Source organism: Streptomyces yaizuensis (assembly GCF_034961445.1).
GTDB lineage: Bacteria > Actinomycetota > Actinomycetes > Streptomycetales > Streptomycetaceae > Streptomyces > Streptomyces yaizuensis.
On the sequence record NZ_BSBI01000022.1, the window covers coordinates 1 to 57,671 of the forward strand.

At 73.5% G+C, this 57,671-nt stretch carries 44 protein-coding genes and 1 riboswitch (1 of these 45 running past the window's edge); of the genes, 16 read left to right on the top strand and 28 right to left on the bottom strand.

Features of this window, described 5'->3' with window-relative positions; translation table 11 throughout:
• The first annotated feature begins 627 nt into the window (after positions 1-627).
• The 4 genes from SYYSPA8_RS35425 (at position 628) to SYYSPA8_RS35440 (ending at position 3,056) form a co-directional block, all read left to right on the top strand.
• Complete coding sequence (locus SYYSPA8_RS35425) at positions 628-1,269, top strand: class I SAM-dependent methyltransferase (RefSeq protein WP_323451571.1); 642 nt, start codon at positions 628-630, stop codon at positions 1,267-1,269.
• Between the two features lie 54 nt (positions 1,270-1,323).
• Positions 1,324-1,872 (top strand): RNA methyltransferase, encoded by a 549-nt coding sequence (locus SYYSPA8_RS35430; RefSeq protein WP_323451572.1) that lies wholly within the window; start codon positions 1,324-1,326, stop codon positions 1,870-1,872.
• Between the two features lie 84 nt (positions 1,873-1,956).
• Positions 1,957-2,391: a hypothetical protein gene (locus SYYSPA8_RS35435; protein WP_323451573.1), complete on the top strand. Its 435-nt coding sequence runs from the start codon at positions 1,957-1,959 to the stop codon at positions 2,389-2,391.
• A 98-nt stretch (positions 2,392-2,489) separates the two neighbouring features.
• Complete coding sequence (locus SYYSPA8_RS35440) at positions 2,490-3,056, top strand: ATP-binding protein (protein WP_323451574.1); 567 nt, start codon at positions 2,490-2,492, stop codon at positions 3,054-3,056.
• Here SYYSPA8_RS35440 and SYYSPA8_RS35445 read toward each other — a convergent pair.
• The gene (locus SYYSPA8_RS35445; RefSeq protein ID WP_323451575.1) at positions 3,034-4,587 is read right to left on the bottom strand and encodes an SDR family oxidoreductase; all 1,554 of its coding nucleotides are present in this window, start codon (positions 4,585-4,587) and stop codon (positions 3,034-3,036) included. The genes SYYSPA8_RS35440 and SYYSPA8_RS35445 overlap by 23 nt on opposite strands.
• Positions 4,588-4,886: 299 nt before the next feature.
• Here SYYSPA8_RS35445 and SYYSPA8_RS35450 point away from each other — a divergent pair, with 299 nt between their 5' ends.
• Entirely contained in the window at positions 4,887-5,699 is an 813-nt protein-coding gene (locus SYYSPA8_RS35450) for a class I SAM-dependent methyltransferase (RefSeq protein ID WP_323451576.1), read from the top strand.
• 78 nt (positions 5,700-5,777) lie between these two features.
• Here the strand turns inward: SYYSPA8_RS35450 and SYYSPA8_RS35455 are convergent, their stop codons facing one another.
• Entirely contained in the window at positions 5,778-6,674 is an 897-nt protein-coding gene (locus SYYSPA8_RS35455; protein ID WP_323451577.1) for a sulfurtransferase, read from the bottom strand.
• 427 nt (positions 6,675-7,101) lie between these two features.
• On the opposite strand from SYYSPA8_RS35455, the gene SYYSPA8_RS35460 reads away from it, so the two are divergent.
• Positions 7,102-7,869 (top strand): VOC family protein, encoded by a 768-nt coding sequence (locus SYYSPA8_RS35460; RefSeq protein WP_323451578.1) that lies wholly within the window; start codon positions 7,102-7,104, stop codon positions 7,867-7,869.
• On the opposite strand, the gene SYYSPA8_RS35465 is transcribed toward SYYSPA8_RS35460, so the two are convergent.
• From SYYSPA8_RS35465 to SYYSPA8_RS35480, 4 genes are all read right to left on the bottom strand, one after another.
• On the bottom strand, positions 7,844-8,572 hold the full coding sequence (locus SYYSPA8_RS35465) for a thymidine kinase (protein WP_323451579.1): 729 nt from the start codon (positions 8,570-8,572) through the stop codon (positions 7,844-7,846). The two genes, SYYSPA8_RS35460 and SYYSPA8_RS35465, sit on opposite strands and share 26 nt — an antisense overlap.
• A gap of 68 nt (positions 8,573-8,640) precedes the next feature.
• Positions 8,641-9,843, bottom strand: a complete 1,203-nt coding sequence (locus SYYSPA8_RS35470; RefSeq protein ID WP_323451580.1) for an alkaline phosphatase family protein — start codon at positions 9,841-9,843, stop codon at positions 8,641-8,643.
• Complete coding sequence (locus tag SYYSPA8_RS35475) at positions 9,843-10,454, bottom strand: DUF5998 family protein (RefSeq protein WP_323451581.1); 612 nt, start codon at positions 10,452-10,454, stop codon at positions 9,843-9,845. Before SYYSPA8_RS35475 ends, SYYSPA8_RS35470 begins: the two co-directional genes overlap by 1 nt.
• Before the next feature lie 46 nt (positions 10,455-10,500).
• A complete protein-coding gene (locus tag SYYSPA8_RS35480; protein ID WP_323451582.1) occupies positions 10,501-13,398 on the bottom strand; it encodes a bifunctional acetate--CoA ligase family protein/GNAT family N-acetyltransferase in 2,898 nt (965 codons plus the stop codon).
• Positions 13,399-13,629: 231 nt separating this feature from the next.
• Between SYYSPA8_RS35480 and SYYSPA8_RS35485 the strand changes: the two genes are divergently transcribed.
• The gene (locus tag SYYSPA8_RS35485; protein WP_323451583.1) at positions 13,630-13,911 is read left to right on the top strand and encodes an HPr family phosphocarrier protein; all 282 of its coding nucleotides are present in this window, start codon (positions 13,630-13,632) and stop codon (positions 13,909-13,911) included.
• A 291-nt stretch (positions 13,912-14,202) separates the two neighbouring features.
• Here the strand turns inward: SYYSPA8_RS35485 and SYYSPA8_RS35490 are convergent, their stop codons facing one another.
• From SYYSPA8_RS35490 to SYYSPA8_RS35505, 4 genes are all read right to left on the bottom strand, one after another.
• Complete coding sequence (locus tag SYYSPA8_RS35490) at positions 14,203-14,880, bottom strand: GntR family transcriptional regulator (protein WP_323451584.1); 678 nt, start codon at positions 14,878-14,880, stop codon at positions 14,203-14,205.
• Between the two features lie 310 nt (positions 14,881-15,190).
• Positions 15,191-15,979 (bottom strand): M23 family metallopeptidase, encoded by a 789-nt coding sequence (locus tag SYYSPA8_RS35495; protein ID WP_323451585.1) that lies wholly within the window; start codon positions 15,977-15,979, stop codon positions 15,191-15,193.
• A 13-nt stretch (positions 15,980-15,992) separates the two neighbouring features.
• A riboswitch (cyclic di-AMP (ydaO/yuaA leader) is annotated at positions 15,993-16,155 on the bottom strand.
• Positions 16,156-16,397: 242 nt separating this feature from the next.
• Positions 16,398-17,765: a M16 family metallopeptidase gene (locus SYYSPA8_RS35500; protein WP_323451656.1), complete on the bottom strand. Its 1,368-nt coding sequence runs from the start codon at positions 17,763-17,765 to the stop codon at positions 16,398-16,400.
• Positions 17,766-17,788: 23 nt separating this feature from the next.
• Positions 17,789-19,165, bottom strand: a complete 1,377-nt coding sequence (locus SYYSPA8_RS35505) for a M16 family metallopeptidase (protein WP_323451586.1) — start codon at positions 19,163-19,165, stop codon at positions 17,789-17,791.
• 322 nt (positions 19,166-19,487) lie between these two features.
• Between SYYSPA8_RS35505 and SYYSPA8_RS35510 the strand changes: the two genes are divergently transcribed.
• Positions 19,488-21,935, top strand: a complete 2,448-nt coding sequence (locus SYYSPA8_RS35510; protein WP_323451587.1) for a DNA gyrase/topoisomerase IV subunit A — start codon at positions 19,488-19,490, stop codon at positions 21,933-21,935.
• Positions 21,936-22,071: 136 nt separating this feature from the next.
• Here SYYSPA8_RS35510 and SYYSPA8_RS35515 read toward each other — a convergent pair whose 3' ends face one another.
• Together SYYSPA8_RS35515 and SYYSPA8_RS35520 are read right to left on the bottom strand one after the other, a co-directional pair.
• Positions 22,072-23,238, bottom strand: coding sequence for a CobW family GTP-binding protein (locus SYYSPA8_RS35515; protein ID WP_323451588.1), 1,167 nt, complete (start codon positions 23,236-23,238; stop codon positions 22,072-22,074).
• Positions 23,239-23,249: 11 nt separating this feature from the next.
• The gene (locus tag SYYSPA8_RS35520; protein WP_323451589.1) at positions 23,250-24,404 is read right to left on the bottom strand and encodes a citrate synthase/methylcitrate synthase; all 1,155 of its coding nucleotides are present in this window, start codon (positions 24,402-24,404) and stop codon (positions 23,250-23,252) included.
• A 102-nt stretch (positions 24,405-24,506) separates the two neighbouring features.
• Here SYYSPA8_RS35520 and SYYSPA8_RS35525 point away from each other — a divergent pair, with 102 nt between their 5' ends.
• The 3 genes from SYYSPA8_RS35525 to SYYSPA8_RS35535 are packed head-to-tail and all read left to right on the top strand — an operon-like array spanning position 24,507 to position 28,440.
• Positions 24,507-26,003 (top strand): citrate synthase, encoded by a 1,497-nt coding sequence (locus tag SYYSPA8_RS35525; protein ID WP_323451590.1) that lies wholly within the window; start codon positions 24,507-24,509, stop codon positions 26,001-26,003.
• A 2-nt stretch (positions 26,004-26,005) separates the two neighbouring features.
• Positions 26,006-27,673: a sensor histidine kinase gene (locus SYYSPA8_RS35530; protein ID WP_323451591.1), complete on the top strand. Its 1,668-nt coding sequence runs from the start codon at positions 26,006-26,008 to the stop codon at positions 27,671-27,673.
• Complete coding sequence (locus SYYSPA8_RS35535) at positions 27,670-28,440, top strand: DUF7342 family protein (RefSeq protein ID WP_323451592.1); 771 nt, start codon at positions 27,670-27,672, stop codon at positions 28,438-28,440. The genes SYYSPA8_RS35530 and SYYSPA8_RS35535 overlap by 4 nt, the downstream gene beginning before the upstream one ends.
• Positions 28,441-28,523: 83 nt before the next feature.
• Here SYYSPA8_RS35535 and SYYSPA8_RS35540 read toward each other — a convergent pair whose 3' ends face one another.
• Positions 28,524-30,641 (bottom strand): DNA gyrase/topoisomerase IV subunit B, encoded by a 2,118-nt coding sequence (locus SYYSPA8_RS35540; protein WP_323451593.1) that lies wholly within the window; start codon positions 30,639-30,641, stop codon positions 28,524-28,526.
• Positions 30,642-31,075: 434 nt separating this feature from the next.
• Here SYYSPA8_RS35540 and SYYSPA8_RS35545 point away from each other — a divergent pair, with 434 nt between their 5' ends.
• Positions 31,076-31,306, top strand: coding sequence for a DUF7455 domain-containing protein (locus tag SYYSPA8_RS35545; protein ID WP_323451594.1), 231 nt, complete (start codon positions 31,076-31,078; stop codon positions 31,304-31,306).
• Positions 31,307-31,494: 188 nt separating this feature from the next.
• On the opposite strand, the gene SYYSPA8_RS35550 is transcribed toward SYYSPA8_RS35545, so the two are convergent.
• From SYYSPA8_RS35550 to SYYSPA8_RS35575, 6 genes are all read right to left on the bottom strand, one after another.
• Positions 31,495-32,310, bottom strand: coding sequence for a S1 family peptidase (locus SYYSPA8_RS35550; protein ID WP_323451595.1), 816 nt, complete (start codon positions 32,308-32,310; stop codon positions 31,495-31,497).
• A 155-nt stretch (positions 32,311-32,465) separates the two neighbouring features.
• A complete protein-coding gene (locus tag SYYSPA8_RS35555; protein ID WP_323451596.1) occupies positions 32,466-34,013 on the bottom strand; it encodes an RNA polymerase sigma factor in 1,548 nt (515 codons plus the stop codon).
• Positions 34,014-34,358: 345 nt separating this feature from the next.
• Complete coding sequence (locus SYYSPA8_RS35560) at positions 34,359-35,246, bottom strand: FadR/GntR family transcriptional regulator (RefSeq protein ID WP_323451597.1); 888 nt, start codon at positions 35,244-35,246, stop codon at positions 34,359-34,361.
• Positions 35,247-35,399: 153 nt separating this feature from the next.
• Positions 35,400-37,175 (bottom strand): ATP-binding cassette domain-containing protein, encoded by a 1,776-nt coding sequence (locus SYYSPA8_RS35565; RefSeq protein ID WP_323451598.1) that lies wholly within the window; start codon positions 37,173-37,175, stop codon positions 35,400-35,402.
• A gap of 382 nt (positions 37,176-37,557) precedes the next feature.
• Positions 37,558-38,319, bottom strand: a complete 762-nt coding sequence (locus SYYSPA8_RS35570) for an NUDIX hydrolase (RefSeq protein WP_323451599.1) — start codon at positions 38,317-38,319, stop codon at positions 37,558-37,560.
• Positions 38,320-39,837: 1,518 nt separating this feature from the next.
• The gene (locus tag SYYSPA8_RS35575; RefSeq protein WP_323451600.1) at positions 39,838-41,247 is read right to left on the bottom strand and encodes a DUF4192 domain-containing protein; all 1,410 of its coding nucleotides are present in this window, start codon (positions 41,245-41,247) and stop codon (positions 39,838-39,840) included.
• 126 nt (positions 41,248-41,373) lie between these two features.
• Here SYYSPA8_RS35575 and SYYSPA8_RS35580 point away from each other — a divergent pair, with 126 nt between their 5' ends.
• Positions 41,374-43,569, top strand: coding sequence for a RecQ family ATP-dependent DNA helicase (locus SYYSPA8_RS35580; protein WP_323451601.1), 2,196 nt, complete (start codon positions 41,374-41,376; stop codon positions 43,567-43,569).
• Positions 43,570-43,801: 232 nt separating this feature from the next.
• On the top strand, positions 43,802-44,425 hold the full coding sequence (locus SYYSPA8_RS35585) for a hypothetical protein (RefSeq protein WP_323451602.1): 624 nt from the start codon (positions 43,802-43,804) through the stop codon (positions 44,423-44,425).
• Between the two features lie 256 nt (positions 44,426-44,681).
• Here SYYSPA8_RS35585 and SYYSPA8_RS35590 read toward each other — a convergent pair whose 3' ends face one another.
• From SYYSPA8_RS35590 to SYYSPA8_RS35610, 5 genes are all read right to left on the bottom strand, one after another.
• Complete coding sequence (locus SYYSPA8_RS35590) at positions 44,682-45,284, bottom strand: hypothetical protein (protein ID WP_323451603.1); 603 nt, start codon at positions 45,282-45,284, stop codon at positions 44,682-44,684.
• Positions 45,285-45,365: 81 nt separating this feature from the next.
• Entirely contained in the window at positions 45,366-46,073 is a 708-nt protein-coding gene (locus SYYSPA8_RS35595) for a ribonuclease HII (protein WP_323451604.1), read from the bottom strand.
• 411 nt (positions 46,074-46,484) lie between these two features.
• On the bottom strand, positions 46,485-47,402 hold the full coding sequence (locus tag SYYSPA8_RS35600) for an ADP-ribosylglycohydrolase family protein (RefSeq protein ID WP_323451605.1): 918 nt from the start codon (positions 47,400-47,402) through the stop codon (positions 46,485-46,487).
• Between the two features lie 12 nt (positions 47,403-47,414).
• Positions 47,415-48,074: a histidine phosphatase family protein gene (locus SYYSPA8_RS35605; RefSeq protein WP_323451606.1), complete on the bottom strand. Its 660-nt coding sequence runs from the start codon at positions 48,072-48,074 to the stop codon at positions 47,415-47,417.
• 199 nt (positions 48,075-48,273) lie between these two features.
• The gene (locus tag SYYSPA8_RS35610) at positions 48,274-48,879 is read right to left on the bottom strand and encodes a YdbC family protein (RefSeq protein ID WP_323451607.1); all 606 of its coding nucleotides are present in this window, start codon (positions 48,877-48,879) and stop codon (positions 48,274-48,276) included.
• A 201-nt stretch (positions 48,880-49,080) separates the two neighbouring features.
• Between SYYSPA8_RS35610 and SYYSPA8_RS35615 the strand changes: the two genes are divergently transcribed.
• On the top strand, positions 49,081-49,611 hold the full coding sequence (locus tag SYYSPA8_RS35615; protein WP_323451608.1) for a TerD family protein: 531 nt from the start codon (positions 49,081-49,083) through the stop codon (positions 49,609-49,611).
• Between the two features lie 153 nt (positions 49,612-49,764).
• Here SYYSPA8_RS35615 and SYYSPA8_RS35620 read toward each other — a convergent pair whose 3' ends face one another.
• Positions 49,765-52,647 (bottom strand): vitamin B12-dependent ribonucleotide reductase, encoded by a 2,883-nt coding sequence (locus SYYSPA8_RS35620; RefSeq protein WP_323451609.1) that lies wholly within the window; start codon positions 52,645-52,647, stop codon positions 49,765-49,767.
• 172 nt (positions 52,648-52,819) lie between these two features.
• Entirely contained in the window at positions 52,820-53,332 is a 513-nt protein-coding gene (nrdR, locus tag SYYSPA8_RS35625) for a transcriptional regulator NrdR (protein WP_323451610.1), read from the bottom strand.
• 974 nt (positions 53,333-54,306) lie between these two features.
• Between nrdR and lexA the strand changes: the two genes are divergently transcribed.
• Positions 54,307-55,104, top strand: a complete 798-nt coding sequence (gene lexA, locus SYYSPA8_RS35630) for a transcriptional repressor LexA (RefSeq protein WP_323451611.1) — start codon at positions 54,307-54,309, stop codon at positions 55,102-55,104.
• Positions 55,105-55,275: 171 nt separating this feature from the next.
• Here the strand turns inward: lexA and SYYSPA8_RS35635 are convergent, their stop codons facing one another.
• Together SYYSPA8_RS35635 and SYYSPA8_RS35640 are read right to left on the bottom strand one after the other, a co-directional pair.
• Entirely contained in the window at positions 55,276-57,246 is a 1,971-nt protein-coding gene (locus tag SYYSPA8_RS35635; RefSeq protein ID WP_323451612.1) for an ATP-dependent DNA helicase, read from the bottom strand.
• 118 nt (positions 57,247-57,364) lie between these two features.
• A protein-coding gene (locus SYYSPA8_RS35640; protein ID WP_323451613.1) for a GNAT family N-acetyltransferase crosses the window boundary here: on the bottom strand, positions 57,365-57,671 show its 3' portion. The gene runs 578 nt beyond the window's last position; only the last 307 of its 885 coding nucleotides appear in the window; the start codon falls outside the window, past its right edge; it ends in the stop codon at positions 57,365-57,367.

Below are 57,671 nucleotides of genomic sequence, written 5' to 3' on the forward strand. Positions count from 1 at the left end.
GACCGGAGGCCTGCGGTCCGCCGACCCCGAGGAGGTGAGCCCCGAGGCCCCCGCGCCTCAATCGCCGGCGAGGCTGAATTTTGCTCGGGTCAACGTTGACGAGGCGGGTTTGTGCGGGTCGGCCCGGGACCGGGTGGTGGTGCGGGTTGGCGGGGCCTCCGGGCTCACCTCCTCGGGGTCGGCGAGCGTACTCACCAGGTTCAGTGCGGGCCGGCCTCCGCCGATCCCCTGCGGGGGCGACCCTGCACCCCCGCCCACGGACCACGCGAAGGGCAGCCGGTACCCCAGGCGGGGGAAGAAGGGTGCGGGACCCCGTACCGACACGGGCCGGGCGGGCCGGGCGGGCCGGGCGGGCCGGGCGGGCCGGGCGGGCCGGGCGGGCCGGGACCCCGGACGAGCACGACGTCCCCCTATCGACGCGGGCAGGCAGCGCGAGGCCACCCTCGCGCAGGTGCGGGATCCCGTGCCGACGCGGGCCGGTGGGGCTCGGTAGCCCGCTGACCGGCCGGAACGAGGCGTGCGCGGCACCGACCGGTGCCAGGACGAACCCCCGCGCGCGGTAAGCTGACGCGGCACAGCGACTCCCTCCCTCGATCACTGTGCGTAACTGGAGAGGAGTTGATCGAGGTGGCCGAGCAGGCCGAACAGGGCGAGCAGCAGCCGCACCGGCACTATTTCTCGGCGGACCCCGGCGTGGCCTCCCGCCCCGGCACGGTCCCCGTCGTACTGCCGGATGTGCAGCTGGAGCTTCGCACCGATTCGGGCGTCTTCTCCCACTCCCGCCTCGACCCCGGTACGAAGGTGCTGCTGGAGAACGCTCCGCTGCCGAAGAACCGGGGCGACATCCTCGACCTGGGCTGCGGCTACGGCCCCATCGCCCTGACCTTCGCCTCCCGCCGCAAGCGGCTGCGGGTGTGGGCGGTCGACGTGAACGAGCGTGCCCTGGGTCTGGTCCGGGAGAACGCGGAGGCGGCCCGCCTCGGCAATGTGACCGCCTGTCTGCCGGACGAGGTCCCCCCGGAGACCCGGTTCGGGACGATCTACTCCAATCCGCCGATCCGGATCGGCAAGACCCAGATGCACGCCATGCTGCTGCGCTGGCTCCCGCTGCTCCAGCCGGGCGGCACCGCCTATCTCGTCGTGCAGCGGCATCTGGGTTCGGACTCCCTGGCAAAATGGCTGGACGCGCAGGGACTCCCGACGACGCGGCTGGTGTCCCAGCGCGGCTACCGGCTCCTTGAGGTCCAGAAGTCGCCCGACCTGCCGTAGCCGCCCGGCGGCGGCCGCCGGCCCGCCATGGACCTCCGTAACGGATTGAGAGACATGCACCAGCTCAGGGGAACCGAACTCAAGCGTCTGCACCGCTCCTGGAAGCGGCAGAGTTCCGCGCGGGTCGCGCTGCTCCTGGAGGGGGTGCAGTCTCCGTTCAACGTGGGCGCGATCGTGCGGACCGCCGCCGCGCTCGGGGTCGAGCGGCTCTATCTCGCCGGCAACACCGCCTCGCCCGGCAACGCGAAGGCGCAGAAGGTCGCCATGGGGACCGACCGCTATCTGGACGTGCAGCTCTTCGAGAACATGGCCGCCGCCGCCGAGCGGGTCCGCGCGGACGGCTACCGCCTGGTCGGCCTGGAGCTGACCGACGAGTCGGTGCCGCTGCACGAGGCCGATCTCACCGGGGCCGTCTGTGTCGCCGTGGGCAACGAGGACCACGGCATCTCGCCGAACGGTCTGAGCCACTGCGACGCGGTCGTGTTCATCCCGCAGCTGGGGCGCGTCGGCTCCCTCAACGTGGCCACCGCGCTCGCCGTCGCCTGCTACGAGGTGCGCCGCCAGGACTGGACGGACGCGGCGGCTGCCCCGGCGCAGGGCTGAGCCGGCCGGTGTGCGTACGGTGCCGGGTCCCGTTTGAGTACGGGTACTCAGGCACCGCGGCGCCGTGCGGATCACGATGGGGGCATGACCGCGAAGAACCGTTTCCTCATGGTGTCCACGGCCCTGGTCCTGGCCGCTCCCCTCGCTCTGTGGGGCCTGCTGGGCCAGCAGAACGACACAGGGGTGCCCGCCTCCGAACTCACCTACACCATCGAGCCGCCGGCCCTCGCGGCCGGCACGGAGACGGCGCTCGGGGTGTTCGGCCTGCTGCTCGCCCTGGTCAGCACCGCCGTCCTGGTCCGGGCGAACCTGCGCGGGAGCCTCGCGGTCGAGCGGTGGTGGACCCTGCTGCCGCTGGTGGCCGCCGGCCTGATCGTCGCCGGCGGCTGGCGGGTCCTGACCACCGGGAGCGCCGACGCGAACATCGGGGCCGGTCTCGTCGTGCTGTTCGGCACCCCCACGGTCCTCACCCTGATCGGCCTGAGCACGGTTCCCGGGCTGCTGCGCTCCCGCCGCTGACACCGGCGCACCCCTTTTCCCACCCGTACGCGGGATTGACCGCATCCGGGTTGGGTAGACGAGTCACGCCGTACGGCGGGATCGACAACGGGGTGCGTGTGAGAGGTATGGATCGGATCGGGACGGCCGGCGGGCCCGCGACGACCGGCGGGACCGGCAGAGCCGATGGGACCGCTGGGATCGGTGGGACCGCTGGGTACGACGCGTCCGCCGACGACGGCGGGTACGCGGGGCAGCCGGTCTCCTGGGCCGCCGCCTGCTACGACGGGGCACCGGAGTGCATCCCCGACGCCCGCCGCTTCACCCGGGACTTCCTGGAGCGGACCGGCGGGACCGGCCGGACCCGGGGACCGGCGGCGGAGACCGTGGAGACGGCCCAGCTGGTGGTGAGCGAGCTGGTGACCAACGCGTGCAAGTACGCCCCCGGGCCCTGTCTGCTGGAACTGGAGCTGACCGGCGAGGTGCTGGAGATAGCGGTACGGGACTCCAGCCCCGAACTGCCGACGCCCGGCACCCCCCGCCCGGACCGGGTCGGACGTCATGGCCTGGAGATCGTCCGGGCCCTCAGCGAGAGCTTCGACGCCCGCCGCGAACCGGTGGGCAAACGGGTCCTGGCCCGCCTGCCCCTCCACGCCGCCCTGGTCAGTCCCGCCCCGCGTCCCTGACCGCCGCGCGGGCGATGTTTCGGGCCATGCCGCCGAAGACGACCGCGTGGAACGGGGAGACACTCCACCAGTAGGCGTGTCCCAGCAGGCCCCGGGGGTGGAAGAGGGCCCGCTGCCGATAGCGGGTACGGCCCCGCGCATCCTGGTCGGCATACAGTTCCAGCCAGGCCAGACCCGGCAGCCGCATCTCGGCACGGAGCCGCAGCAGCCGCCCCGGTTCGATCTCCTCGACCCGCCAGAAGTCGAGCGAGTCGCCGACCCGCAGCCGCTGGGCGTCCCGCCGGCCGCGCCGCAGCCCGACCCCGCCCGCGAACCGGTCCAGCCACCCCCGTACCGCCCAGGCGAGCGGGAAGGAGTACCACCCGTTGTCGCCGCCGATGCCCTCGATGACCCGCCAGAGCGCCTGCGGGGAGGCGTCGACGGGCAGCTCCCTGCGGTCGGTGTAGAGGCTGCCGCCCGCCCAGTCCGGGTCGGTGGGCAGCGGGTCGCTGGGCGCCCCCGGCACACCCGCCGACGACCAGCGGGTGGACACCTTGGCCTCCCGGATGCGCCGGAGCGCCAGTTCCAGCGACTGGCGGAACGTGAACGGCCGGCCCGGCGTGTCGGGGGTGCCCGGCAGGTCGGGGGCGTACCGGGCGATGTCGTGCTCGCGGCAGACCACCTCGTACCGCAGCGACTCGGTGAGCGGCCGGGCCACGGAGTGCGGTACGGGGGTGACGAGACCGACCCAGTGGCTGGAGAGGCGGGGGGTGAGCACCGGGACGGGCACGATCAGCCGGCGGGGCAGTCCGGCGACGGCCGCGTACCCCCGCATCATGTCGCGGTAGGTGAGGACGTCGGCGCCGCCGATGTCGAAGGCGCGGTTCACGTCGTCGGGCATGGTGGCCGACACCAGCAGATACCGCAGCACGTCCCGGACCCCGATCGGCTGCACCCGGGTCCGCACCCAGCTGGGGGTGACCATCACCGGCAGCCGTTCGGTGAGGTAGCGCAGCATCTCGAAGGAGGCGGAACCGGAACCGATGATCACGGCGGCGCGCAGCACCGTGGCCGGGACCTCCCCGTCGAGGAAGACCCGTCCGACTTCGGCGCGGGAGCGCAGGTGCGGCGAGAGGCGCCGCTCGGGCACCCCGGCCGGGGTGAGGCCGCCCAGGTAGACGATGCGGCGGACTCCGGCGGCGCGGGCCCCCTCGGCGAAGGTCCGCGCGGCCTCGTGGTCGGTCCGTTCGAAGTCCCGGCCGGTGCCCAGGGAGTGGACGAGGTAGTAGGCGACGTCGACGCCGGTCATGGCCTCGCGGACGGAGGCGGGGTCGAGGACGTCGCCCCGGACCGTCTCCACCCGGCCGGACCAGGGGTGGTCGCGCAGCTTCGCGGGGGTACGGGCGAGGGTGCGCACCCGGTGCCCGGCCGCCAGCAGCTCGGGGACCAGGCGGCCGCCGATATAGCCGGTGGCGCCGGTGACCAGGCAGGTCAGGACAGGCCCGGCCGCCGTGGTGTCGGCCCCTTCGGGGAGGGGGGTGTCCGCCGTCATCTCCTGGATGTCCCTCTCGTGCCTGTGCGCCGGTGCGCCGGTGCCTGTGTCCGTCCGTGTGCCTGTCCGTGTGCCCGTCCGGGAGGCATGATCCACCTCCATCCTCCGCGATGGTGCGCCGCCCCGCGCGCCGGGCCGGTGCCGCAGGTGTGCCCCCGCGCTCCGCGCACCCGGCGCACGCGATGAACTCCGCGCGGCCCGCCGCCGTGGTGGGGAGCGTGTGGACTGCGTCCCCGCGCGCCCGGCAGCGACCCCGGCGCGCGGGCGGACCGGTAGCTGCGGAGCGGAGGAGCACAACGGTGATCCCTACCCGGCACGACCAGGCCGAGTCCTGGCTCGCTGAGGAGTACGTCCAGGTCAACGCGGATCAGGTGGGCAGCGCGCTGGCCGCGCTCGACCTGGTTCCCGAACTCATCGGCGCGGGCGGCCTGCTGGCCGATGTCGGCTGCGGGGCCGGGGAGGTCGCCGTGGCGATGGCCCGGCGCGGAATGACCGTCCACGCGTCCGACGTCTCCCCGTCGATGGTGGCGGCGACGCGTCGGCTGGCCGCCGGACTGCCGGTGACGGCGACCGTGCAGAACGCCAATGAACTGGAGCTGACGCCGGGGGCGTTCACCGTCGTCCACTCCTCCTGGGTGCTGCACTGGGTGGCCCGGGGCGTGGCGGCCGTACGGACCATGGCGCGCGCGGTGCGGCCCGGCGGCGCGCTGGTGCTCCAGTACTGCCACAGCCAGCCGCTCGCCGAGGGGCCGGGCATGGCCCGCGTCTACCAGGACGTGGCGGGCCGGCCGCGCTGGCGGGAACGGCTCGCGGGGCTGCCGTTCGCCCATCAGCAGCATCCGGCGGAGGTGGTGGCCGACGTGATCGAGGAGGAGGGGCTGGAGATCGTCGGCTGCGAGGACCCGACTTCGTTCGCGAAGGGCCGCCGGTCGGGGCCGCCGGACCTGGAGGCGGCCCGCCGCCAGGTCCGGCTGACCGGGTTCGCGGTGCACGCCCGCGCGCTGGGCGAGGACCGGGACGCGTTCGTGGACGAACTCATCGTGGAGGCGCACCAGTCGGGGCGGTCCGACCCGCAGGGGGTGCGGATCATCGCCCGCCGCCCCGGACGGTAGCCGCGCCCGGCCGCCGACCCTGCGGCCCACACCGGCCGTTTCCGGACAGGGCGGGAAACGGCCGGTCCCGGGGCCGGATCAGCCCGGCTGGGGGCCGGTCGCCACCGGGCGGGCCGGGTCGCGGGACCACTCCGACCAGGAGCCGGCGTAGAGCGCCGGGGTGAAGCCCGCCAGCTCCAGCGCGACGGCCAGCTGGGCGGCGGAGACCCCGGAGCCGCAGTAGATCCCGACCTCACCGGGGACGGCCCCCAGCGCGGTGAACCGCTCCCGCAGTTCGGCGGGGGCGCGGAACCGGCCCCGCTCGTCCAGGTTCTCCGTGGTGGGTGCCGAGACCGCGCCCGGGACATGCCCGGCGACCGCGTCGATCGGCTCGGTCTCGCCCCGGTACCGCTCCCCCGCGCGGGCGTCCAGGAGCAGTCCGGTACGGGCGAGTTCGGCGGCGGTGTCGGCGGTGAGCAGCGGCAGCGCGCCCGGCGCGGCCGTGAAGTCGCCCTCGGCGGGCGCGGGGGCCGCGGTCTCCAGCGGTCCCGCCCAGGCGCCGAGGCCGCCGTCCAGGACCCGGACGTCCCGGTGGCCGGTCCAGCGCAGCAGCCACCAGGCGCGGGCCGCGCCCCAGCCCTTGTCCGCGTCGTACACGACCACGGGGGTGCCGGCGCCGACCCCGGCCCGGCGCATCGCGGCGCCGAAGTCCTCCGGGTCCGGCAGGGGGTGGCGGCCACCGGCGCCGGGCGGGCCGGCCAGCTCCGCGTCGAGGTCGACGAAGACCGCGCCGGGGATGTGCCCGGCGTCGTACTCGGGCCGGCCGTGCGGGCCGCCGAGCCGGTAGCGGACGTCGAGCACGACGGGCGGCCGGGGTCCGGCGAGCGCGTCCGCCAGCTCGGCGGCGGAAATGATCGGGCTGACTCGACTGACCGGACCGGCCTGACCGGACGGACCCACCGGACTGGCCGGGGGGACGGGGCTGATGGCGTTCATGTCCCCATCCTGGCCCACCCGGTCCACCCTGTCCGCCCGGGCCACCGGACCCACCGGGACCCGCCGGACCCACCGGACCCGCCGGACCCGCCGGGCGAGGAACGGGACGCACCGCACGGGCCGCTGCTCCCGGGGGAGTACGGTGTCAGGACGTGCGGGCCCCGTGAGCTTCGCCGGACAGGGCCCGCGTTCCGGCGGCGAGCGCCGTCCCCGACCGTGAATCGATCACGTTTCGACCTGTGAATCGATCACGCCCTGGCCTGTGAAATGGGCAGCACTCAGCGGGAACCCGCCAAAAACGGCGCGGCCGGGGCGCGCTGGACGACGACGGCATGGAAACATGCGCTCGGGGCGCACGGCCCGCACAACGGCACGCGCACCCCGTCCCCCCGTACGGCCACCACGATGGTCCGAGGAGAGAGTGACGATGACCGAGGCGACTCGGCACACCCCCGGCACGCCCTGCTGGGCGAGCCTGATGGTGCACCGCCTGGAAGAAACCCAGTCCTTCTATCACGAGCTGTTCGGCTGGGACTTCAGCCCCGGTCCGCAGCCGCTCGGCCCCTATGTCCGTGCCCTGCTCGACGGGAAGGACGTCGCGGGCCTCGGTCAGCTGCCCGCCGGGCGGGAGGCCCCGCTGTCCTGGACTCCGTATCTGGCGGCGGACGACACGGACTCCTGCGCGGAGAGTGCCCGGTCCAGCGGCGGAACCGTCGCCGTCGGTCCGCTGGACGCCGCCGACGCGGGCCGGCTCGCGATCGTCGCCGACCCGTCGGGAGCGATCTTCGGGATCTGGCAGCGCGCGGCGCTCGCCGGCACGGCCGTGCGCGGCGCCCACGGCACCCCGGCCTGGCAGGAGCTGCTGACCGTCGAGACCGCCGCGGTGCGCAAGTTCTACGAGTCCGTGTTCGGTTACGAGACGGAGGACGCGCGTACGGACGGCGCGGACCGGGTCGTCCTGCGGGTCGACGGGCGCCCGGTGGCGGCGCTGCACGGGCTGGGCCGGCTGCCCCGGCAGCGTGGCAGCCACTGGATGATCTCGTTCGAGGTGGACGGGGTGGAGCGGGCGGCGCGGCAGGTCACCGCGCTCGGCGGGCAGGTCCTGGAGCCACCGGAGGACGGCCCGCGCGGGCGGACGGCGACGGTGGCCGACCCGGAGGGGGCGGTGTTCAGGATCGTCCACTCGGCACGCTGACGGCACCGGCACCCGCACCCGCACGGGCCCCGGCACTCACGCCAACCCCGGCACCGGCACCGGCGTCGACAGGCAGCACATCGGGCGAGAGGGCCGCCGCACGCGCGCTCGCGGCGGTCATCCGCCGGCGGTGGTGCCGGCGGCACAACACCTCGTACCCCACGTCGTCCACCGCGTTGACATCGCCGACGACGACCTGGGCGCCTTCCACGACCATCAGCCCCCCGACGGTCCGGGCGTTGTGCGTGGCCCGCGCGCCGCACCAGCACAGGGCCTCGACCTGGAGCACCTCGATCCGGTCGGCGAGTTCCACCAGCCGCTGTGAGCCGGGGAAGAGCTTGGAGCGGAAATCGGTGGTGATCCCGAAGGCGAAGACGTCCATCTCCAGGTCGTCCACGACCCGCGCGAGCTGGTCTATCTGCTCCGGCGCGAAGAACTGGGCCTCGTCGGCGATGACGTAGTCGCACCGCCCGCCCTGGGAGAGCCGGTCCACGAGATGGGCGTAGATGTCGAAGCCGGCCATGGCCTCGACGGCGTCGGTGACCAGGCCGAGCCGGGAGGAGAGCTTCCCCTCGCCCGCGCGGTCGTCCCGGGTGAAGATCACTCCCTGGAGCCCGCGGGCGGAACGGTTGTGTTCGATCTGAAGAGCCAGTGTGCTCTTCCCGCAGTCCATGGTTCCGGAGAAGAAGACCAGCTCGGGCATGGGGGGTGGAGACCTTTCGGGGTCAGGGGGAACGGCCCGGGAAGGGGAGCGGGCCGGGGTGGGGGGAGCTACGACCGGACTTCGAGCAGCGGGACCAGCTGCTCGACGGGGGTCATGGAGCCGTGCAGCCCGACCATCGCGGACTCGTGCTGCTCGGAGACGGAGGCGACGATCGCCACATCGGCGCAGGCCGCGGCGACCACGTCACCGATCCTGCCGTGGACGCGTTCGTCGACGGCCGGGCCGAACCAGCCCGCCGCGACGGCCTCCTCGCGGCTCGCGACCCAGAAGCGGTCGCCCAGCACCTCGCGCCAGACGGCGAGGACGTCGGACTCGGCCCCGGGCACCGCGTACACATGGCGGGCCCGGCCCTCGCCGCCGAGGAGGGCCACGCCGGCGCGCAGCTCCCAGTCCTCGTCGAAGTCGATCCGCGACTCCTCGTCGAAGGGGACGTCGATCATTCCGTGGTCGGCGGTGACGTAGAGCGCGGAGCGGGGCGGCAGCTGCTCGGCGAGCCGCTGCACCAGCCGGTCCACGTACATCAGCTGGCCGCGCCAGGCGTCGGAGTCGATCCCGAAGCGGTGGCCCTTGCCGTCGACCTCGCTGTAGTACGTGTAGACGAGCGAACGGTCGCCCGCGCCCAGCTGCTCGGCCGCGAGATCGACGCGCTCCTCGCCGCCGAGGCGGCCCAGGAACGTTCCGCCACTGAGGGCGATGCGGGTGAGCGGGGTGTGCTCGAAGAGCGGGGAGGAGACCTGGGCGGTGTGCACCCCGGCGGCGTGGGCCCGCTCGAAGACGGTCGGGTACGGCTGCCAGAGGTGCGGATCGGTCCAGGGCCGCCACCGCAGCTGGTTCATCAGCGCGCCGGTGGCCGGGTCGCGGACGGTGTATCCGGCGAGGCCGTGGGCGCCGGGGGGCTGCCCGGTGCCGACGGAGGCGAGCGAGGTGGCCGTGGTGGCGGGGAATCCGGCCGTGATCGGGAGCCCGGTGCCGCCGCGCGAGGTGGCGAGCAGCGAGTGGAGGTAGGGGGCGTCGTCCGGGTGGTCGCGGATCTGCTCCCAGCCGAGACCGTCGATCAGGAAGACGCAGTTCCGGTCGGCCGGGGTCAGCTCGGGGATGAGCGCGTCGAAGCCCGGGACGCCCTGTCCGGCCACGAGCGTCGGCAGCAGATCGGCGAGCGATCCACGGCCGTACGCGGGTACGGGGGCGCTGCCGACGGCGAGGGGTTCGGGCTCGTCCGGCCAGAGGGCGGACGTCGTGGGCTGGACCATCAGCGGCCGGTGCCGGCCGCCGGGGTGGCACCGGTGGCCGCGGTGGCCTCGCTGAGTGCCTGGGCGAAGGCGAGGGTCTGGCGGACGGTGTCCGGGCCGTCGCCGGCCTCGCTGACCCGCAGGCTCAGATCGTCGGCGGTGGAGCTGCCGGTGTAGCCGTGGTCGGCCTCGCAGTTCGGGTCGCCGCAGGCGGCGGGCTCCAGGTCGAGCCGGGAGACCGCGCCCCAGCCGATGGTGAGGACGACCTCGCGGGGCAGGGTGCCCGGGGTGTACGCCTCCGGGTTGGCCACGACCCGGCTGACCACGACGGACGAGATCCGATCCAGCTTCACCGACTCGGTGGAGGTGGTGGCGTACGGCGTCGGGGAGCTGGAGTCGGCGGCCTGCTCGTCGGTGTGGCTGACGATGAAGCGGTTGCCGGTCAGGACGAGAACGGTGACGTGGCGGCGCACCTCGTTGGCGTCGAAGGTGGTCTCCTGGTGCACCAGGTACGACGCGATCTGCTCTCCGCCGACAGCGGCCTCCACCGCCTCGGCCACGAGAGCCGGGTAGTAGCCGCTGCGCTCGATCGCCGCGCGCAGCCCCTGGGTCGTCGTACCGGTCTTCGCCATGCGGTCCATCCTACGGGGCCCCGGGGGCACCGGGCGCTCACATCGCTCAGTAGCTGGGGAGGCGGCGCGGCCCCAGGTCAGTGAAGGTGGCGGGTGGGGCGAGGCGTACGGACGCGCCGAGCACGGAGAGCCCCCGCTGGGCGACGACGACGGGTTCAAGACTGATGGAGACCACTTCCGGGTGGTCGTCCACCAGTCGTGATACCCGCAGCAGCAGCTCTTCGAGCGCGGGGGTGTCGACGGGGGCGGAGCCCCGCCAGCCGAAGAGGAGGGGGGCGGTCCGGATGCCGCGGACGAGTTCGGCGGCGTCCCGGTCGGTGACGGGGATCAGCCGGTGGGAGGTGTCCCCGAGCAGTTCGGACGCGGCGCCCGCGAGGCCGAAGGAGAGGACCGCGCCGACGGCGGGGTCGATGACGGCCCGGACGACGGTGTCGACGCCCCGGGGGGCCATGGACTGGACGACGGGGCGCAGCTCGCCGGGGCCGCCGAGGCGGTCGGTCAGCTCGCGGTAGGACTGGCGCAGATGCTGTTCGTCGGTGAGGTCGAGGCGTACGCCGCCGAGGTCGGGGCGGTGCCGCAGATGGGGGGCGGTGGTCTTGAGGGCGACGGGGTAGCCGAGGCGGGCCGCCGCCGCGGCGGCCTCGTCGGGGTCCGGCGCGGGGAGCGCGGTCCGGACCCGGATGCCGTAGCGGGCGAGGAGGGCGTGGGCGTCGGTGGCGGGGAGGGTGCCGATGGCGTCCTCGGCGAGCAGTTCCGCGATGAGGGCGGCGGCGCCGTTCTCGTCGATGTCGTCGTACTCGGGGACCAGGCCGGGGTCGGCGGCCTGGCGGCGCCAGCGGGCGTACCGGACGGCCTGGGAGAGGGCGCGGACGGCCCGCTCGGCGGCGGGGTAGGCGGGGATGCGGCCCCGGTCGGGCCCGTCCGCTTCCGTCTCCGTTCCCGCTTCCGCTTCCGGGTCCGCTTGGGGGGCCGTGTCCGAGGTCGGCGCGGACGAGGTCGGTGCGGGGGCGGTCGGTGCGGGGGCGGTCGGCGCGGACGAGGTCGGTGCGGGGGCGGTCGGTGCGGGGGCCGTGCCCCGGACCGCCGACAGCGCCTCCGCGAGACCCCCCAGCTCCACATGGACGACCGCGACCGGCTTCGGCCGCTCCGCCTCCGCGACCGCCGACCGCAGGGCCCGCGCCAGCACCTCGCCGTCGCCCGACTCCATGGAGCCGTGCTCGCCGACCCAGGGGATCGCCGTCACCACGACCGCGTCGCAGCCCTCGTCGGCCAGCGCCCGGGCGAGCGCGCGCCGGAAGTCCGCCGGGGCGGCCTCCGTCGTGAGGTCCAGCGGCGGCTGCGGACGCAGGCCCTCCGCCAGGCAGGCGTCATAGGTGAGCAGCCCCAGCGACTCGGAGTTGCCGAGGATCGCCACCCGGGGCCCGGCCGGCAGCGGCTGCCCGGCGAGCAGCAGGCCCGCGTCGACCAGCTCGGTGACGGTGTCGACCCGGATCACCCCGGCCTGCCGCAGCAGCGCGCCGACGGCGGCGTCGGGGATCCGGGTCGTGGGTACGGCGTGCCCGGGCGGCTCGCTGCCGCTGTGCCGGGCGCCCTTGACCACGACGACGGGCTTGACCGCCGCCGTGCGCCGGGCGAGCCGGGTGAACTTGCGCGGGTTGCCGATCGACTCCAGGTAGAGCAGGGCCACATCGGTGCCGGGGTCGTCGTACCAGTACTGGAGGAAGTCGTTGCCGGAGACGTCGGCGCGGTTGCCCGAGGAGATGAAGGAGGAGAGTCCGGCGCCCCGGCGGTGCAGCCCGGACAGGAGCGCGATGCCGATCGCGCCCGACTGGGTGAAGAGCCCGATCCGGCCGGGGGCGGGCGAGCGGGGGGCGAGCGAGGCGTTGAGGCGTACCCCGTCGGCGGTGCTGATGATCCCGAAGGAGTTCGGGCCGATGATCCGCATGCCGTACGAGCGGGCCCGGCGCACCAGGTCCCGCTGGCGCCGCCGGCCCTCGACGCCGCTCTCGGCGTATCCGGCGGAGAGGACGACCAGGCCGCGCACCCCGTGCTCGCCGCAGTCCGTGACGACGTCGGGGACCCGTTCCACGGGTACGGCGACGACGGCGAGGTCGACGCTCTCGCCGGTGGTGTCGGCGATCTCGGCGACGGAGCGGAAGGCGGGCACTCCCTCGACCTCGGGCCAGCCGTCGGGGAAGGCGCGGTTCACGGCGTAGAGGCGGCCGGTGTAGCCGGAGGCCAGGAGGTTGCGCAGGACGGTGCGGCCCATGCCGCCGGTGGCCCGGCCGGTGCCGATGACCGCGACCGACCGGGGGGCCAGGAGCCGCTGCACGGACCGGGCCTCGGCCCGCTGCTCCCGGCCGCGCTGGACGGCGAGGGACTTCTCGGTCGGCTCCAGGTCGAGGGTGAGGTGGACGGAGCCGTCCTCGAAGCTGCGCCTCTGGGTGTATCCGGCATCCCGGAACACCTTGATCATCTTGTTGTTGGCGGGCAGTACCTCGGCCGCGAACCGGCGCACGCCCCGCTCGCGGGCCACGGCGGCGATGTGTTCCATCAGCGCGGAGGCGACGCCGCGCCCCTGGTGGGCGTCCTGCACCAGGAAGGCGACCTCGGCCTCGTCGGCGGGGGCGGAGGCGGGCAGTCCCCGGCCGTCGATCCGGTCGTAGCGGACGGTCGCGATGATCTCCCCGCCCACCGTGGCGGCGAGCCCGACCCGGTCCACGTAGTCGTGGTGGGTGAAGCGGTGGACGTCCTTGGCGGTGAGCCGGGGGTAGGGCGCGAAGAAGCGGTAGTACTTCGACTCGTCCGAGACCTGCTCGTAGAAGCTGACCAGCCGGTCGGCGTCATCGGGGGTGAGCGGCCGGATACGTGCGGTGCCGCCGTCGCGCAGCACCACATCGGCCTCCCAGTGGTCGGGATAGGTCTGTTCCGGCCGGGTCCGCATGACGGAAGAGTACGGCGCGGCCGGGCCCGGCGGTGCGGCGCGGGCGGCGATGTCCGAGGTGGGGGCGGGCGGCCGGAGCCCACGGGGCCGAACGGCGGGACAAAGGGCCCTCGCCGGGCCGGTGGGCGGGGTCCGGTGGCGCGGCCGGATCGGCGCGCGGGCGGGGCCGGGTGGTGCCCGTACCATGGCACACTGGTCTAGACAACCCATTTCCCCCCGAAGGGCACCACCATGGCTGAGCGCCGTGTCAATGTCGGCTGGGCCGAGGGCCTGCACGCCCGACCCGCTTCCCTCTTCGTCCGTGCCGCCGCCGCTTCCGGTGTGCCGGTGACGATCGCCAAGGCCGACGGCAGCCCGGTCAACGCGGCCTCGATGCTCGCCGTGCTGGGCCTGGGCGCCCAGGGTGGCGAGGAGATCGTGCTGGCCTCCGAGGCGGAGGGCGCCGACGCGGCGCTGGACCGGCTGGCCAAGCTGGTCGCGGAGGGTCTTGAGGAGCTTCCGGAGACGGTCTGAGACCACCTCCGGGCCGGGCCCTCGCGGGTCCGGACCGACGCGCCCGGGGCCGGGCCCCGACCATCCCGGCCCCGGGCCGCACTCCCCGCCGGACCCCGGGGGCACCGACGCGCCCGCGCGGTGTCCCCGAGTCCGGCACGCCGGGCCGCGGCTCCCAGCCGACCACGGGGGCCGCGGCTTTCGCGTACCCGGCCGTCCACCGCTGAGCCAGCCGCCCACCGCGTACCCGGCCGCCGACCGCTGAGCCGGCCGCCGGCCCGGGGCCCGGACCTCAGGGGCGGGGCCCGGACCTCAGGGGCGGGCCGTCGCCAGCCGGGGCGCGCGGCGGGCCGGGCGCGGGCCGCCGGGGAAGCGCAGCCGGTGCGCCCCCGCGCTCCGCTCGGCGTGCAGCGCGGTCAGGGCCCGCGCCCGCTCCGCGTCGCCGCGCGCCACCGCGTCCAGGATCGCGCCGTGCTCGGCCCAGTACGCCAGCGGCTCGGCGGGCGGTTCCACCGCGTACATCCAGGCGATCCTGTGCCGCAACTGGGTGAGCAGGGCGATCAGCCCGGGGCTGACGGACGCCTGCGCCAGCGTCTCGTGGAACCAGCCGCCCAGCGCCCGCAGATCCTCGCCCCCTCCCCCGCGCGCCCGCTCCTGGCCCAGCCGGACCAGGCCGCGCAGCACCCGCAGATGCGCCTCGGTGCGCCGGCGGGCCGCGCGCGCCGCGCCCAGGGGCTCCAGCAGCATCCGGGTCTCCAGCAGATCGGCGGCCTCCTGTTCGGTGGGCTCGGCGACCTGCGCCCCGGCGTGCCGCCGGATGACCACGAACCCCTCGGATTCCAGGGTGCGCAGGGCCTCGCGGACGGGGATGCGGGAGACGCCGTAACGGCGGGCGAGCCGCTCCTCGGCGAGCCGGGCGCCGCGCGCGAGGGCCCCGGAGACGATGTCGTCGCGGATCGCCGTGCAGACCGAGTGCGCCGGAACGCGCATGACCGAACCTCCGCTGTGGTCCGCCGCTGTCCGCCCGGGTTCCGTCGGGCCGCCGCCACGGCCCCCTCGGGGCAGGGGTCGCCGGCCGCCCCGGGCCGCGCGGCCCTGTGCCGCGCGTTCGGCGACTCTATTGCAGGGAGCGCTCTTTCTCCGTGGGGCCGCGTCCGGCGCCGCCTTCTTCCGGCCAGCCCTTGGGCCCCCGGCGGCGGAACCGGTACGGCGGAGTACGCCGAAGGCCCCCGGCGTGCTCGCCGGGGGCCTTCGGTGACGCCGTGCACGGGGCCGCGAGGGCCGTACGGGCGCGGTGGGCTCAGATGTTCACGTCGTGCGCGCGCAGATAGGCGACGGGGTCGACGTCGGAGCCGTAGTCGGCGCCGCTGCGGGCCTCGAAGTGCAGGTGCGCGCCGGTGGAGTTGCCGGTCGAGCCGGCCAGGCCGATCTGCTGGCCCGGCAGCACGCTCTGCCCGGTGGTGACGTTGAGGGAGTGCAGATGCCCGTACTGGGTGTACGAGCCGTCGTTCATCCGGATCACGACGTTGTTGCCGTAGGCGCCGCCCCAGCCGGCCTCGACGACGGTGCCCGCGCCCACGGAGACCACGGGGGTGCCGAGGGCCGCGTGGAAGTCGATGCCGGAGTGGCTGCCGGAGGACCAGTAACCGCCGCCCGCCTGGTACGCGGTGGAGACGTACGAGCCGGCGACCGGGGCCTGGTAGGCGTTGAGCCGCTTGCGCTCGGCCTCGCGGGCGGCGCGCTCGCGGGCCTCCTGGGCCTCGCGCTCCCGGGCCTCGGCCTTGCGGCGGGCCTCCTCGGCGGCCTCCTCGCGGGCGATGGCCGCGCGCTTCTGGGTGACGGCCTGGTCGGCGACCTCGTCGGCGATGGAGTCGGCCTCGGCGTCCGCCGCGAGAATCATGAAGGTGCCGGTGTCCTCGGAGGAGGACGCGGGGGTGGCGGACGTGTCGTTCCCGGCGGCGGCGGCCGGGGAGGCGAGGGTTCCGCAGACACCCGTGGTGGCGAGGGTGGCGACGCCGGCGATGCGTGCGCCGTTGCGCGACACACGGCCCGGAGCACGGTGTTTCCCGGTGGAGCGGGTCAACGCCATGGAGAGGCTGATCCTTTCCTTCCTTCTCGCCTACCGGGTTAGCTGACGGGTTCGGAGCAGGAAGGTCTCCTACGGGCCCCTCCGCGCGGAGCGAAGGCGTCCGATTCACCCCTGGGGACGGTGGGTCCCCGGCTCCCCCGGGCTCGCACCCGGTGGGGACTCGGCGATGACTGTCCGTGCCACGGATGCGGCGTACAGCGGGCGAACAGCCGGACCGACGCTACGGTCGCCGCCGCCGGTTCGCCAAACAGACGGCGATTTTTGTTGGCTATGCCACAGCCCAGAAAGGCCAGTTCCCCATGACTTCCCATCAAAAATGGACAAAGAGCAGGAAACCCCGGCGATGTGGAGCGCATCACCGGGGTCATCTGTCGCCCTGACCCACCCATACCGGGCAGAACAGGGCAGGGGAAACGGGTCAGCCGGTCACGACGGTGACCTCGCCGATGCCCAGCGCCTTGGCCGGCTCCGCGATCTGCGACGCGTCACCGACGAGCACCGTCACCAGCCGGTCCACCGGGAAGGCGCTGACCACCGCGGCGGTCGCCTCCACCGTGCCGGTCGCCGCCAGCCGCTCGTACAGCCGCGCCTGGTAGTCGTCGGGCAGGTACTGCTCGACCTGGTCGGCCAGCGTGCCCGCGACGGACGCCGCCGTCTCGAACTTCAGCGGCGCCACCCCCACCAGGTTCTGCACGGCGGTGTCGCGCTCCGCGTCGGTCAGCCCCTCGGCCGCCAGGGTGCGCAGCACCTGCCACAGGTCCGCCAGCGCGGGGCCGGTGTTGGGCGTGTCCACGGAGCCGCTGATGGCGAGCAGCGACACACCCGTGCCGTCGGGCGCGGAACGCAGCACCTGCCCGAAGGCGCGCACGCCGTAGGTGTAGCCCTTCTCCTCGCGCAGCACCTTGTCGAGCCGGGAGGTGAGGGTGCCGCCGAGGCAGTACGAGCCGAGCACCTGCGCGGCCCACACCGGGTCGTGGCGGTCCCCGCCCACGCGGCCGATCAGCAGCTGGGTCTGGACCGCTCCGGGGCGGTCCACGACGATCACCCGGCCGGTGTCGTCGGCGGTGACCGGCGGTACGGGCAGCAGGTCCGCCTCGTCGCCGGTCCACTCGCCGAGGGTATCGGCGAGCACCTTGTCCAGGTCGATGCCGGTGAGGTCGCCGACGACGACCGCGGTGGCGGTGGCGGGCCGGACATGGGTCTCGAAGAAGCGGCGGACGCCCGGGGCGTCGATCCGGGCGACGGTCTCCTCGGCGCCCTGACGGGGCCGCGACATCCGCAGCTCGGCCGGGAAGAGCTGCCGGTACAGCTCCTTGGCGGCCCGGCGGGCCGGGTTGGCGGTCTCGTGGGGGATCTCGTCCAGCCGGTTGTGCACCAGCCGATCGATCTCCGTGTCGAGGAAGGCGGGGGCGCGCAGGGCCTCCGCCAGCAGTCCGAGCGCCTTGGCCAGCCGGGAGGCGGGGACCTCCAGGGAGACCCGTACGCCGGAGTGGTCGGCGTGGGCGTCCAGCGTGGCCCCGCACCGCTCCAGCTCGGCGGCGAACTCCTCCGCCGAGCGCTTGTCGGTGCCCTCGGTCAGGGCCCGGGCCATGATCGTGGCGATGCCGTCGAGGCCGTCCGGCTCGGCGTCGAGCGGGGCGTCGAGCAGGATCTCGACGGCCACGACCTGCTGGCCGGGACGGTGGGAGCGGAGCACGGTGAGCCCATTGCCGAGGCTGCCGCGCTCGGGGGCGGGGAAGGCCCAGGGCCGGGCCTCGCCGGCCTCGGGCAGCGGGTGGAACTCCATGGTGGTCAGCGGCTCGGCGTCGGTCACTGCCCCGCCCCTTCCTCGTCGGCGCTGTCGGTGGTGTCGGCGGTGTCGGCGGGCTGCCCGGTGGCGTCGGCGGCGAGCGGCTCGTAGACCAGCACCGCGCGGTTGTCGGGGCGCAGCCGCTCCGCCGCGGCGGCGCGCACCTCGTCGGCGGTGACCGTGAGGATGCGGTCGACCGCCGTCAGGGCGAGCTGCGGGTCACCGAAGAGGACCGCGTACCGGCACAGTTCGTCGGCGCGGCCGGCGACGGTGGAGAGCCGGTCCAGCCATTCGCGCTCCAGCTGCGCCTGGGCGCGCTCCATCTCCTCGGGGGTCGGGCCCTCTTCGGCGAAGCGGGCCAGCTCCTCGTCGACGGCGGCCTCGATCCCCTCGACCTCGACATCGGCGGAGGTCTTCACGTCCAGCCAGCCCAGCGAGGGGGCTCCGGCCAGCCGCAGCAGGCCGAAACCGGCGGCGACGGCCGTGCGGTCGCGGCGCACCAGGCGGTTGTGCAGCCGGGAGGACTCGCCGCCGCCGAGGACGGTGAGCGCCAGGTCGACGGCGTCGCAGGCGCGGGTGCCGTCGTGGGGCAGCCGGTAGGCCGCCATCAGCGCGCGGGCGGGCACCTCCTCCTCGACGACCTCGCGCAGCTGCTCGCCGATGGTGTCGGGGAGGCTGCCGTCGCGGGGCTCGGGCTTGCCGTCGTGGGCGGGGATGGAGCCGAAGTACTTCTCGATCCAGGCGAGGGTGCGCTCGGGGTCGATGTCGCCGACGACCGACAGCACCGCGTTGTTCGGCGCGTAGTAGGTGCGGAAGAACGCGCGGGCGTCCTCCAGCGTCGCGGCGTCCAGGTCGGCCATGGAGCCGATGGGCGTGTGGTGGTACGGGTGGCCGTCGGGGTAGGCGAGGGCCGTGAGCTTCTCGAACGCGGTGCCGTAGGGCACGTTGTCGTAGCGCTGGCGGCGCTCGTTCTTGACGACGTCGCGCTGGTTCTCCATCGACTCGTCGTCGAGGGCGGCCAGCAGCGAGCCCATGCGGTCGGCCTCCAGCCAGAGCGCCAGCTCCAGCTGGTGGGCGGGCATGGTCTCGAAGTAGTTGGTGCGCTCGAAGCTGGTGGTGCCGTTGAGCGAGCCACCCGCTCCCTGCACCAGTTCGAAGTGGCCGTTGCCGTGGACCTGCTTCGAGCCCTGGAACATCAGGTGCTCGAAGAGGTGGGCGAGGCCGGTGCGGCCGGGGACCTCGTGGCGCGAGCCGACGTCGTACCAGAGGCAGACCGCGGCGACCGGGGTCAGGTGGTCCTCGGAGAGCACCACCCGCAGGCCGTTGGCCAGCCGGTGCTCCGTCGCTGTCAGGCCGCCCGAACCGGCCTGAGCTGTGGCCGTGTGACCCATGGGCATGTACGTCCCTTCGATCGCGATGCTGTTGGGGTGTTGTTTTCCCAGCGATGCCACTGTATGCAAGCGGACCGACACCTGGCGAAGTCCGGCGGATCGTACGGCACCTCTCCGGGCCGCGCCGGGACGGGTGGAAGGGGCCCGCGGGCCGGGCGGCGGACGGCCCGCGGGCCTTCGGCGGTGGTCCGGCGGAGGTGTCGGCTCAGGTCCGGCGGAGCGGGCGCCCAGGTGTCGTTCCCCGGGTCGCGGTCGGTGTTGTCAGTGCGACGGGCCACAATGGTCGGCGTCAGTTCCCGATCCGGTACGTGAAGGAGCAGCAGCCGCGATGGCCCGCCGCAGCACGAAAACCCCGCAGCCCGATTTCGAGGAGAAGATCCTCGACATCGACGTCGTCGACGAGATGCAGGGCTCCTTCCTCGAATACGCCTATTCGGTGATCTACTCCCGCGCGCTGCCCGACGCGCGGGACGGGATGAAGCCGGTACAGCGCCGCATCGTCTACCAGATGAACGAGATGGGGCTGCGCCCCGACCGGGGCTATGTGAAGTGCGCCCGTGTCGTCGGCGAGGTGATGGGCAAGCTGCATCCGCACGGTGACGCGTCGATCTACGACGCCCTGGTGCGGATGGCCCAGCCGTTCTCGATGCGGGTCCCCCTCGTCGACGGCCACGGGAACTTCGGTTCACTGGGCAACGACGACCCGCCGGCCGCGATGCGGTACACCGAGTGCCGGATGGCTGACGCCACGTCGCTGATGACCGAGTCCATCGACGAGAACACGGTGGACTTCTCGCCCAACTACGACGGTCAGGAGAGGGAGCCGGTCGCACTGCCCGCGGCCTACCCCAATCTGCTCGTCAACGGCTCGTCCGGCATCGCGGTCGGCATGGCGACCAATATGCCGCCGCACAATCTGGGCGAGGTCATCGCGGCCGCGCGCCATCTGATCCGCTACCCGGGCGCGGACCTGGAGACCCTGATGCGGTTCGTCCCGGGTCCGGATCTGCCCACCGGCGGCCGGATCGTGGGCCTCGCGGGCATCAAGGACGCGTACGAGACCGGCCGCGGCACCTTCAAGATCCGTGCCACGACGGCCGTGGAGGACGTGACGCCGCGCCGCAAGGGCATCGTCGTCACCGAGCTGCCGTTCTCGGTCGGCCCGGAGAAGGTCATCTCCAAGATCAAGGATCTGGTCGGGTCGAAGAAGCTCCAGGGCATCGCCGACGTCAAGGACCTCACCGACCGTGCGCACGGGCTGCGGCTGGTCATCGAGATCAAGAACGGTTTCGTCCCCGAGGCCGTGCTGGAGCAGCTCTACAAGCTGACCCCGATGGAGGAGTCCTTCGGGATCAACAATGTGGCGCTGGTGGACGGGCAGCCGCTGACGCTGGGGCTGAAGGAGCTGCTGGAGGTCTATCTCGACCACCGCTTCGAGGTGGTGCGGCGGCGCAGCGAGTTCCGGCGGAGCAAGCGGCGCGACCGGCTGCACCTGGTCGAGGGGCTGCTCGTCGCGCTGCTCGACATCGACGAGGTGATCCGGACCATCCGGTCCAGCGAGAATTCGGCGCAGGCGAAGGAGCGGCTGATCGAGCGCTTCAGCCTCTCCGACATCCAGACGCAGTACATCCTGGACACCCCGCTGCGCCGGCTGACCAAGTTCGACCGGATCGAGCTGGAGTCCGAGCGGGACCGGCTCACCGGCGAGATCGAGGCGCTGACCCGGATCCTGGATTCCGACGCGGAGCTGCGCAAGCTGGTCTCGGGCGAACTGGCCGCGGTGGCGAAGAAGTTCTCGACGGAGCGGCGCACGGTGCTGCTGGAGTCGGCGGCGGTCCCGGCGGCGGCCGTGGCACTGGAGGTGGCCGACGACCCGTGCCGGGTGCTGCTGTCGTCGACGGGGCTGCTGGCGCGGACGGTGACCGGCGATCCGCTGCCGGAGCCGGGCGAGAAGCGGGCCAAGCACGATCTGATCGTGTCGTCGGTGCTCGCGACCGCGCGGGCCGACATCGGTGTGGTGACCAACGCCGGGCGGCTGCTGCGGATCGCGGTGATCGACCTGCCGCAGCTGCCGCAGACGGCGACCGCTCCCACGCTCTCCGGGGGCGCTCCGCTGTCGGAGTTCCTGTCGCTGGAGGCGGACGAGTCGGTGGTCTGTCTGACCACGCTGGACGAGTCCTCGCCGGGGCTGGCGCTGGGCACGCTCCAGGGCGTGGTGAAGCGGGTCGTGCCGGACTATCCGGCCAACAAGGACGAGCTGGAGGTCTTCGCGCTCAAGGAGGGCGACCGGATCGTCGGCGGGTCCGAGCTGCGCACCGGCGAGGAGGATCTCGTCTTCATCACGTCCGACGCGCAGTTGCTGCGGTATCCGGCGGGGCAGGTGCGGCCGCAGGGCCGGGCGGCGGGCGGCATGGCCGGGGTCAAGCTGACCGACGGTGCCCAGGTGCTGTCGTTCACGGCGGTGGACCCGGCGGCGGACGCGGCCGTGTTCACGGCGGCGGGGGCGTCCGGCGCGCTGGACGCGTCGGTGACGACGGTGAAGCTCACCCCGTTCGACCAGTACCCGCGCAAGGGGCGGGCCACCGGAGGAGTGCGCTGTCAGCGCTTCCTGAAGGGCGAGGACATGCTCGTCCTGGCCTGGGCGGGCGAGGCCCCGGTGCGGGCCGCGCAGAAGAACGGCACCCCGGCGGCGCTGCCGGAGCCGGACCCGCGCCGTGACGGCTCGGGCACGCCCCCGATCTCGGAGGTCGCGTTCCTGGCGGGCCCGCCGCGCTGACGGGCCGCCGCCCGGGGCGTACGGGCAGGAGTACGGCGGCGACAGCCGGTTACGGCGGAGGGGCCGGGCGGGGATTCCACCCCGGCCGGCCCCTCCGCCGTGCTGTTCGCCGGCCCGGGTCTCACCGCCCCGGGTCTCACTGGCCCAGGTCGGTGTCCGGCTCAGGCGGCTCCTCCGCGTACCCGTCGTCGGCCGCGTACTCCCGCTCGCCTCGCTCGTCTTGCTGGTCCCGTTCGTCCGCCGCCGGGCCGGGGACGTAGCGCAGGACGCCCCACATGCTCCGCTCGTCGGGGAGGTCGCCGGGCGAGCCGGTGACCCGGGCGCCCGCCAGCGCGGTGCGCAGGGCGGGGCCGTCCACGCCGGAGCCGATGAGGACCAGCTCGGAGCGGCGTTCGGCGGCGGCGGGCCAGGGCTCGGGGTGGAAGCGGAGGAAGCGGCCGACGGCGTGCACGGCGTACCGGTTGCGCGGATCGGCGGCGCCGAAGTCCACGAAGCCCTTGATCCGGTAGAGCCCCTCGGGGCGGGAGTCGAGGAAGTCGAGCAGCCGCCGGGGGTGCAGGGGCCGGTCGGCGGTGAAGTCGACGCTGTCGTAGGCGGCGTGCAGATGGCCGGAGTGGTCGCCGTGGTCGCCGTGGTGGGCGTCGTCCAGCAGGTCCTCGAAGGCGAGCTGTCCCACCCGCTCCTCGTTCGGCCGGGGGTCGAAGAACAGCTCGGGGTCGACCCGCCCGTACACCGACTCCACGACCGCCGCCCCGGGCGCGAGCGCGGCCAGCTCCGCCCGGAGCCGGGCCCGCCCGTCCTCGTCCACCCGGTCGGTCTTGTTGAGGACCACGAGGTCGGCGACGCCCAGATGCCGGTCGATCTCGGGGTGGCGGGCCCGGGTCGCGTCGAACTCGGCCGCGTCGACGACCTCGGCGAGACCCCCGTACACGATCCGTTCGTTCTCGCTGGCGAGCACCATCCGCACCAGTTCCTGCGGCTCGGCGAGCCCGCTGGCCTCGATGACGATCACATCGAGGCGGGCGGCGGGCCGGGCCAGCTTCTCCAGGAAGCCGTCCAGCTCACTGACGTCGACGGCGCAGCAGAGGCAGCCGTTGCCGAGGGAGACGGTGGAGTCGCCGAGCTGGCCCGCCACGGTCATGGCGTCAATCTCGATGGCGCCGAAGTCGTTCACGATCGCACCGATGCGGGTGCCCCGGCAGGCCCGCAGCAGATGGTTGAGCAGGGTGGTCTTGCCCGAGCCGAGGAACCCCGCCAGGACGATGACGGGGATCGGCGCGCTCGGCGCGGGGACGGGGCTCACCTGGGGGCCTCTCAGACGGCGGGCACGGGCTGCGGCGGGGGCGGGCCGGTGTAGCGGGCCGCCGGGCGGATGATCTTCGGGTCCGCCGCCTGCTCCAGGATATGGGCGCTCCAGCCGACGACCCGGGCGGCACAGAAGGTGGGGGTGAACATCTCGCGCGGCAGCCCGCACAGCTCCATGACCACACCGGCGTAGAACTCCACATTGGTGTGCAGCTCACGGCCGGGCTTCAGCTCGGCGAGGATCGCGACGACCTCCTTCTCCACCTGGGTGGCGAACTCCACCAGCGGGCCGCCGAAGCCCTCGGCGACGGACCGCAGCATCCGGGAGCGGGGGTCCTCGGTGCGGTAGACGGGGTGGCCGAAGCCCATGATCCTGTCGCCGGCCAGCACCCGTTCGCGGACCCAGAGGCGGATCCGGTCGGGGGTGCCGATGGCGTCGAGGGTGTCCAGGGCCCGGCTGGGGGCGCCGCCGTGCAGCGGCCCGGAGAGGGCGCCGATCGCGCCGGTCAGCGCGGCGGCGACATCGGCGCCGGTGGAGGCGATGACCCGGCCGGTGAAGGTGGAGGCGTTGAAGCCGTGGTCGACGGTGGAGATGAGATAGCGCTCGATCGCGCGGACCCGGCCGGGCTCCGGTTCGGTGCCGGTGAGCATGTGGAGGTAGTTCGCGGCGTACGGCAGGTCCGCGCGGGGTTCGACCGGCTCCAGCCCCCGGCCGAGCCGGTGCAGGGCGGTGAGCAGGGTGGGGACGGCGGCGCAGGCGGCGAGGGCGTCGGCCCGGCGGGCGTCGGCGTCGAGGTCGTGGACCGGCCGCATCCCGGTGGCCGCCCCGAGCAGGGAGAGCGCGGTGCGCAGCCCGGCGAGCGGCCCGGCGGGCGCGGTGGCACGGGCGATGACGGGCAGGGCGGCCCGCACCTTCGCCGGCAGGGGGCGCAGCCGGGCGGTGTGGGCGAGGAAGGCGGCGCGCTCGGCGGCGTCGGGGAGCCGGCCGTGGAACATCAGGTGCCAGACGTCCTCGAAGCCGCGGCTCTCGGCCAGTTCGACGGCCGAGTACTGGCGGTAGTGGTAGAAGCCCTCCCGGCCGCGGACGTCCCCGAGTCCGGTGTCGGTGACGACGACACCGGCGAGCCCGCGCGGCACGGCGACACCTTCGGAGGTGCTGTGCATGGTGATCTCCTCCTTCAAAGATTGATTCCGACTGTCCATGCTTGAATCTGTCGATGTCAATATTGATTGAATCAATATGTATGAGGTGTGTACGGTGACCTCATGACGGATCAGGCGGATCAGGCGGATCACCCAGGTCACGCGACGGCGGCCCGGGAGTCCGGGGAGCCCGGGGGGCGCCTCACCACCCGGGCGGCGGCCGAGCGGCTGGGTGTGAAGCCCGCGACGCTGTACGCGTACGTCAGCCGGGGCCTGCTCACCAGCCGGCGCGACCCCGGCGGGCGCGGGAGCACCTTCGACGCGGCGGAGGTCGAGGCGCTGCTGCGGCGCAACCGCCGCTCCGCCGACAGCGGGGACGGCGGCGACCCGTCGCAGCGGATCCGTACCGGCATCACCCTCATCGACAAGGACCGGTACTTCTTCCGGGGCGTGGACGCCACGGAGCTGGCCCGGCATCACTCGTACGAGACCGTCGCCGACTGGCTCTGGACGGGGACCCTGCGGCCGGGGATCCGGTTCACGGCACCGCCCCGGGCGCTGGCGGCGGCCCGCCGGGCGGTCGCGGCCATGCCCGGGGACAGCGGTTCGGCGGATCTGCTGCGGGTGGCGGCCGTCGCGGCGGCCGTCACCGACCCCGTCCGCTTCGACCTGGGGCAGGAATCGGTGATCGGCAGCGCCCGGATGCTGATCCCGACGCTGGTGGACGCGCTGCCGGTACGCGGGGAACAGCCCGGCACGAAGGGATCCGGTACGAAGGGATCCGGTGCGGATGCGTCCGGTACGGGGACCTCCGGTACGGGGACCTCCGGTACGGGGGCCTCCGGTACAGGGGCCTCCGGTACAGGGGCCTCCGATACGGAGCCGATCGCCCGCCGGCTCTGGTGCCGGCTGACCCCGGCGGACCCCGATCCGGCGGCGGTCCGCGTCCTCGATCTCACGCTGGCCCTGCTCGTCGACCACGACCTGGCCGCGTCCACGCTGGCCGCACGGGTCGCGGCGTCGGCCCGGGCCCACCCGTACGCCGTCGTGTCGGCCGGTCTGGGCGTACTGGACGGCCCCCTGCACGGCGCGGCGGGCAGCCTCGCCCACCGGATGCTCACCGAAGTGCTGGAGCGCGGCAGCGCGGCAGCCGTCGTCGCCGACCACCTGCGGGCGGGCCGCCCGGTGCCCGGCCTCGGCCACCGGCTCTACCCCGGCCGCGACCCGCGCGCCGAGGCGGTCTTCGCGGCCCTGGAGACCGTCCCGGCCGCCCGTGCGGCGATGGCGGCGGCCCGCGAGGTGGAGGCGGCGACCGCCCGGCAGCTGGACCTGAACGCCAATGTCGACCTGGCGCTCGGGGCCCTCACCGTGGCCTTCGGGATGGCCCCCGAGGCCTGCGAGACGGTCTTCGCGGTCGCGCGGACGGCGGGCTGGATCGCGCACGCCCTGGAGGAGTACGAGGAGCAGCCACTGCGGATGCGGCCGAGCGGCCGGTACACGGGCCCGCGCCCGCCGCTCCCCCTGCCCGTACCCGTGCCCGTGCCCGAGGGACAGGGCCCCTCGTCCGGGTCCTGCCCGGGTGGATTTCGGAAAGGCCCCGGCTCCGTTTACCGTTCATAGACATGAGCCCGGAACCGACCGCCCCGCCCCGACGACGGCGGATCGGCTGGCCGCAGCGGGTCTTCTCCCAGGTCCTGCTGATGCAGCTGGCCATCGCCACCGGTGTGACCGTCCTCGCCACCGGCTTCTTCCTCGCGCCGCTCTCCGCGCAACTCGACGACCAGGCGATGCGCCGTGCGCTGGCCATCGCCCAGACCGCCGCGTCCCCGCAGGTCGCCGAGAGCCTGGCCCGTACCCGCCCCGCGCCCGGGGGCCCGGTCCAGGCGGAGGCCGAGCGGATCCGCCGGGTCACCGACGCCGAGTATGTCGTGATCATGGACATGGGCGGGGTCCGCTGGTCCCACACCTCCCCGCAGCAGATCGGGCGGCTGGTCTCCACGGACCCCAGCGCGGCCCTCGCAGGCCGGGAGATCATGGAGATCGACAGCGGCACCCTCGGCCGCTCCGCCCGGGGCAAGGTCCCGCTCCGGGACGAGACGGGCCGGATCGTCGGCGCCGTCTCCGTCGGCATCGAGTACGACAGCGTCCGCGACCGGCTGTTCTCCGCGATCCCCGGGCTGCTCCTGTACGCGGGCGGCGCCCTGGCCGCCGGGGCGATCGCCGCCTATCTCATCTCCCGCAGGCTCCAGCGCCAGACCCACGACCTGGCCTTCTCCGACATCTCCGCCCTGCTCGCGGAGCGCGAGGCGATGCTGCACGGCATCCGCGAGGGGTTCGTCGCCCTGGACTCGGCGGGCCGGATCCGGCTGATGAACGACGAGGCGCAGCGGCTGCTGGGGCTGGAGTCCGACGGCCGGGGGCTCCCGCTCGACCAGGTGCTGGGCTCCGGCCGCACCGCCGATGTCCTGGCGGGCCGGGTCACCGGCGAGGACCTGGTGACCGTACGCGGCCACCGGGTGCTGATCGCCAACCGGATGCCCACCGACGACGGCGGCGCGGTCGCCACCCTGCGCGACCGTACCGAGCTGGAACGGCTGGGCCGGGAGCTGGACTCCACCCGGGGCCTGATCGACGCCCTGCGCGCCCAGGACCACGAGCACGCCAACCGGCTGCACACCCTCCTCGGCCTGCTGGAGCTGGAGATGCACGACGAGGCGGTCGACTTTGTCAACGAGGTCGTCGGGGTGCACCGGGCCACCGCCGAACAGGTCACCGAGAAGATCCACGACCCGCTGCTGGCCTCGCTGCTCGTCGGCAAGGCCACCGTCGCCGCCGAACGCGGGGTCTCCCTGCGCATCGCGCCCGGCACCCTGCTCCCCGACCGGCTGGTGGACCCGCGCGAACTGGTGACCGTCGTCGGCAACCTCGTCGACAACGCGATGGACGCCGCCGCCGGCTCGCCCGAACCCCGGATCGAGGTCGAACTGTCCTCGGCGGGCCGCACGGCGGTGCTGCGGGTCGCGGACAGCGGCCCCGGCGTCCCCCCCGAGCAGCGCGAGGAGATCTTCACCGAGGGGTGGACCACCAAGGAGCTGCCCGCGCACGGCAAGCGCGGCCTGGGCCTCGCCCTGGTGCGCCGGCTCGCCGAGCGGCAGGGCGGCAGCGCCCAGGTCCGCGACGCGGAGGGCGGCGGCGCCGAGTTCGTCGTGATCCTCCCGGAGGCGCTGACGGAGCTGACGGCCCGCGAGCCCGGGCCGGACCCCGCCACGGCGGCGGAGGCACGATCATGAACAGCGGCAGCACGGTCCGCAGCGGTCCGGTGACCACCGGACCGGCCGGGACGAACACGCCGGCGCCGGGCGGCGATGGCGACGAGACGATCGACGTCCTGGTGGTCGACGACGACATCCGGGTCGCGGGCATCAACGCCGCCTATGTGGCCAAGGTGCCCGGCTTCCGGGTCACCGCGGAGGCCCACTCGGCCGCCGAGGCCCTCGCCCGGATCGCCGACTCCCCCGCCGACCTCGTCCTCATGGACCACTACCTGCCGGACGGCAACGGCCTCGCCGTCGTCCGGGAGCTGCGCAGACTCGGCCACCACACCGATGTGATCATGGTGACGGCCGCCCGCGACGTGGCCACCGTCCAGGCGGCGATGCGGCACGGCGCGCTCCAGTACCTCGTCAAGCCGTTCAACTTCGCCGGGCTGCGCGCCAAGCTGGAGGCGTACGCGGGGCTGCGCCGCACCCTCGGCAGCGGCGGCGAGGCCGAACAGGCCGAGGTGGACCGGATCTTCGGCGCGCTCTCCGCCGGCTCGATCGCCCCCGATCTGCCCAAGGGGCACTCGCCGACCACCGCCGAGGTGGTACGGCAGGTGCTGCTGACCGCCGAGGGCCCGCTCTCCACCCAGGAGATCGCGGACCGCGCCGGGGTGAGCCGGCAGACCGCGCAGCGCTATCTGAAGCTCCTGGAGCGGGCCGGCCGGGTGCGGCTCAGTCTCAAGTACGGCGAGACGGGCCGCCCCGAGCACCGCTACCTCTGGTCGGCGCGTCCCTGACACACCGACCCCGGCGCGGGGACTCCGCGTCGGGGCCGGTGTGTCAGGGCCGGGGTGTCAGGGACGGGGCCCGGCCGGCGGGCTCAGGCGTCGATGCGGGAGCGGTCCAGGGTGGCCGCGGAGCTGGTGATGAACTCCTTACGGGGAGCGACCTCATTGCCCATCAGCAGGTCGAAGACCTGCTCGGACGCCTCCAGATCGCCGATGTTGATCCGGCGCAGGGTGCGGTGGCGCGGGTCCATCGTGGTCTCCGCCAGCTGGTCCGCGTCCATCTCGCCGAGGCCCTTGTAGCGCTGGATGGAGTCCTTGTAACGGATGTTCTTCCGCTGGAACTGGAGCAGGGTCTGGCGGAGTTCGTTGTCGGAGTAGGTGTAGACGTACTTGTCCTGGCCCTTCTTGGGCTGGACCAGCTCGATCCGGTGCAGCGGCGGCACGGCCGCGAAGACCCGGCCCGCCTCGACCATCGGGCGCATGTACCGCTGGAAGAGGGTGAGCAGCAGACAGCGGATGTGGGCGCCGTCGACATCGGCGTCGACCAGCAGCACGATCTTCCCGTACCGCGCCGCGTCGATGTCGAAGGTCCGGCCCGAACCGGCCCCTATGACCTGGATGATGGCGCCGCACTCGGCGTTCTTCAGCATGTCCGAAACGGACGACTTCTGTACGTTCAAAATCTTGCCGCGGATCGGCAGCAGCGCCTGGAACTCGCTGTTCCGCGCCAGTTTGGCGGTGCCGAGCGCCGAGTCGCCCTCGACGATGAAGAGTTCGCTGCGCTCCACGTCGTCGCTGCGGCAGTCCGCCAGCTTGGCCGGGAGCGAGGAGGACTCCAGGGCCGTCTTCCGGCGCTGTGCGTCCTTGTGCTGACGGGCCGCGATCCGGGTGCGCGCGGCGGCGACGGCCTTGTCCAGCACCGCGCGGGCCTGGGCCTTGGCGTCCCTCTTGGTGGAGGTGAGGAACGCCTTCAGCTCGCGGGCGACGACGTTGGAGACGATCCGGTTGGCCGCGGAGGTGCCCAGCACCTCCTTGGTCTGGCCCTCGAACTGCGGCTCCGCCAGCCGCACGGTGACGACGGCGGTGAGGCCCTCCAGGGCGTCGTCCTTGACGATGTCGTCCTCCGCCACCCGCAGGAGCTTGGCGGAGCGCAGCACCTCGTTGACCGTCTTGGTGAGGGAGCGCTCGAAGCCGGTGACGTGGGTGCCGCCCTTGGGGGTGGCGATGATGTTGACGAAGGACCGCACCGTGGTGTCGTAGCCGGTGCCCCAGCGCAGCGCGATGTCGACGGCCAGCTCGCGGGTGACCTCGGTGGGGGTCATGTGGCCGCGGTCGTCCAGGACCGGGACGGTCTCCTTGAAGGTGCCCTGGCCGGTGAGCCGGAGCACGTCGCAGACGGCCTTGTCCTGCGCCAGGTACTCGCAGAACTCGCTGATGCCGCCGTCGAAGCGGAAGATCTCCTGGCTCTTGCCCTCGCCCTCCAGGTCGCGCTCGTCGCGCACGACGATGGTGAGGCCGGGCACCAGGAAGGCGGTCTGCCGGGCGCGCTGGTGCAGCGTCTCCAGGCCGAGCCGGGCCTCCTTGAGGAAGATCTGCCGGTCCGCCCAGTACCGCACGCGGGTGCCGGTGCGGGTCCTGGGCACCCGCTTGCCCTTGCGCAGCCCGTTGTCGGGGTCGAAGGGGGCGTCGGGGCCCTGTTCGGTGAAGATGCCGGGGACGCCACGGCGGAAGCTGATCGCGTGGGTGGCGCCGCCGCGGTCGACCTCGACGTCGAGGCGGGCGGAGAGCGCGTTGACCACGGAGGCGCCGACGCCGTGGAGGCCGCCGGACGCGGCGTAGGAGCCGCCGCCGAACTTGCCGCCGGCGTGCAGCTTGGTCATCACGACCTCGACGCCGGAGAGGCCGGTCTTGGGCTCCACGTCCACCGGGATGCCACGGCCGTTGTCCTGCACCTCGACGGAGCCGTCGTCGTGCAGGATCACCTCGATGTGGTCGCAGTAGCCGCCGAGGGCCTCGTCGACGGAATTGTCGATGATCTCCCAGAGGCAGTGCATCAGACCGCGGCTGTCCGTCGATCCGATGTACATGCCGGGGCGCTTGCGAACCGCTTCGAGGCCTTCCAGGACGAGCAGATGCCGCGCGGTGTAGTTGGAACCGTCACGCTCTGCGGTCAGCAGCGCTGTCGACGGCACGGACGTTTCGGCGGTCACGCGGTTCGCTCCTCGCTGAATTTCAGATGGGGCCCGGTGGGGTAGGGCCTGGCGTCGGTCGCCCGTTGAGAGGGTACCGAGCCCTGGTAGAGCCGTTGTCACGCCACCCTGGTCCTTGCATACCCTAGTCCAGAGTCGTATGTCTGTTCGATCCCTCGATGGAGTGACGCGAACATCACGTTCCCTTCCGCGCATGAACCATTTAGGCTCCGGGCACGTCCTCAACAACAACCGGCAACCCAGCCGGGAGGGCCCCAACAAGACAAGCAACGCGAAACCCGTAAAGCACCGCAATACGGCCCATTCGCCGCCAACCGGCAGCAGCCAGCCTCCGAAGAAGAAATTTTCAAGGAAAAGTCCCGAGCGGGAACGATTTGGGACTGGTTGGATGTTGACCCTGGTACGACAGCTCGTCGAGCTAGAGAAGAGGCGACGTGACTACTGTTCTGACCCCCGCGAGCCCGCTGACGGCCGCTGACCGCTGCGACCGCTGCGGCGCCCAGGCGTATCTGCGCGTCGTCCTGACCAGCGGCGGTGAGCTGCTCTTCTGTGCCCACCACGGGCGCAAGTTCGAGCCGGAACTCAAGAAGATCGCCGCGGAAATACAGGATGAGAGCGACCGACTGACGGCCGTGCCGGCCGGAGCAGGTCAAGAGGATCACTGATCACTTCGCATCCACGACGAGCTAAGGCCGGTCCAGGACCAGCCGACGGGCGACCGCCTCCCGGGGCGGTCGCCCGCTCGTGTCTCCGGGCCCTTCACCGAGGGCCCGGCCCCCTTTGCCTCCGGGCCCGGTCGCAGCCGCCCACGGGCCCGTACGACCGCACGCCGGAGCCGTTCCACCGCCACGGCCTACGGCAGCCGTACCGCCGAGACCCGGGTGTAGACGCCGGGGCTCTGCGCGAGGCCGCAGCCGCTCCCCCAGGACACCAGGCCGATCAGCCTGCCGCCCGCCACCAGCGGCCCGCCGCTGTCCCCCTGGCAGGCGTCCCTGCCGCCCCGGGCGTCGCCCGCGCACAGCATCGTGGTGGCGACGTAGCGCCCTTCGAGACCGCCCGGGTAGGCCCGGCGACAGGTGGTGTCCGGGAGTACGCTCACCTGCGCGGCCCGCAGCGACGACGCGTACGCCCCCTCGCCGGTCGTATCGCCCCAGCCGTATACCGACGCCGTCGTACCCGGCTTGTACGCGGGGTCCCCCGCCGCCGCCACCGTGATCACCCGGAAGTCGGGCAGCGGCTCCGCCAGCGTCAGCAGCGCCAGATCCGCGCTGCTGGTGACCGGGTCGTACTCCGGCGAGACCCAGATGCCGTCGACCGGGACCTCCACGCCCCCGGCGCCCGACAGCTCCGTACGCCCGGCGATGATCCGCAGATCCGGTACGTCCCGCACGTCCTCGCCGAGCACCGCGCGGCTCAGACAGTGCGCGGCCGTCATCACCCGGTCCCGCGCCACCACGACGCCGCCGCAGAACTGGCCCGCGCGCGTTCCCCCGAACCGGTCACGGCTGGAGAGCGCGACCACCCAGGGGCTGTCGGCCGTCCGCACCGGGCGGCCTCCGATGACGACGCTGTCGGCAGCGGCCGGCGCGGGGACCGCCAGCGGGGCCAGCGCTCCGGCGGGGAGCAGGGCCAGCACCCCGAGCAGGACTCGGAGGAGGGGACGACGCATCGGTTCTCCTGACTCTCGGCAAGAACAAGTGCACTCAGAGTCATCCAGTACAGCGTCTTCCGCACCCCTGGACACGGCGAAGGCCCGGATTCCTCACGGAGATCCGGGCCTTTCCGTGCACCGGTGCCCAGGGGTGACCCCCCGGCACCGGCCCGTCAGTCGAGGTAGTCCCGCAGGACCTGCGAACGGGACGGGTGGCGCAGCTTGGACATGGTCTTGGACTCGATCTGCCGGATCCGCTCACGGGTGACCCCGTAGACCTTGCCGATCTCGTCCAGGGTCTTCGGCTGGCCGTCGGTGAGGCCGAAGCGCATGGAGACCACGCCCGCCTCCCGCTCGGACAGGGTGTCGAGGACCGAGTGCAGCTGCTCCTGGAGCAGGGTGAAGCTCACCGCGTCCGCCGGGACGACGGCCTCGGAGTCCTCGATCAGGTCGCCGAACTCGCTGTCGCCGTCCTCGCCGAGCGGGGTGTGCAGGGAGATCGGCTCACGGCCGTACTTCTGGACCTCGATGACCTTCTCCGGGGTCATGTCGAGTTCCTTGGCCAGCTCCTCCGGGGTGGGCTCGCGGCCCAGGTCCTGGAGCATCTGGCGCTGCACGCGGGCCAGCTTGTTGATGACCTCGACCATGTGCACCGGGATACGGATGGTGCGGGCCTGGTCGGCCATGGCGCGGGTGATCGCCTGACGGATCCACCAGGTGGCGTACGTGGAGAACTTGTAGCCCTTGGTGTAGTCGAACTTCTCCACGGCGCGGATCAGACCGAGGTTTCCCTCCTGGATCAGGTCCAGGAAGAGCATGCCGCGGCCGGTGTACCGCTTGGCCAGCGAGACCACGAGCCGGAGGTTGGCCTCCAGCAGGTGGTTCTTGGCGCGGCGGCCGTCCTCGGCGATGATCTCCAGCTCGCGCTTGAGCTTCGGCGCCAGCTTGTCGGCGTTGGCGAGCTTGTCCTCGGCGAAGAGGCCGGCCTCGATCCGCTTGGCGAGCTCGACCTCCTGCTCGGCGTTGAGGAGCGGGACCTTGCCGATCTGCTTCAGATAGTCCTTGACCGGGTCGGCCGTGGCACCGGCCACCGCGACCTGCTGCGCGGGGGCGTCGTCCTCGTCCTCGTCGGAGAGGACAAAGCCCTTGGCCTCGCCCTCGGTCTCGTCCTCGTCCTTGGCGCCGGGCTGGACGTCCTCAAGCAGCTCCTCGCCCTCGATCGGCTCGTCCAGGTCCTTCTTGCCGGCGGTCTTCTTGGCCGCCGTCTTCTTGGCCGCGGTCTTCTTCACCGCCGCCTTCTTGGCCACCGTCTTCTTCGCGGCGGCCTTCTTCGCGGGCGTGGTGCCGTCGTCGCCCGTGGAGGCGTCGGCGCCCGCCGGTGCGGCGGTGGCCGCGACCGTCTTCGTCGTGGTCGTCGTCCTGGCGGCGACGGTCCTGGTCGTGGTGCGCTTGGCCGTGCTCTTCGCGGCGACGCTCTTCCTGGTCCGCTTGGGCGACTCTGCGGCACTGACCATCAGTGTCACCCCCTCTTCCTCAAGAATCTGGTTGAGGCTGCGCAGAACGTTCTTCCACTGGGTTGGCGGAATCTGGTCGGCTTCGAAGGCGCGACGCACGTCATCGCCGGCGATCTGCCCATCAGCCTTTCCCCGCTCGATGAGCGCCATCACAGATTCGGACTCGGCGATCTCCGGCGGGAGCGTACGGGATGTGCTGGCCGACACGAACAACCTCTCGGAACGATGGAAACGGCTTCCGACTCCGCCCATGATCGGGCCGGAGCCGACGACCACCTGGCTTCGGATGTGCCGGTGGCGCGGGGCGGAACCTCGGCTGGAACAAGAACAGCGCCGAAACCGGCTGCCGTATTCCCTCCTCGGCTGTCACCTCTTAAGTCATCGCACTGTTTCGAGGAGTGTTACGCCCAATCCACGTGGCCCGAGTCACACCCCATTGGGGACCAATCGGGCAGATCGGGTGTTCGACACCCAAACGGTGCCGCCGGACCCCCGGGGTGCCCGGCGACACTCGGTGTGCGCGCCCGCGCGCGCCGTCCGCGCGGGTGTGCCTCAGTGCTCGCGCGGGGCGGGGACGACGCGCTCCACTTCCGGGTGGACGGTCAGCAGCTGCCGCATGGCGGACTCGGCCGCGTGGGGGTCCCCGGCGGCGAGGGCGTCGACGATCCGTGCGTGATGGGAGAGCGACGCCTCGTGGGGGCGGTCACAGCCGGTGACCGGATTGCCGGAGACCTGGAGGGCGGCGGAGACGATGCCGGAGAGGTGCTCCAGCATCCGGTTGCCGGCGAGCTGGATGAGCAGGTTGTGGAACTCCGTGTCGGCGCGGGCGAAGGTGATCCCGTCGCCCTGGGCCAGCGCGTGGCCCATGATCTCGACCATGTCGCCGAGGCGCTGCTGGACGTCCTCCCGGCCGTGCCCGGCGGCGAGCCGGGCGGCCAGCGGTTCGATGGTCCAGCGCAGCTCGCACAGCTCGCGCCGCTGGTCGTCACGCTGCGGACCAAAGGCCCGCCACTCGATGATGTCGGGGTCCAGGAGATTCCAGTCGCTGACCGGGCGGACCCGGGTGCCGACGTTGGGGCGGGCGCTGACCAGGCCCTTCGCCTCCAGTACACGCAGTGATTCACGGACGACGGTACGGGAGACCTCGAAGCGCTGGCCGATCTCCTCCGGAACCAGTGGGCGGTCGGCCCCCAGATCGCCCGAGACGATCATCTGGCCGAGCTGCTGGACCAGTTGGCCGTGGAGCCCCCGGCCCCGGCTCCCCGCCGCGCGGCGTCCGACCCGGCCCAGCTCCGTATCGGGGCCGTCCCACGCGGGCGGTCCGACACGGTCGCTTCCCGGCGACTCCGCGTAGGGGTATCGATCGAGTTCGCCCGGACCGGCGAGGCCGGAGTCGGCGGGACGGGCGGCGGTCATCATGGTGTGCGCAAGGGTACTCACGCATCCTTTGTCGGCCCGGCTCCCACGGCCCTTGAGGTCTTTGGTGAAAAGCACACGAAAGGGTGATCGGCGCTTCCCCCACAATTGACGCCTTATCGGAAAGAAACGGGCACCTCTCACCGCGTGATGAGCAGATCGCCGTACTCCGGCCGCTCACGGGCGGCGCAGGACCTCGCGGCGACCGGCGGTGACCATATAAGCGCAGATCAGTACAGACAGGGACAACACCAGTGCGACGCCCATGGGTTGGGCGAACAGACGTGTCCCGGCGGCCGGCCAGCCGTCCGCCCACCCGGGGAACGCCGTCCAGGACAGCTCTCCGAGCCGGCCGGGGAGCCCTGCCGCCGACCGCGCCGGCCCCCCGCCCGGGTCGTCGACCGCCTCCCGGACCAGGGGGACGACGGCGACCGGCACGGCGAGCACCGCCGCCACGCCCGCCGCCGTCACCCGGAAGACGCCCGCGCCCAGCAGCCCGGCCCAGGCGCAGCCCACGGCCAGGGCGCACCAGCCCGCGAGGAGCGCGGGGGCGTCCCCGGGCAGCGCGAGGGAGCCGGGCCCGTAGACCAGGGCCAGCGCGGCCGCGCCGATGCCCACGGCGAGCAGCGCGGTCAGGAGCGCGGCCACGGCGGTCACGAGCAGCTTGGCCGCCAGCAGCCGCAGCCGGCGGGCTAGCGGGCCGTGGAGTGCCGCGAGGGCCGGGTAGCGGTGCTCCTCGCCCAGGGAGAGGGCTCCGACCAGCCCGGCGGCGAGCGCGGCGGGCGGCAGCGGCAGGAGGGCGGGCCACCCGGCGAGCGCCAGCGGTACGGAAGCCGCCCGGGAGCGGGCCAGCAGGACGCAGAGAATCACAGAGGCCACCACCGCCCCGGCCATCACCAGGGGTGCCGTGCGCACCCCGGTCATCCTGAGCACCTCGTAGCGCAGGGGTCGCACGGGTGCGCTCACGAGCGGTCCGCCCCCGCGCGCCGGGCGGACGCGGGGCGCCCGGGGCGCTTCGGGTGGCGTGCCGGCTGGCGCGTCGGGTGCGGGATCGCCGGGGGGTACGGGGGAGGGGTCCGGCGCGGTGTCGCCGCTCTCGTCGGTGAGCCGGTGGAGGAGGACGCGGTGCCGGAAGGCGGTCTCGCCGACCTCGGCGCAGGTACTGCCGTAGACGGAGAGCAGCCCTCCGCTCTCGGTGACCGCTTCGATCCCGCGCCCGCCGGCGCGCGCCTCCCGCTGGAGGAGTCCGGCGAGGCGGACGGCGTGCGGGGAGCGGACGGCGACCCGGGGGCGCAGCCGGCTGCGGGCGAACGCGGCGGCGTCCTGGTCGGCGACGAGCCGGCCCGCGTCGATGGCGAGGACCCGGTCGGCGAACCGGGCGGCCTCCCGGGGGTCCGCCGTGGTGCACAGCACCGTCCCGCCGCGCTCGGCGTGTGCCCGCAGCAGCGCGTACCACCAGGAGCGCTCCTCGGGCGGGAGTCCCCGCAGGGGTTCGTCGAGCAGGAGTGTCCCCGGCTCCGCGAGCAGCGCGCAGCCGATGCCGAGGCGGCGGTCCATCCCGAGGGAGAGCCGGTCGAGGCGGCGTCCGGCGTGGGCCGTGAGGCCGGTCGCGGCCAGTGTCCCGTCGACGCGGGAGGGCGGGGCGCCGACGGCGGCGCCGACCATGCGCAGCTGGCTCCGGACCGTCCGGGCGGGGTGGCCCGGCACATCGCCGAGGAGCGCGCCCACCTCGCGGGCGGGGTGGGCGAGGCGGTGCAGGGGGCTGCCGCGGAAGTGGGTGTCGCCCCGGCCCTCGTCCAGCCCGAGCAGCAGGCGCAGCGTGCTGGACTTGCCCGCGCCCTCGGGTCCGACGAGGGCGGTGACCTGCCCCGGCCGGACGTCGAAGGTCAGCTCTCGCACGACCGGCTCCCGGCCGTGCCGGGTCCGGCTGGACACTCCCATGACCTGGAGCATGGCTTCTCTCCCCGGAAGGCGGACGGGGACCGCCGTGACGGCGGGCGGGCATCAGCACGATAACCCGACATGTGCGACTTTTAACGCAGGCGGGTGAGACCGGGTGTCACCCGCCGCCCGGCGGTGCGCCCCGGGCCCGTCGGGGGCGGCGGACACCCGGTGCGGGCACCGCATCCGCCGCCCCCGGCGGCGCGGCGTGCGCCGGGGAGACCGGGATGCCGGCGGGGTCGCCCAGGAACAACCTCCCGCGTACGGGGGCGCGGTGCGGGACGAGCCCGCCAGGTCTGCGGCGGGGTACGCGGGCGGGACACGCGGGACGTGGGGACGGAGCGGCCCGGGGAGGGACGCGCCGCCGCTCCCCGGCCCGAGGGGTGACGAGCCGTCAGACCTCGGGGCGCAGCATCGGCGGGTTGAGCACCGTGGCCCCGCCCGCGCGGAAGAGCTGCGCGGGCCGGCCGCCCTGCCGGGTGGTGGTCCCCCCGGACGGCACCAGGAAGCCGGGCGTGCCGGTGACCTTGCGGTGGAAGTTCCTCGGGTCGAGGGCGACGCCCCACACCGCTTCGTACACCCGGCGCAGCTCGCCGACGGTGAACTCCGGCGGGCAGAAGGCCGTGGCCAGCGACGAGTACTCGATCTTGGAGCGGGCCCGCTCCACCCCGTCCGCCAGGATCCGCGCGTGGTCGAAGGCGAGCGGAGCGGCCAGCTCGTCCTCGCGTACGGGCCCGCCGTCCTGGGCGAGCAGGTCCTCGACCGTCGCCCAGCGCGCGCCGTTCGCGTCACCGCCGGCCCGGGGCGCGGGCAGGTCGGGCGCGAGCACCAGATGGGCGACGCTGACGACCCGCATCCGGGGGTCCCGCTCCGGGTCGCCGTAGGTGGCGAGCTGTTCGAGGTGCGCGGCGCCGGACTGGGGCGCGGCGGGGTCGTGGGCGCACAGGCCGGTCTCCTCGGCCAGCTCCCTGGCGGCGGCCGCCGCCAGGGACTCGTCGGCCCTGACGAAGCCGCCCGGCAGCGCCCACCGGCCCTGGAAGGGCGACTCGCCCCGGCGGACGACCAGGGCGCAGAGCGCGTGCCGCCGCACGGTGAGCACGACCAGATCGACAGTGACGGCGAAGGGCGGAAAGGCCGACGGGTCGTAGGGAGACATGCCGTGATCATAGTCGTCTGCCTGACGATAAACACTCCTTTCGCCGTACCGGACCGGTTCCTTCCCAACCACTCCCCCGCCCCCGCCCGGCCGTCCCCGACCAGGGTCGCGGGGATGCCTCCCCTCCCCCCATCCATGCCCGGGGCCACCTGCCCACCGGTGGTGACAGCGGGTCGGCAGGACCACCCGCACGAGCCGGGCCTACGGGGCTACGGGCCCGTCGCGCCGTAGGCCCGGCGGCCGCCCGGAGCCGCCGTGGGCCACCGGGCGGCACAGTCCAACGGGCCCATGGGGGCACCACCCTGCCCGGCCCCCGCGACGCCACCCGAGGGGCCGTGGGAGCGCCGGCGCCGGCCGACCGGACACCCCGACGGGATCCCCCCGCCATCGGCGCGTACCGGCCGTCCACGGCGCCCAGGGCACGGGCCGACCGGACCGGTGTCCGCAGGAGCACCGCCCCGGCCCAGCCCTCCGGGCGGTGAAGCCGCCACCGTGCCCCGCCCGCAGGCCCCGCATGACCCACCGGGCCACCGGCGGGACTCTCCCGCGCGTGCACCGGGGACGCGCCCACCCCGGGCAGCCCGGAATCCGCCCGGCAGCGGACCCGCTCGGCCGCCGACACCACTGGTGGGAGCCTGGCCGCGCAAGCTCTCGGAGGCGCGGTGCCCCCACCTGTCGCTGCGCGACCCGAACGGACCGGCGGGAGCGTCGGCGACCGTCGCCGGGCCACCGTCGGGACTCTCCCCCGCGCAACGCCGAAGACACCCGCGCCCGAAGCACCGTCCGGCCACCCGCCCGGAGGGCCGCGTCGGCCTCGGCGCCATCGGCGGGAGCCACGCGACAGCGCATGGCCATGGAGGCACCCCTCTGCCCAGGCCCTTTCCTCCGGTCTTCCGGATCAGGCCGGGTCAGGGAACGCGGTCTGGTGCAGGGGGTCTCCCCAGACCCGCCGACGGCCGAGGGGTGGGGTCTCCCCAGGCCCCCGGGCCCCCGGGCCGAGGGGACGCATCGCAAGGCCGGAGGGGGGTACTTCCCCCTGGCTCCGCCGGTGGCACCCCACCCGGACCGCCAGACCGGGGGGCGGTGCCAGGCCACGCGAGCCCAGCAGGATCCGGAAGAGAGGGCCTGGCCCTGGGCGGCGACCGCGCGCCACGGGCCACCGGCGGAAGCCGGCCAGGATGTATCCACCAGAGCACCGGGCGGGAATCTCCCGTACGCATGGCCCCGGAGGCACCCGCGCCCGCAGCCCCGCCCGGATGACACCCGGCACCGGACCGCCGGCCGGAAGCGGGCCGCGCAGGCCCACGAAGGCACCCCCGCCCCGCCCACCGCGCTGCCCGAACGGCACCCACCGAGACCGCCGACGGGCCGCCGTCCGCAGCGGTCCGGCCACCGGCCCCGGTGGGTGCGGACCGGGCGCACCCGTAAGGACCCTGCGGCATCCCTGCGACGCGGCCGGCCACGGCACCAGGGGCACCGGCCCGGCCCGGTCGGTGGCTTCAGGAGGGCGTCCATGGCTCAGGTCTCGCGGGCGCTGTCGTCCCGCCGGGTGGGACGGCTTCCGCCGGGGCCCGGGCGGGTCGGGCCGGTGCGCCGGGGCGGGCCCGCGGTGCCGGCGGCGGGTGGGCGGGCCGGGCGGAGGCGGCCGGGGCGGGCGGCAGGGTCGCGTGGTGGGGTGTGGTCCGGGCGGCCTCCCCGGGGCGGAGGCGGCGGGCCCTGTCCGTCTTCGGGGTGCTCCGGCGGCTGCGGGCGGTCGCCCCTCGCGGCCTGGGCGCGTTCCCCTCCGGTCGCCGTGCGGCGGGCCTCCCGCTCCTGCCGGAGGACGGCACGCACGTCCTCCACGTCCAGGCCGGCGTTGCACGCATGGTGCAGCAGCAGGGCGAAGACGTACTCCGGGTCGCGGCTCAGCGCCAGCCCGAAGGCGACCCGGGCGGCCTGCTGGTCGCCGGTGGACCAGGAGACCCAGCCCGCGAGGGTGAGCGGGGCGGCCGCGTGCTCCGCGTACATCCCGACGCAGCGGCGGGAGAGCGCCCGCCACAGCCGCAGCGCGGGCTCCCCCTCGGGCCCCTCCATCCACTCGGCGGCCCGGTCCCGGGTGCCCCGGTCCTGGAGGCCGAGGATCAGCTCGGCGGCCTCGCCGTCGGAGAGCAGGGCGTCATCGGCGGCGTCCACGGCCGCGAGCCCCCGGGGCGGGCAGGGCGCGGCGGCGATCCGGTCCATGGCGCCCCGGGCCAGCCGGACGGTGTCCTCCGTCACCCCGGACCGTCCCCGGCCGTCCAGGATCCGGGGGACCAGCGTGGCGGCGGCCCGGTCGAGGGCCCGCTCCTGGGCGGCCGCGCGCTGCCCGCTCCAGGGTGCGAGACGGGCCTCCATGTCCCGCAGGGAGCCGCGCACCCGGACCCCCGCGTACACGGAGGCCGCGGCCATCACCGAGGTGCCCGGGGCGGCGAGCGGATTCCCCTCCCGCGGGCAGCAGCGGGCGTCCGGGCAGCAGTAGGACCAGAAACGGCCGCCGGAGATGCACAGCGCCTCGTACACCGGGACATCCAGCGCGCCGCAGGCGGTCCGCAGCCAGTGGGAGAAGGGGCGCAGCCGCTCCATCACGTCCTGGCCGCTCTCCCCGGGGCGGGGGTCCTGGCAGAGGAAGAGGGCGACGCCGTCGGGGTGGTCGCCCCGGCGTCCGCTGCCCTCGATCAGGCACTCGGCGAGCCGCCCGGCGACCGGCCGCCACTCGGCGGGCGAGGGCGGGATGCCCAGCCGGACCCGGCCGCCGAAGGCGCCCCGGCTGCCGTGCAGGGCGACCATGACGACCGAGTCCGTCGGGTGGTAGCCGAGGACGTAGGGCAGGGCGTCGGCCAGCTCGGCGGGCCCGCGCAGGGTGACCAGGGGGCGCCCGGCCCCGGCGGTGGGTTCGTGGTGGTTGCTCATGGCGCCGACGGTCCCGCACCCCGGCACGGTCCGCGACCCCCTGTGGATAACTCCGGTGAAGCCGAGTTGTCCACAGGCGAGGAGGTTCGTTCGCGCACTGTCGGTGCCATCGGGTTGCATGGGGGCATGAGCAACGCAGACCTCTCGGCCGTGTCCGGTTCCGACGACCCCGCCGCGCTGCGGGCAGCGGCCGATGCCGTGCTCGCCCGCCTCGTCCCGACCGGGGGCGATCCCGCGCGGCTGCGCGAGGACCAGTGGCGGGCGATCGAGGCCCTGGTCGCCCACCGGCGCCGGGCCCTGGTCGTGCAGCGGACCGGCTGGGGCAAGTCGGCCGTGTACTTCGTCGCCACCGCCCTGCTGCGGCAGCGCGGCGGCGGGCCGACCGTCATCGTCTCCCCGCTGCTCGCCCTCATGCGCAACCAGGTCGACGCGGCGGCCCGGGCCGGCATCCACGCCCGCACGATCAACTCGGCGAATCCGGAGGAGTGGCGGACGATCCAGGAGGAGATCGAGGCCGGGACGGTCGACGTGCTGCTGGTCAGCCCGGAGCGGCTGAACAACCCCGACTTCCGCGACCAGGTGCTGCCCCGGCTGGCCGCCGCCACCGGTCTGCTCGTGGTCGACGAGGCGCACTGCATCTCCGACTGGGGCCACGACTTCCGCCCGGACTACCGCAGGCTGCGCACCATGCTGGCGGAGCTGCCCCGGGACGTCCCCGTCCTCGCGACCACCGCCACCGCCAACGCCCGGGTCACGGCGGACGTCGCCGAGCAGCTGGGGACCGGCGCGGGCACGGACGCGCTGGTGCTGCGCGGCCCGCTGGACCGCGAGAGCCTGGCACTGGGCGTGATCCGGCTGCCGGACGCGGCCTCCCGGCTGGCCTGGCTCGCCGACCACCTGGACGAACTGCCGGGTTCGGGGATCGTCTACACCCTGACGGTGGCCGCCGCCGAGGAGGTCGGCGCGCATCTGCGGCAGCGCGGGCACGCCGTCGCCACGTACACCGGCCGCACCGAGGACGCCGACCGCCGCCAGGCCGAGGAGGACCTGCTGGGCAACCGGGTGAAGGCCCTGGTCGCGACCTCCGCGCTGGGCATGGGCTTCGACAAGCCCGACCTCGGCTTCGTGGTGCACCTGGGCTGCCCCTCCTCCCCCATCGCCTACTACCAGCAGGTGGGCCGGGCCGGGCGCGGGGTGCGCCACGCGGAGGTGCTGCTGCTGCCGGGCCCGGAGGACGAGGCGATCTGGAAGTACTTCGCCTCCGTCGCCTTTCCGCCGGAGCCCCTGGTGCGGCGGACCATCGACGTCCTCGCCCAGGCGGACCGGCCGCTCTCGCTGCCGGCGCTGGAGCCCCTGGTGGAGCTGCGCCGCACCCGGCTGGAGACCATGCTCAAGGTCCTCGACGTGGACGGCGCGGTGCGCCGGGTCAAGGGCGGCTGGACCGCCACCGGCCGGCCCTGGGTGTACGACACGGAGCGCTACGCCTGGGTGGCCCGGCAGCGGGAGGCGGAGCAGCGGGCCATGCGGGAGTACACCGGCCTGACGGGCTGCCGGATGGAGTTCCTGCGGCGGCAGCTCGACGACGAGGAGGCGGCGCCCTGCGGCCGCTGCGACAACTGCGCGGGGGCCAGGTTCGGCACCGAGGTCTCCGAGGCCTCCCTCGCGGCCGCGCGCGGGGAGCTGGGCCGGCCGGGCGTCGAGGTGGAGCCGCGCCGGATGTGGCCGACGGGTCTCGCGGCGGTGGGGCTGGCCCTCAAGGGCCGGCTCCCGGAGGCCGAGCAGGCGTTCACCGGGCGGGCCCTGGGGCGCCTCTCGGACATCGGCTGGGGCAACCGGCTGCGCCCGATGCTCGCGGAGCAGGCTCCGGACGGACCGGTTCCGGACGAGGTGGTGGACGCGGTGGTGACGGTCCTGGCGGACTGGGCCAAGGGCCCCGGCGGCTGGGCATCGGGCGCGGCGGATGCCTCCGAGCGGCCGGTGGGGGTGGTCACGGTCGCCTCCCGCCGGCGCCCCCTGCTCACCGGGTCCCTGGGGGCGCGGATCGCGCAGGTGGGCCGGATGCCGCTGCTGGGCTCCGTGAGCTGCCTGCCCGACGGCCCGGGGGGATTCTCCCGGACCAACAGCGCCCAGCGGGTCCGGGCGTTGGACGCGGCCCTGGCGGTCCCGGAGGAGCTGGCCCTGGCCCTTCGGGAGGCGGGCGGCCCGGTGCTCCTCGTCGACGACTACGCGGACACCGGCTGGACCCTGGCGGTGGCGGCGCGGCTGCTCCGCAGGGCCGGAGCCCGGGGGGTGTATCCGCTGGTTCTCGCCGTGCAGACGTGACCCCCGGTACGGCCGTGCGCGGAGCCTTTGAAGGGGTCCGCGAGAAGGGATATCCGCGTCATACCCCCTGATTCCTGCCGGTGGCGTCAAATTGCTCGTTGCCGCACGCCGGTGGGACAGCAAGAATTGGAAACGCTCCCCACACGGCCCTTCGCGGCACGCCAGGGCTGTGTCGTGGTGCGCCCTCACCCGACCCTGCCCGCACTGTGGGCGCGTATGCGAAGGGAGGACTGTGACCTTCGGATTCGCTTCGTCCGCAGCCTCGATGGGCAAGCCGGCCAACTCCGCCGGCCGGCTTCGGACACTGGAGCCCGCCGAATGGGCCGACGCGGGAATACCCCTGCTGCGGAGCCCCAGAGAGGTCGTCAGCGGACTGCACGCCCGCCACCGGCCGACACCGACGACCGCGGTTGTCGCGGTACTCGACCCCGAGGAACGTCTGATGGCGAGCGCCTCGTTCGCCCGGCGTTCCGCCCCGGCCGACGGCTGGGACTTCCGCAACGCCCTGCTGGCGCATCTCCGCCGGGTGATCCCCCACGATCTGCGCCGCCGCACGCCCGTGCGCACCGCCATCCTGCTCTACTGCCGTGAGGGCGACGAGCGGTGGACCGAGGAGGACGGGGCCTGGATGTGGGGCCTGCGGGACGCCTGCACCCTGCACGGGCTGCGGTGCGGCGCGTACATCACCCTGACCCGCGGCGGCTGGCAGGTCCTGGGCGAGGGCCGGGGCGGCCGCAGGCCCAATCTGACGTCGGACCCCGGCGATCTGGCCGAGGTGTCGGCCTCGGTCGAACCGCTGGAGCTGCGGACCGCCAGCGGCGCTCCGGAGGCACTGCGGCGGACGGCCGCCCGCTGAGACCGTGCCCATGAGACCGTGTGAGACCGTGCCGATGAGATCGCGCTGAAGCCGGCCGGGGGCCGGTGCGTCCGGCGCCCCGGCCGGGTGCACGCCCCGGGAAGCCCGGTTCCGTTCCCCGGTCACCGGGACCCGGCCCGGCAGCGCTCCGTACCCGGTGGCAGCGGACAGCAGGGAGCCCCGGCCCGCAGGGTCTGTCCGGTGGATCGGACAGACCCCGGGCACGGGGTCCCGGCGGTCCCGGCGGCCCTGACGATCAGGCGTGGGCGCCGAGCGCCGCGTTGATCACCTGCGGTTCACCGCAGACGATCAGCAGCGCCCCGGCCTTGGCCAGCGCCGGGGGCAGCACCGTGGCGGCCGCCGCCTCGCCGCCCCCGTTGAGCGCGACCACGACCACGGGCCGGGTCGCGGCCCGGGCCACCGCGGCGGCGTCGGCGTAGAAGACGTCGTCGCCGGCGTCGTGCTGCGCCCAGTAGGCGGCTTCGCCGAAGGACAGCTCGTGCACGGCCCACGGGTGCTGGTCACCGGTGGTCAGCAGCAGCACATCGCCGGGCGGGCGGCCGCTGTCGAGCAGCAGGTCCACCGCTTCCTCGGCGGCGTCGAGCGCGCCGTCCGCCGGAGCGGGGATCAGCTGGACCTGGGGCTGGGAAGGGTCCTTGGCCACAGCGGCGGGGGCAGGGGCGCGCGGCGGCGCGGGCCTGGCCGGGCCGGGGCCCGGGCTTCCGGGACGCGGCGAGGCCATGGAACGCGGACCGGGAACAGGACGGGGGGTCGGCGCGGGCCGGCCGGCGGTGGCCGGAGTGACGCGGGGACCCTGGGCGCTCTCGTGAATCTGAGGCTCCTCGGGAAGGAGAGGCATGGGGGATGTCTATCAAATGCCGGTGAGAACGGCATAGTCAGGTGCGCACATTTGTGCGATCGCCCTGGTCTCAGGGCTGGTTCAGAAGTCGAAGCCGAGCTGGCCCCCGCTCTCCAACGCCGCAGCTCCGGCGGACACGGGCACCCGTGTCTTCTTCAGATGCCGCCACTGGGGCAGCCCGTCCAGATAGGCCCAGGACAGCCGGTGATAGGGCGTGGGCCCCCGCTGCTCCAGCGCCGCCTTGTGCACGGGCGAGGGATAGCCCGCGTTGTCGGCGAACGCGAAGTCGGCGTACTCCCCGGGGAGTTCGGCCATGATCGCGTCCCGCCGGACCTTGGCGATCACGGAGGCGGCCGCGACCGCGATACAGGACTGGTCCCCCTTGATGACCGTACGCACGGTCCAGGGCGCACCCAGGTAGTCGTGCTTGCCGTCGAGGATCACGGCGTCGGGGCGGATCGGCAGCCCCTCCAGCGCACGGCAGGCGGCGAGCCGCAGCGCGGCCGTCATGCCCAGCTCGTCGATCTCCTCGGGCGAGGCGTGGCCCAGCGCGTGCGCCGTGACCCACTGCTCCAGCTCGGCGGCGATCTCGTCCCGGCGCTTGGGCGTGAGCAGCTTGGAATCGGTCAGTCCGGCGGGCGCGCGGCGCAGACCGGTGATCGCGGCGCACACCGTGACGGGACCGGCCCACGCGCCGCGGCCGACCTCGTCGACCCCGGCGACGATCCTGGCTCCGGTGCGGGCCCGGATCGAGCGCTCGACTGTGTGGGTGGGTGGTTCATAGGGCATGGCGCCAGCAAGGTTACGCCGCCGCACCCCCCGGGCGACAACCGGATTCCCCTCACTCTTCGCGCCGGTGTCCGGGAGCGACCGGTGCCGCCGCCCCGGAACGCTCGACTCCGGTGTCCGGGGGCTACCGGAGCCACGGTCACAGCCCGTCCACCGGATCCGACACTTTGCTTTTGCATAGTTCGAGTGGGGCAAGTCGCCGCCCGCGCCGACACCCGACCCTCCGGGCCGTCACAGACTCCCGACAAGCCACGGACCAGGCCACTCATGGGCGTACGTACGGAATTCACCGCCGCCACGCCGTGGCGGCCCGCACCTCACCGCGCCCCGGCGGGGTCCACCCGTACCACTGCCCCTCGTATCGAAATGCACGATAGCGAACGTTCACAAATCGCAGGAAGGGCACCCCGCTCAGCGCCCCCGGCGGGGGAGCCACCCGGGCAGGTCCTCGGTGGCCGCGAGCCAGTCGGCCGGGGGCCGGCCCGACGCGCCCGCCGCCACCACGCCGCCGACGATCGCGCAGGTCGTGTCCACGTCGCCGCCCACCTGCGCGGTCGTCCAGAAGGCGCGCTCGAAGTCGCCGAGCGAGCGCGCGGCGGACCAGAGGGCGAAGGGCACCGTGTCATGGGCGCTGGTGCGCCGGCCGCTGCCGAGGACGGCGGCGACGGTGGCGGCGTCGTCGTAGTCGAGCATGTCCCGGGCCCGGCGCAGCCCCGCCCCCACGGCGCTGCGGGGCACCAGGGCGACGACGCCGTCGAGCAGTTCACCGGGCGAGGGCGGCCCCGACGGGTTCGCGGCGATCGCGGCGGCGGCGGCCACGGCCATCGCGCCGACGACGGCCTCCCGGTGCTGGTGCGTGGTGTACGAGGAGATCTCGGCCTGGTGGGTGGCCTGCTCGGGGTCGTCCGCGTACCAGGCGCCGAGCGGGGCGATCCGCATCGCGGACCCGTTGCCCCAGGACCCCTGGCCGTTGAAGAGGGCGGCGGCGAGTTCTCGCCAGTCCCCGCCCTCCCTGATCAGCCGGAGCATGCGGTTGACGGCGGGGCCGTAGCCGCGGTCGAAGTCGTGGTGGTCGGCGAAGGAACGGGCCAGCGCGTCCTGGTCCACCCGGCCGTGGCCGGTGAGCACGGCCAGCACCGAGCAGGCCATCTCGGTGTCGTCGGTCCACTGCCAGGGACCGGGCGGCGGCTCGTTCCGCTTCAGCAGGGGGTGATGGGCGGGTACGAAGAACTGGGAGCCCAGGGCGTCTCCCACGGACAGCCCGCGCAGGCTGTCCCAGGCGCGTGCGAAACGGCTCTCTTCACAGAAGGCGGCGGTATCGGAGATCATCTCCCTCCCACTCTAGCCGGTGGCCCCGTACGGCTGGGGGGTGCACCACCGGTCGAAGGGCCGGTCCAGCGAGTAGCGCCCCTTCTCGCCGAGGGTCAGCACCCGCATCTCGCCGTTGCCGGGGTTGGAGAGCGACTCGAACTCGGCGACCGTCCAGTGGAACCAGCGCATGCAGAACAGCCGCATGGTGAGTCCATGGGTCACCAGCAGCACGTTCGGCGGGTGGTCGGGCGCGTCGAAGCTGCGGTACAGGCTCTCCAGGAAGGCCCCGACCCGGTCGTAGACGTCGGCCCCGGACTCGCCCTGCGCGAAGCGGTAGAAGAAGTGCCCGTAGGCGTCGCGGTAGGCCTTCTGGAGCCGTACGTCCTCGCGGTCCTGCCAGTTGCCCCAGTCCTGCTCCCGCAGCCGGGGCTCCTCGCGCACCCGGACGAGGGCGGGATCGAGGCCGAGGGCGCGGAACGTCTGATGGGTGCGGCGGTAGGGGGAGACATAGACGCTGACGCGCTCCCGGCCGAGGAGCGCGCGGATCCGGGTGCCGGCCTCCTCGGCCTGCGCCAGTCCCCGGGCGGTCAGCCGCAGCGCGTGGTCGGGCTCGCGTTCGTACACCGTGTCATCGGCGTTCCCCTCGGACTCGCCGTGCCGGACGAGGACGATACGTCGCGGTCTTCCCATGCCCCGACCCTAGAGCGGGCCGCCGGGGGCCGGGCGGTCGGGTCGGGTCCATCCGGCGTAGCCGCCGGTACGGTGCTGTGGCGCCCGCCCCGGCACACCGGCCCCACCCTTCACAAGGCCCCAGCGGCCCCAGCGGCCCCGGTGACCCCGAGAGCCCCGGTGGCCCTGCCCGTCACGGCGGCCCCGACAGCCGCCACGGTCACACGGTCCACGCGGGTTCGAGCGCGACCACGTCCCCCGCGAGCGCCGCCACGTCCGCCTCGGTCTGGGTCCGCAGCAGCAGCCGCTCCACCCGCTCCCTGCGGTACTTGCCGTGCTCGGCCTCCGACCGCCACATGGACATCACCAGGAACTCGTTCTCCGGCGCCGCGCCGAACAGCCCCCGGATCATGCCCGGCGAGCCCGCCATCGCCGGGTTCCACACCTTCTCCTGCATCAGGGTGTAGTGCTCGACGCGCTCCTCACGCACCTTGCAGTGCGCCACCCGCACCACGTCCGCGCCGGTGAACCGGGGCTCGAAGCCGGTCTTCACATCGAAGCGGTGGTCGAACAGCTTGACCTGGGCGTCCCGGTACGTGCCCGCCTGCCCGGAGGCCAGCCGGTCGTGGGACCGGGCCATGAAGGAGTCATAGAACGCCCGGCTCTCCCAGAAGGCGAACACATGGGCGACATGGGGGAGCGCCCGGCTCCACCCCCCGCCCTGTCCCCGGAATCCCGGCTCACCCAGCAGCCCCGCCCACTTCCGCTGTCCCCGTTCGAACCCACGACGGTCCACGACGGTGCAGCGAATCCACTTGACCAGCACCGCGCCATCGTACGGCCCTCTTCGCGGCGGGGGTCACTCCCCGAAAGGGGCCCGTCCCGCACGGGTCACCGGGCCCGTCACCGAAGCCACCGGAACGGCCGGAAAAGGCGTACACCCGCCAACTCCTCGCCCCGGGCCGCATCGAGCCGCTACGGTCGGTCAGGAGATGTGGTTTCGGCGGTCACGGGGAAGGGACGTCTGGTGAGCAGCCTGAGCAAGGGGGTCGGCACGGTCGAGGTCGCCCTGCGGTGGGATCCGAGTCCGATGGGCGCGGCCCCGCACGATCTGGACATCGTCGCGGCCACCTATCCGGCCGACGCGCCGATGGGGGATCCCGCGTACGTCGTGCACTTCGACAGCCGGTCCCCCGACGGCACGATCGGTCTGGCCCGGGACAGCAGGACCGGTCAGGGCTTCGGCTTCGACGAGGTGCTGAAGGCGGAGCTGACCCGGCTCGCCCCGGTGTACGGCCGGGTCGTGGTGGGGGTGGTCGTCCAGCAGAAACACGGCCGGCTCACCCTGGGCGAGGTGGCCGGCACGCTGGTCAGGGTCTCCGAGGGCCCGGCGGAGCTGTGGAAGGACGACCTCTCGGGCCTCGCCGGTTTCACGGCGGCGGTCGTCGCGGAGTTCGTCCGGACCGCTCCGGGGGTGTGGGAGCACCGGCCGCTGCTGCGCGGCATGGACGCCGATCCGCAGACGTTCCTGAACCTGATGGGCCGCGCCGGGGCCTGACCCGGGGCCGGGGCGGCGAGCAGGGCGGTACGGCGGTACGCCGAAGGGCGCCGGCACGGAGCCGGCGCCCTTCGCGGCCACGACGGTGCGTGGCGGTGGTGCATCAGCCGATGTCAGCCGACGACAGTCGGTGACATCCGGTATCAGCCGGTGTCAGCTGCAACCGCTGGTCGAGCCGCAGCCCTCGCAGATGTAGCAGGAGCCGGCGCGCTGCATCTTGGTCCCGCAGGAGAAGCAGAGCGGGGCGTCCGCGCTGATGCCCAGCTGCATCTCGACCAGCTCGGCCGAGGTGTGCGCCTGCTTCGGCTCGGGGGCCGGCGTGGGCACGGCGACCAGCTGCTGGACCTGCTGGACGGGAGCGGACTGGGCCAGGCCCTCGACGTCCATCTCCTCCTCGCCGGCCGGCTCGTAGGAACCGGTGTCCAGGTGGCGCTGGCGCTCCTCGGCGGAGTGGATGCCGAGCGCCGAGCGGGTCTCGAAGGGCAGGAAGTCCAGCGCCAGGCGGCGGAAGATGTAGTCGACGATCGACTGCGCCATCCGCACGTCCGGGTCGTCCGTCATACCGGCCGGCTCGAACCGCATGTTGGTGAACTTGGAGACGTATGTCTCCAGCGGGACGCCGTACTGGAGGCCGACCGAGACGGCGATGGAGAAGGCGTCCATCATGCCCGCGAGGGTGGACCCCTGCTTGGACATCTTGAGGAAGACCTCGCCGAGACCGTCGTCCGGGTAGGAGTTGGCGGTCATGTAGCCCTCGGCGCCGCCGACCGTGAAGGAGGTCGTGATGCCGGGACGGCCCTTCGGGAGGCGCTTGCGGACCGGGCGGTACTCGACCACCTTCTCGACCGCGGCCCGGATGGTGCCCTCGGTCTTCTCGGTGATCTCGGTCTTCTCCTGCTCCTTCTTCTTCGCGGAGAGGGGCTGGCCGACCTTGCAGTTGTCGCGGTAGATGGCGAGCGCCTTGACGCCCATCTTCCACGCCTCGAAGTAGACCTCCTCGACGTCCTCGACGGTCGCCGTCTCCGGCAGGTTGACCGTCTTGGAGAGGGCGCCCGAGATCCACGGCTGGATCGCGGCCATCATCCGGACGTGGCCCATCGCGGAGATGGAACGCTCGCCCATGGCGCAGTCGAAGACCTCGTAGTGCTCGGTCTTCAGGGCGGGGGCGTCGATGACGTTGCCGTTCTCGGCGATGTGCTCGACGATCGCCTCGATCTGCTCGGCCTGGTAGCCGAGGCGGCGCAGCGCCTGCGGGACGGTGCCGTTGACGATCTGCATCGAGCCGCCGCCGACCAGCTTCTTGAACTTGACCAGCGCGAGGTCGGGCTCCAGGCCGGTGGTGTCGCAGGACATCGCGAGACCGATGGTGCCGGTGGGGGCGATGACCGACGCCTGGGCGTTGCGGAAACCGTTCTTCGCGCCGAGGCGGAGGACGTCCTGCCAGGCCTCCGTCGCCGCGGCCCAGATCGAGGTGTCCAGGTCGTCCACGCGGACGGCGACGTCGTTGGCGTCGGCGTGCTGCCGCATGACCCGGTTGTGGGGGTCGGCGTTGCGGGCGTAGCCGTCGTACGCGCCGACCACGGCGGCCAGCTCGGCGGAGCGGCGGTAGGAGGTGCCGGTCATCAGGGAGGTGATGGCACCGGCGAGGGCGCGGCCGCCGTCGCTGTCGTAGGCGTGGCCGGTGGCCATCAGCAGCGCGCCGAGGTTGGCGTAGCCGATGCCCAGCTGGCGGAAGGCGCGGGTGTTCTCACCGATCTTCTGGGTGGGGAAGTCGGCGAAGCAGATGGAGATGTCCATCGCGGTGATGACCAGCTCGACGACCTTGGCGAAGCGCACGGCGTCGAAGGACTGGTTGCCCTCGCCGTCGTCGTTCAGGAACTTCATCAGGTTGAGCGAGGCGAGGTTGCAGGACGTGTTGTCCAGGTGCATGTACTCGCTGCACGGGTTCGAGCCGTTGATCCGGCCGGACTCGGGGCAGGTGTGCCAGTGGTTGATGGTGTCGTCGTACTGGATGCCCGGGTCGGCGCAGGCCCAGGCGGCCTCGGCCATCTTGCGGAAGAGCGACTTGGCGTCGACCTCCTCGATGGTCTCGCCGGTCATACGGGCCCGCAGCCCGAACTTCCCGCCGGACTCGACGGCGCGCATGAACTCGTCGTTCACGCGGACCGAGTTGTTGGCGTTCTGGTACTGGACGGACGTGATGTCGTCGCCGCCCAGGTCCATGTCGAAGCCCGCGTCGCGCAGGGCGCGGATCTTCTCCTCTTCCTTCACCTTGGTCTCGATGAAGCTCTCGATATCGGGGTGGTCGACATCGAGAATGACCATCTTGGCCGCGCGGCGGGTGGCGCCGCCCGACTTGATGGTGCCGGCGGAGGCGTCGGCTCCACGCATAAAGGAAACCGGGCCGGAGGCATTGCCGCCGGAGGAGAGCAGTTCCTTGGAGGAACGGATCCGGGAAAGGTTCAGACCGGCGCCGGAACCCCCCTTGAAGATCATGCCCTCTTCCTTGTACCACTCCAGGATCGACTCCATGGAGTCGTCGACGGAGAGGATGAAGCAGGCGGAGACCTGCTGCGGCTGGGGGGTGCCGACGTTGAACCACACCGGGGAGTTGAAGCTGAAGATCTGGTGCAGGAGCGCGTACGCCAGCTCGTGTTCAAAGATCTCGGCGTCGGCGGGCGTGGCGAAGTACTGGTACTCCTCGCCGGCCTTCCGATAGGTCTGCACGATCCGGTCGATGAGCTGCTTCAGACCGGTTTCGCGCTGGGGAGTGCCGACGGCCCCACGGAAGTACTTGCTGGTGACGATGTTGACCGCGTTCACCGACCAGAAGTCGGGAAACTCGACGCCGCGCTGCTCGAAGTTGACCGAGCCGTCGCGCCAATTGGTCATGACGACGTCACGGCGCTCCCAGACCACCTCGTCGTACGGGTGCACGCCGGGAGTGGTGTGGATGCGCTCGATACGCAGACCCTTGGCGGCCTTGGATCCCTTGGCGCGGGACCCTCGTGCCGGGCCGCTCGTCGTCTCTGTCATGCCGCCTCCCATATACGGGCAAAAACGCCCTGAAGTGCCCAGAACTTCCCGGGGCACAGTTTGTGTGTGGTGTCGCGGGCACCCCAAGCACCCGTGACGGATCTTGTTTGTCGCGCGACGGCCCGTCCGCCGGTCCGTCCGGCCGGGGCCTGGCCCGCCGCGCGAGCGCCGCTCAGTCGGCGGCGCTGGCGGGCACGGGCACCACGGGCGTACCGCCGGTGCCGCGCCGCTCCGCGGGCGGCCGGTGTTCGCGGAGTTCCGCGATGGCCGCCTCGAAGTCCTCAAGTGTGTCGAAGGCCCGGTAGACCGACGCGAAGCGCAGGTAGGCGACCAGGTCCAGCTCCTGAAGCGGGCCGAGTATGGCCAGCCCCACGTCGTGGGTGGTCAGCTCGGCGCTGCCGGTGGCGCGCACCGCCTCCTCGACCCGCTGGCCGAGCTGGGCGAGGGCGTCCTCGGTGACCGGACGCCCCTGGCACGCCTTGCGCACCCCGGAAATGACCTTGGTCCGGCTGAACGGCTCGGTCACGCCACTGCGCTTGACCACCATCAGGGAGGCGGTCTCGACGGTCGTGAACCGGCGGGAGCAGTCGGGGCACTGCCGACGGCGTCGGATCGACGTCCCGTCATCGGTGGTACGGCTGTCGACGACCCGGCTGTCGGGGTGCCTACAGAAGGGGCAGTGCACGGATCCGAACCCTCCTTCACGGCACGACAGATGCGCCTCGCCGAGGCTGTCGAGCCCTTCGAAGCAGTCCCCAGCATAGGCGATGGCCGACGCCCCGGAGGACGGGGGACCACAACTACTGGGTGGCACCCACAATCCAACCACTACATCTGGGGGTTTGGCGGCGTTGCGGCCCTAGCGCGTGTCGTGTGAGCGGGGACGATCGCACAGGGCGTACGGGCGGTGACGCCCCGGCGCGGGGCGACCGTCGGCGGGGCGTGTCCGCGGCGGTGCACAGAGCCACCGACGGGCGCGGAACGCCGCCGTCCGCAGGAACCGCCGGACCGCCGGACGACCCGCCGCGAGCCCGGACCCGACGGGCCGGGGCGCGGGGGGAACACCGGACCGGAGTGACGGAGTGACGCCGACGGGCGGCGGGGATTCCGCCACGCGGGCGTCCGGGATCCGCCAGGAGAGTACGGGAAAGGCCCGGCGCGGGCTTTCCGGAGCCGGTTTCCCGGGATTCGGGGCCGGAGGTGCGAAAATGATCCCGTCGGCCGGTCCGGCACAGCGCCGAACGTTACCGTAAGGACTGTCGTCACCGCACAACGACCCGGCCGGCGGGGCCCGCCGCACGACCCCCGCGGAGCCCTCGCACCAAGGGCGGCGGAGCCACCCCGGACACCGCCGCCGGAACCGGCCCGGTGCCGCCGTGGAACCGCCGCGGAACGGCACGGGGGCCACAGGGGAACCGCGGCAGGACCGCGCGGAGAACCCCCGCGGATCCGCACCCGGATCCGCACGCAGAACCGTACGCAGAACCGCACGCGGATCCGTACGCAGAACCGCAGTAGAACAAGGACACTCGCCTAATACACCTAATCGCTTACCCACGTAAGGTAATCCGCGATTTTTCACTCGAACGTGTGTTTGGCGCAACCTTTCGAAACCAACTACCGTTGTCCAGCTAGGGAGACCATTCGAGAGGGGCCGACGTGACCACCACCGCCGACAGTGCCACCATCACTGCGCAGGACCGCGCCCAGAACCGATTCGAGCCGGTGCATTCCATGACCGAGGCAACCACAGGTCCCGGAGGGGCCGACCCCGCCCGGGTCGCCGCCCGCTCCCTGCCCGGCCGCCCCCCGGGGATCAGGGCCGACAGCTCGGGGCTCACCGACCGGCAGCGGCGTGTCATCGAAGTCATTCGTGACTCCGTGCAGCGCCGGGGATACCCTCCGTCGATGCGTGAGATCGGCCAGGCCGTGGGGCTCTCCAGCACCTCGTCCGTCGCCCACCAGCTGATGGCCCTGGAGCGCAAGGGGTTCCTCCGCCGGGACCCCCACCGCCCCCGCGCCTACGAGGTGCGCGGCTCCGACCAGCCGACCGTGCAGCCCACCGACACCAGCGGCAAGCCCGCCGCCTCCTACGTCCCCCTCGTCGGCCGGATCGCCGCCGGCGGCCCCATCCTCGCCGAGGAGTCCGTCGAGGACGTCTTCCCCCTCCCCCGCCAGCTCGTCGGCGACGGTGAGCTGTTCGTCCTCAAGGTCGTCGGCGACTCCATGATCGAAGCCGCCATCTGCGACGGCGACTGGGTCACCGTCCGCCGCCAGCCCGTCGCGGAGAACGGGGACATCGTCGCCGCCATGCTCGACGGCGAGGCCACCGTCAAGCGCTTCAAGCGGGAGAACGGGCATGTCTGGCTCCTCCCGCACAACGCGTCGTACCAGCCCATCCCCGGCGACGAGGCGACCATCCTCGGCAAGGTCGTGGCAGTGCTGCGCCGCGTCTGACATGACTACCGCCGCCCCCGGACCGGGCCCCGGAACCCCACTGCGCCGGTTCCGGGGTCCTGCTCTGTCCCCTTCGGCCCGCCTCTTTGCCGACGGACGGGCGCCGGCCGGCCCCCGTCCCCCTCGGCTGCCGCCCCTGGTCCCGGCGCCGGTCGGTCAGGCGTCGGTCGGTCAGGCGTCGGCGGCCTTCGCCGTCGCGTCGATGGCCGCCAGCGAGCGCCGGGCCTGATTGCGGTCCGTCGTGAACCAGAAGTCCGGCAGGGACGCCCGGATGAAGCTCCCGTACCGGGCCGTCGCCAGCCGGGGATCCAGCACCGCGACCACCCCCCGGTCGCCCGTCGCCCGCACCAGCCGCCCCGCGCCCTGCGCCATCAGCAGCGCCGCGTGCGTCGCCGCGACCGCCATGAAGCCGTTCCCGCCGGCCTCCTCCACCGCCTTCTGCCGCGCGCTCATCAGCGGATCGTCCGGCCGGGGGAACGGAATCCGGTCCATGACCACCAGCTGACAGCTGGGGCCCGGCACATCCACCCCCTGCCAGAGCGAGAGCGTGCCGAAGAGACACGTCCCCGGGTCCGCGGCGAACGCCTTGATCAGCTCCCCGAGGGTCTCCTCGCCCTGGAGCAGGATCGGCCGGTCCAGCCGGGTCCGCAGCTCCTCGGCCGCCGCCTGCGCGGCCCGCATCGACGAGAACAGCCCGAGCGTGCGGCCCCCCGCCGCCTCCACCAGCTCGGCCAGCTCGTCCATCATGTCGCCACGGGACCCCTCCCGGCCCGGGGTCGCCAGATGGCGGGCGATGTACAGGATCCCCTGCTTCGGATAGTCGAAGGGCGACCCGACGTCGAGGCCCTTCCACACCGGGTCCTCGTCGCCGCCGGTCCCCTCGGGGGCGAGCCCCAGCGACGCCCCCACCCCGTTGAAGTCCCCGCCCAGCTTGAGCGTGGCGGACGTCAGCACCACCGACCGCTCCGTGAACAGCTTCTCCCGCAGCAGCCCCGAGACCGTCATCGGGGCGACCCGCAGCGAGGCGCCGAACCGGTCGTGCCGCTCGTACCACACCACGTCGTACTCGGAGCCCTGAAGGATCCGCTCCGCCACGTCGTGCACGTTCTCCACGGAGGCGAGGGCCTGCTTGCGGACCGCGTCCTCGTCGCGGACCGCGGCGTCCCGGGTCGACCCCAGGGCCGACACGACCGTACGGGAGGCGTCCCGCAGCGAGGCCAGGGCGTACCCCAGGTCCTCGGGGATCTCCTCCAGACGGCCGGGCAGGGCCAGCTCCATCAGCCGCTCGAAGGTCTCGGCGGCCGTCTGGAGGGCGTCCGCCACCTTCTCGTCCACCAGCTTGGCCGAGCGCCGCACGGCCCGGTTGACCTGCCCGGGGGTCAGCTCGCCGGTGGCGGCGCCGGTGACCCGGGAGACCAGCTCGTGCGCCTCGTCCACGATCAGCACCTCGTGCGGCGGCAGCACCGGGGCGCCCTCGATCGCGTCGATCGCCAGCAGCGCGTGGTTGGTGACGACCACATCGGCGAGCTTGGCCCGCTCCCTGGCAGCCTCGGCGAAGCACTCCGCCCCGTACGCGCACTTGCTCGCGCCCAGGCACTCCCGGGAGGTGACCGAGACCTGGGACCAGGCCCGGTCGGAGACGCCCGGCGTCAGCGCGTCCCGGTCGCCGGTCTCCGTCTCGTCGGCCCAGTCCCGCAGCCGCAGCAGGTCCTGGCCGAGCCGGCTGGTCGGCGCGGCGGCCTCGAACGGGTCGAACAGGCCCTCCTCCTCTTCCTGCGGCACCCCCTCGTGGAGCCGGTGCAGACAGAGATAGTTGGACCGCCCCTTGAGCATCGCGAACTCCGGGCGGCGGCGCAGCAGCGGATGCAGCGCCTCGACCGTACGCGGCAGATCGCGCTCGACCAGCTGGCGCTGGAGGGCCAGCGTCGCCGTGGCGATCACCACCCGCTCGCCGTGGGCCACCGACGGCACCAGATAGCCGAGGGACTTTCCGGTGCCGGTGCCGGCCTGGACGAGCAGATGGGAACCGTCGTCGACGGCCTCGGCGACGGCTTCGGCCATGGCGACCTGACCAGGCCGTTCCACACCGCCGACAGCGGCGACGGCGGCATGGAGGAGTTCGGGGAGGGATGGCTTCGTCATAGGCCGACCACCTTAAGGGGCCGCACCGACACGGCGCTGCGATCCCGCCATCCCGCACCCCTGAGGGGGGCGCACGAGGCTCCCCCGCGCGGCGCCGGTGCGCCGCCGCCTGCCGCGCTCAGAGCACATGCCGCAGCGCGCGGTCGCGGATCATGAGGGCGGCCCGTTTCCCCGGCAGATCGCACTCGGAGCAGAACCGGAATCCGCCGCTGAGGAAGGCCGAGACGGAGGGGGTGTTGCGGATGTCGGGCTCCGCGACCACCCGGGAGCAGCGCGGGCGGCGGTCGAGCACCAGCTCGGACACGGCCCGCAGCAGCGCGGTGCCGACCCCCCGGCCCCGGTGGGTGACCCCGCCGATCAGCACATGGAGTCCGGTGTCGTGGGGCCGGGCCGGATAGTGGCGGGCGAGGGGGTCGAGATCGGCC

Excerpts from the sequence above, each read along its gene's own strand:
- SYYSPA8_RS35430 (WP_323451572.1), top strand. The coding sequence starts at position 1,324 with ATGCACCAGCTCAGGGGAACCGAACTCAAGCGTCTGCACCGCTCCTGG.
- SYYSPA8_RS35435 (WP_323451573.1), top strand. The coding sequence starts at position 1,957 with ATGACCGCGAAGAACCGTTTCCTCATGGTGTCCACGGCCCTGGTCCTG.
- SYYSPA8_RS35445 (WP_323451575.1), bottom strand. The coding sequence starts at position 4,587 with ATGACGGCGGACACCCCCCTCCCCGAAGGGGCCGACACCACGGCGGCC.
- SYYSPA8_RS35455 (WP_323451577.1), bottom strand. The coding sequence starts at position 6,674 with ATGAACGCCATCAGCCCCGTCCCCCCGGCCAGTCCGGTGGGTCCGTCC.
- SYYSPA8_RS35460 (WP_323451578.1), top strand. The coding sequence starts at position 7,102 with ATGACCGAGGCGACTCGGCACACCCCCGGCACGCCCTGCTGGGCGAGC.
- SYYSPA8_RS35465 (WP_323451579.1), bottom strand. The coding sequence starts at position 8,572 with ATGCCCGAGCTGGTCTTCTTCTCCGGAACCATGGACTGCGGGAAGAGC.
- SYYSPA8_RS35470 (WP_323451580.1), bottom strand. The coding sequence starts at position 9,843 with ATGGTCCAGCCCACGACGTCCGCCCTCTGGCCGGACGAGCCCGAACCC.
- SYYSPA8_RS35475 (WP_323451581.1), bottom strand. The coding sequence starts at position 10,454 with ATGGCGAAGACCGGTACGACGACCCAGGGGCTGCGCGCGGCGATCGAG.
- SYYSPA8_RS35480 (WP_323451582.1), bottom strand. The coding sequence starts at position 13,398 with ATGCGGACCCGGCCGGAACAGACCTATCCCGACCACTGGGAGGCCGAT.
- SYYSPA8_RS35485 (WP_323451583.1), top strand. The coding sequence starts at position 13,630 with ATGGCTGAGCGCCGTGTCAATGTCGGCTGGGCCGAGGGCCTGCACGCC.
- SYYSPA8_RS35490 (WP_323451584.1), bottom strand. The coding sequence starts at position 14,880 with ATGCGCGTTCCGGCGCACTCGGTCTGCACGGCGATCCGCGACGACATC.
- SYYSPA8_RS35495 (WP_323451585.1), bottom strand. The coding sequence starts at position 15,979 with ATGGCGTTGACCCGCTCCACCGGGAAACACCGTGCTCCGGGCCGTGTG.
- SYYSPA8_RS35500 (WP_323451656.1), bottom strand. The coding sequence starts at position 17,765 with ATGGAGTTCCACCCGCTGCCCGAGGCCGGCGAGGCCCGGCCCTGGGCC.
- SYYSPA8_RS35505 (WP_323451586.1), bottom strand. The coding sequence starts at position 19,165 with ATGCCCATGGGTCACACGGCCACAGCTCAGGCCGGTTCGGGCGGCCTG.
- SYYSPA8_RS35510 (WP_323451587.1), top strand. The coding sequence starts at position 19,488 with ATGGCCCGCCGCAGCACGAAAACCCCGCAGCCCGATTTCGAGGAGAAG.
- SYYSPA8_RS35520 (WP_323451589.1), bottom strand. The coding sequence starts at position 24,404 with ATGCACAGCACCTCCGAAGGTGTCGCCGTGCCGCGCGGGCTCGCCGGT.
- SYYSPA8_RS35525 (WP_323451590.1), top strand. The coding sequence starts at position 24,507 with ATGACGGATCAGGCGGATCAGGCGGATCACCCAGGTCACGCGACGGCG.
- SYYSPA8_RS35530 (WP_323451591.1), top strand. The coding sequence starts at position 26,006 with ATGAGCCCGGAACCGACCGCCCCGCCCCGACGACGGCGGATCGGCTGG.
- SYYSPA8_RS35535 (WP_323451592.1), top strand. The coding sequence starts at position 27,670 with ATGAACAGCGGCAGCACGGTCCGCAGCGGTCCGGTGACCACCGGACCG.
- SYYSPA8_RS35550 (WP_323451595.1), bottom strand. The coding sequence starts at position 32,310 with ATGCGTCGTCCCCTCCTCCGAGTCCTGCTCGGGGTGCTGGCCCTGCTC.
- SYYSPA8_RS35565 (WP_323451598.1), bottom strand. The coding sequence starts at position 37,175 with ATGCTCCAGGTCATGGGAGTGTCCAGCCGGACCCGGCACGGCCGGGAG.
- SYYSPA8_RS35570 (WP_323451599.1), bottom strand. The coding sequence starts at position 38,319 with ATGTCTCCCTACGACCCGTCGGCCTTTCCGCCCTTCGCCGTCACTGTC.
- SYYSPA8_RS35575 (WP_323451600.1), bottom strand. The coding sequence starts at position 41,247 with ATGAGCAACCACCACGAACCCACCGCCGGGGCCGGGCGCCCCCTGGTC.
- SYYSPA8_RS35580 (WP_323451601.1), top strand. The coding sequence starts at position 41,374 with ATGAGCAACGCAGACCTCTCGGCCGTGTCCGGTTCCGACGACCCCGCC.
- SYYSPA8_RS35590 (WP_323451603.1), bottom strand. The coding sequence starts at position 45,284 with ATGCCTCTCCTTCCCGAGGAGCCTCAGATTCACGAGAGCGCCCAGGGT.
- SYYSPA8_RS35595 (WP_323451604.1), bottom strand. The coding sequence starts at position 46,073 with ATGCCCTATGAACCACCCACCCACACAGTCGAGCGCTCGATCCGGGCC.
- SYYSPA8_RS35600 (WP_323451605.1), bottom strand. The coding sequence starts at position 47,402 with ATGATCTCCGATACCGCCGCCTTCTGTGAAGAGAGCCGTTTCGCACGC.
- SYYSPA8_RS35605 (WP_323451606.1), bottom strand. The coding sequence starts at position 48,074 with ATGGGAAGACCGCGACGTATCGTCCTCGTCCGGCACGGCGAGTCCGAG.
- SYYSPA8_RS35620 (WP_323451609.1), bottom strand. The coding sequence starts at position 52,647 with ATGACAGAGACGACGAGCGGCCCGGCACGAGGGTCCCGCGCCAAGGGA.
- SYYSPA8_RS35635 (WP_323451612.1), bottom strand. The coding sequence starts at position 57,246 with ATGACGAAGCCATCCCTCCCCGAACTCCTCCATGCCGCCGTCGCCGCT.